Annotated in this window: 48 protein-coding genes and 2 pseudogenes; 8 read left to right on the top strand and 42 right to left on the bottom strand. The window is 35.4% G+C overall.

Going from position 1 to position 57,671, the window contains the following annotated elements; all coding sequences use genetic code 11:
- Window positions 1-191: 191 nt before the first annotated feature.
- Complete coding sequence (locus SAY88_RS14740; protein WP_332632568.1) at window positions 192-377, top strand: hypothetical protein; 186 nt, start codon at window positions 192-194, stop codon at window positions 375-377.
- A 472-nt stretch (window positions 378-849) separates the two neighbouring features.
- Here SAY88_RS14740 and SAY88_RS14735 read toward each other — a convergent pair whose 3' ends face one another.
- The 6 genes from SAY88_RS14735 to SAY88_RS14715 form a co-directional block, all read right to left on the bottom strand.
- A complete protein-coding gene (locus SAY88_RS14735) occupies window positions 850-1,014 on the bottom strand; it encodes a hypothetical protein (protein WP_332632567.1) in 165 nt (54 codons plus the stop codon).
- Window positions 1,015-1,639: 625 nt separating this feature from the next.
- Window positions 1,640-1,798: a site-specific integrase gene (locus tag SAY88_RS26035; RefSeq protein WP_431308879.1), complete on the bottom strand. Its 159-nt coding sequence runs from the start codon at window positions 1,796-1,798 to the stop codon at window positions 1,640-1,642.
- A 2-nt stretch (window positions 1,799-1,800) separates the two neighbouring features.
- Complete coding sequence (locus tag SAY88_RS14730) at window positions 1,801-2,040, bottom strand: hypothetical protein (RefSeq protein WP_332632566.1); 240 nt, start codon at window positions 2,038-2,040, stop codon at window positions 1,801-1,803.
- A 515-nt stretch (window positions 2,041-2,555) separates the two neighbouring features.
- Complete coding sequence (locus tag SAY88_RS14725; protein WP_332632564.1) at window positions 2,556-3,287, bottom strand: DNA alkylation repair protein; 732 nt, start codon at window positions 3,285-3,287, stop codon at window positions 2,556-2,558.
- 215 nt (window positions 3,288-3,502) lie between these two features.
- Complete coding sequence (locus SAY88_RS14720; RefSeq protein WP_332632563.1) at window positions 3,503-3,778, bottom strand: type II toxin-antitoxin system RelE/ParE family toxin; 276 nt, start codon at window positions 3,776-3,778, stop codon at window positions 3,503-3,505.
- Window positions 3,779-4,042 (bottom strand): hypothetical protein, encoded by a 264-nt coding sequence (locus SAY88_RS14715; RefSeq protein ID WP_332632562.1) that lies wholly within the window; start codon window positions 4,040-4,042, stop codon window positions 3,779-3,781.
- Window positions 4,043-4,927: 885 nt separating this feature from the next.
- Here SAY88_RS14715 and SAY88_RS14710 point away from each other — a divergent pair.
- Window positions 4,928-5,050, top strand: a complete 123-nt coding sequence (locus SAY88_RS14710) for a DUF4023 domain-containing protein (protein WP_431308878.1) — start codon at window positions 4,928-4,930, stop codon at window positions 5,048-5,050.
- A gap of 421 nt (window positions 5,051-5,471) precedes the next feature.
- The gene (locus SAY88_RS14705) at window positions 5,472-6,047 is read left to right on the top strand and encodes a CBO0543 family protein (protein WP_332632561.1); all 576 of its coding nucleotides are present in this window, start codon (window positions 5,472-5,474) and stop codon (window positions 6,045-6,047) included.
- Window positions 6,048-6,119: 72 nt separating this feature from the next.
- Here SAY88_RS14705 and SAY88_RS14700 read toward each other — a convergent pair whose 3' ends face one another.
- The 8 genes from SAY88_RS14700 to SAY88_RS14665 all read right to left on the bottom strand — a co-directional run bounded on the left by SAY88_RS14700 (window position 6,120) and on the right by SAY88_RS14665 (window position 23,919).
- Window positions 6,120-8,585 (bottom strand): restriction endonuclease-like protein, encoded by a 2,466-nt coding sequence (locus SAY88_RS14700; RefSeq protein ID WP_332632560.1) that lies wholly within the window; start codon window positions 8,583-8,585, stop codon window positions 6,120-6,122.
- Window positions 8,554-11,460, bottom strand: a complete 2,907-nt coding sequence (locus SAY88_RS14695; RefSeq protein ID WP_332632559.1) for an MrcB family domain-containing protein — start codon at window positions 11,458-11,460, stop codon at window positions 8,554-8,556. The genes SAY88_RS14700 and SAY88_RS14695 overlap by 32 nt, the downstream gene beginning before the upstream one ends.
- 940 nt (window positions 11,461-12,400) lie before the next feature.
- Window positions 12,401-15,211, bottom strand: a complete 2,811-nt coding sequence (locus tag SAY88_RS14690; RefSeq protein ID WP_332632558.1) for an AbiH family protein — start codon at window positions 15,209-15,211, stop codon at window positions 12,401-12,403.
- Between the two features lie 391 nt (window positions 15,212-15,602).
- Window positions 15,603-18,773: a type I restriction endonuclease subunit R gene (locus SAY88_RS14685; RefSeq protein WP_332632557.1), complete on the bottom strand. Its 3,171-nt coding sequence runs from the start codon at window positions 18,771-18,773 to the stop codon at window positions 15,603-15,605.
- A 21-nt stretch (window positions 18,774-18,794) separates the two neighbouring features.
- Complete coding sequence (locus SAY88_RS14680) at window positions 18,795-19,994, bottom strand: restriction endonuclease subunit S (protein ID WP_332632556.1); 1,200 nt, start codon at window positions 19,992-19,994, stop codon at window positions 18,795-18,797.
- A complete protein-coding gene (locus SAY88_RS14675) occupies window positions 19,984-21,576 on the bottom strand; it encodes a type I restriction-modification system subunit M (RefSeq protein WP_332632555.1) in 1,593 nt (530 codons plus the stop codon). Before SAY88_RS14675 ends, SAY88_RS14680 begins: the two co-directional genes overlap by 11 nt.
- 511 nt (window positions 21,577-22,087) lie before the next feature.
- On the bottom strand, window positions 22,088-22,996 hold the full coding sequence (locus tag SAY88_RS14670; protein WP_332632554.1) for an HNH endonuclease: 909 nt from the start codon (window positions 22,994-22,996) through the stop codon (window positions 22,088-22,090).
- Between the two features lie 53 nt (window positions 22,997-23,049).
- Window positions 23,050-23,919 (bottom strand): GIY-YIG nuclease family protein, encoded by an 870-nt coding sequence (locus SAY88_RS14665; protein WP_332632553.1) that lies wholly within the window; start codon window positions 23,917-23,919, stop codon window positions 23,050-23,052.
- A gap of 230 nt (window positions 23,920-24,149) precedes the next feature.
- Between SAY88_RS14665 and SAY88_RS14660 the strand changes: the two genes are divergently transcribed.
- Window positions 24,150-24,719 (top strand): recombinase family protein, encoded by a 570-nt coding sequence (locus SAY88_RS14660; RefSeq protein ID WP_332632598.1) that lies wholly within the window; start codon window positions 24,150-24,152, stop codon window positions 24,717-24,719.
- 182 nt (window positions 24,720-24,901) lie between these two features.
- Here the strand turns inward: SAY88_RS14660 and SAY88_RS14655 are convergent, their stop codons facing one another.
- The 5 genes from SAY88_RS14655 to SAY88_RS14635 all read right to left on the bottom strand — a co-directional run bounded on the left by SAY88_RS14655 (window position 24,902) and on the right by SAY88_RS14635 (window position 27,335).
- Complete coding sequence (locus tag SAY88_RS14655; RefSeq protein ID WP_332632552.1) at window positions 24,902-25,138, bottom strand: hypothetical protein; 237 nt, start codon at window positions 25,136-25,138, stop codon at window positions 24,902-24,904.
- A gap of 210 nt (window positions 25,139-25,348) precedes the next feature.
- On the bottom strand, window positions 25,349-25,954 hold the full coding sequence (locus SAY88_RS14650; RefSeq protein WP_332632551.1) for a hypothetical protein: 606 nt from the start codon (window positions 25,952-25,954) through the stop codon (window positions 25,349-25,351).
- A 116-nt stretch (window positions 25,955-26,070) separates the two neighbouring features.
- On the bottom strand, window positions 26,071-26,214 hold the full coding sequence (locus tag SAY88_RS14645; protein ID WP_332632550.1) for a hypothetical protein: 144 nt from the start codon (window positions 26,212-26,214) through the stop codon (window positions 26,071-26,073).
- Window positions 26,215-26,241: 27 nt separating this feature from the next.
- Complete coding sequence (locus SAY88_RS14640; RefSeq protein WP_332632549.1) at window positions 26,242-26,481, bottom strand: hypothetical protein; 240 nt, start codon at window positions 26,479-26,481, stop codon at window positions 26,242-26,244.
- Window positions 26,482-26,522: 41 nt separating this feature from the next.
- The gene (locus SAY88_RS14635; protein ID WP_332632548.1) at window positions 26,523-27,335 is read right to left on the bottom strand and encodes an HNH endonuclease; all 813 of its coding nucleotides are present in this window, start codon (window positions 27,333-27,335) and stop codon (window positions 26,523-26,525) included.
- A gap of 108 nt (window positions 27,336-27,443) precedes the next feature.
- Here SAY88_RS14635 and SAY88_RS14630 point away from each other — a divergent pair, with 108 nt between their 5' ends.
- From SAY88_RS14630 to SAY88_RS14620, 3 genes are all read left to right on the top strand, one after another.
- Window positions 27,444-27,782: a YolD-like family protein gene (locus SAY88_RS14630; RefSeq protein ID WP_332632547.1), complete on the top strand. Its 339-nt coding sequence runs from the start codon at window positions 27,444-27,446 to the stop codon at window positions 27,780-27,782.
- A 908-nt stretch (window positions 27,783-28,690) separates the two neighbouring features.
- The gene (locus SAY88_RS14625; RefSeq protein WP_332632546.1) at window positions 28,691-30,067 is read left to right on the top strand and encodes an AAA family ATPase; all 1,377 of its coding nucleotides are present in this window, start codon (window positions 28,691-28,693) and stop codon (window positions 30,065-30,067) included.
- Window positions 30,067-30,744, top strand: a complete 678-nt coding sequence (locus SAY88_RS14620) for an HNH endonuclease (RefSeq protein ID WP_332632545.1) — start codon at window positions 30,067-30,069, stop codon at window positions 30,742-30,744. Before SAY88_RS14625 ends, SAY88_RS14620 begins: the two co-directional genes overlap by 1 nt.
- Before the next feature lie 201 nt (window positions 30,745-30,945).
- Here SAY88_RS14620 and SAY88_RS14615 read toward each other — a convergent pair whose 3' ends face one another.
- The 7 genes from SAY88_RS14615 to SAY88_RS14585 all read right to left on the bottom strand — a co-directional run bounded on the left by SAY88_RS14615 (window position 30,946) and on the right by SAY88_RS14585 (window position 36,937).
- Window positions 30,946-31,473 (bottom strand): hypothetical protein, encoded by a 528-nt coding sequence (locus SAY88_RS14615; protein ID WP_332632544.1) that lies wholly within the window; start codon window positions 31,471-31,473, stop codon window positions 30,946-30,948.
- A gap of 382 nt (window positions 31,474-31,855) precedes the next feature.
- A complete protein-coding gene (locus tag SAY88_RS14610) occupies window positions 31,856-32,161 on the bottom strand; it encodes a hypothetical protein (RefSeq protein WP_332632543.1) in 306 nt (101 codons plus the stop codon).
- 230 nt (window positions 32,162-32,391) lie between these two features.
- A complete protein-coding gene (locus SAY88_RS14605; RefSeq protein ID WP_332632542.1) occupies window positions 32,392-32,925 on the bottom strand; it encodes a hypothetical protein in 534 nt (177 codons plus the stop codon).
- Window positions 32,926-32,956: 31 nt separating this feature from the next.
- A complete protein-coding gene (locus SAY88_RS14600) occupies window positions 32,957-33,193 on the bottom strand; it encodes a hypothetical protein (RefSeq protein ID WP_332632541.1) in 237 nt (78 codons plus the stop codon).
- An 88-nt stretch (window positions 33,194-33,281) separates the two neighbouring features.
- Complete coding sequence (locus tag SAY88_RS14595; RefSeq protein WP_332632540.1) at window positions 33,282-33,722, bottom strand: hypothetical protein; 441 nt, start codon at window positions 33,720-33,722, stop codon at window positions 33,282-33,284.
- 179 nt (window positions 33,723-33,901) lie between these two features.
- Window positions 33,902-35,029 carry a hypothetical protein gene (locus SAY88_RS14590; RefSeq protein WP_488803298.1) on the bottom strand — a complete coding sequence of 376 codons (1,128 nt, stop codon included), beginning with the start codon at window positions 35,027-35,029 and terminating at the stop codon, window positions 33,902-33,904.
- Window positions 35,030-35,941: 912 nt separating this feature from the next.
- On the bottom strand, window positions 35,942-36,937 hold the full coding sequence (locus SAY88_RS14585) for a 2-hydroxyacid dehydrogenase (RefSeq protein WP_332632538.1): 996 nt from the start codon (window positions 36,935-36,937) through the stop codon (window positions 35,942-35,944).
- 763 nt (window positions 36,938-37,700) lie between these two features.
- Between SAY88_RS14585 and SAY88_RS14580 the strand changes: the two genes are divergently transcribed.
- On the top strand, window positions 37,701-39,386 hold the full coding sequence (locus SAY88_RS14580; protein ID WP_332632537.1) for a sensor domain-containing protein: 1,686 nt from the start codon (window positions 37,701-37,703) through the stop codon (window positions 39,384-39,386).
- A gap of 425 nt (window positions 39,387-39,811) precedes the next feature.
- On the opposite strand, the gene SAY88_RS14575 is transcribed toward SAY88_RS14580, so the two are convergent.
- The 16 genes and pseudogenes from SAY88_RS14575 to SAY88_RS14505 all read right to left on the bottom strand — a co-directional run.
- Complete coding sequence (locus tag SAY88_RS14575; protein WP_332632536.1) at window positions 39,812-40,345, bottom strand: hypothetical protein; 534 nt, start codon at window positions 40,343-40,345, stop codon at window positions 39,812-39,814.
- A 557-nt stretch (window positions 40,346-40,902) separates the two neighbouring features.
- Complete coding sequence (locus SAY88_RS14570) at window positions 40,903-41,046, bottom strand: hypothetical protein (RefSeq protein ID WP_332632535.1); 144 nt, start codon at window positions 41,044-41,046, stop codon at window positions 40,903-40,905.
- Window positions 41,047-41,535: 489 nt separating this feature from the next.
- A complete protein-coding gene (locus SAY88_RS14565) occupies window positions 41,536-43,065 on the bottom strand; it encodes a helix-turn-helix domain-containing protein (RefSeq protein WP_332632597.1) in 1,530 nt (509 codons plus the stop codon).
- A gap of 1 nt (window position 43,066) precedes the next feature.
- Window positions 43,067-44,824 carry a sensor histidine kinase gene (locus SAY88_RS14560; protein ID WP_332632534.1) on the bottom strand — a complete coding sequence of 586 codons (1,758 nt, stop codon included), beginning with the start codon at window positions 44,822-44,824 and terminating at the stop codon, window positions 43,067-43,069.
- A gap of 57 nt (window positions 44,825-44,881) precedes the next feature.
- The gene (locus SAY88_RS14555; RefSeq protein ID WP_332632533.1) at window positions 44,882-46,204 is read right to left on the bottom strand and encodes an ABC transporter substrate-binding protein; all 1,323 of its coding nucleotides are present in this window, start codon (window positions 46,202-46,204) and stop codon (window positions 44,882-44,884) included.
- A 361-nt stretch (window positions 46,205-46,565) separates the two neighbouring features.
- Entirely contained in the window at window positions 46,566-47,537 is a 972-nt protein-coding gene (locus tag SAY88_RS14550; RefSeq protein WP_332632532.1) for a carbohydrate kinase family protein, read from the bottom strand.
- Window positions 47,530-48,207, bottom strand: coding sequence for a YesL family protein (locus SAY88_RS14545; RefSeq protein WP_332632531.1), 678 nt, complete (start codon window positions 48,205-48,207; stop codon window positions 47,530-47,532). Before SAY88_RS14545 ends, SAY88_RS14550 begins: the two co-directional genes overlap by 8 nt.
- Window positions 48,208-48,325: 118 nt before the next feature.
- A complete protein-coding gene (locus SAY88_RS14540) occupies window positions 48,326-49,798 on the bottom strand; it encodes a glycoside hydrolase family 32 protein (RefSeq protein WP_332632530.1) in 1,473 nt (490 codons plus the stop codon).
- 31 nt (window positions 49,799-49,829) lie between these two features.
- Window positions 49,830-51,182 (bottom strand): glycoside hydrolase family 172 protein, encoded by a 1,353-nt coding sequence (locus tag SAY88_RS14535; RefSeq protein ID WP_332632529.1) that lies wholly within the window; start codon window positions 51,180-51,182, stop codon window positions 49,830-49,832.
- Between the two features lie 101 nt (window positions 51,183-51,283).
- Entirely contained in the window at window positions 51,284-52,171 is an 888-nt protein-coding gene (locus SAY88_RS14530) for a carbohydrate ABC transporter permease (RefSeq protein WP_332632528.1), read from the bottom strand.
- Between the two features lie 2 nt (window positions 52,172-52,173).
- Window positions 52,174-53,058 (bottom strand): carbohydrate ABC transporter permease, encoded by an 885-nt coding sequence (locus SAY88_RS14525; protein WP_332632527.1) that lies wholly within the window; start codon window positions 53,056-53,058, stop codon window positions 52,174-52,176.
- 97 nt (window positions 53,059-53,155) lie between these two features.
- The gene (locus SAY88_RS14520) at window positions 53,156-54,472 is read right to left on the bottom strand and encodes an ABC transporter substrate-binding protein (RefSeq protein ID WP_332632526.1); all 1,317 of its coding nucleotides are present in this window, start codon (window positions 54,470-54,472) and stop codon (window positions 53,156-53,158) included.
- A gap of 1,429 nt (window positions 54,473-55,901) precedes the next feature.
- Window positions 55,902-56,042: pseudogene (locus SAY88_RS14515) on the bottom strand (helicase-related protein); the annotation flags it as partial.
- Between the two features lie 27 nt (window positions 56,043-56,069).
- Entirely contained in the window at window positions 56,070-56,252 is a 183-nt protein-coding gene (locus SAY88_RS26030) for an SNF2-related protein (protein WP_431308877.1), read from the bottom strand.
- Between the two features lie 324 nt (window positions 56,253-56,576).
- Window positions 56,577-56,891 (bottom strand): annotated as a pseudogene (locus SAY88_RS14510) (zinc-binding dehydrogenase); the annotation flags it as partial.
- A gap of 586 nt (window positions 56,892-57,477) precedes the next feature.
- A partial coding sequence (locus tag SAY88_RS14505) for a hypothetical protein (protein ID WP_332632525.1) occupies window positions 57,478-57,671 on the bottom strand: 194 nt, incomplete at its 5' end.

The raw sequence follows: 57,671 nt of genomic DNA, 5'->3' as shown, positions 1-57,671 counted from the left end.
GTTTCTCCTTATTGCATTTGTAATTCTCAAGCATTTACTTTTCCTCTGACAATCTGAATACTTATAATTAGTATCCAGAGCATGAAAAGTAGCCCAACTACTTCATTAAAGTTTACATATTTTAGTTCGATAGATTGAATTGCTACCTTCTGTGTATTATGATGGAATAAATTTCTAATAGGAGGCGTTTCGTGAATATTATTCGTAAATATTGGTATTATCCTTCTTTTTTCATATCCGCTCTTTTGGTAATCGTAATTGTAGACTTTATTCGGGGAATTGAATTGAGACTGGGTGATAATCTTTTATACGCGTTTATTTTAACATTGTTCCTATTCATTGCTGATAAATGGTTTTATAAAAAGAAGTCAAATTAGTTAGCGTAAACATTTGGGAAAATTGATAGCTTTCCTCCAAGATATTTCGGAGAAACATATCTACGTTCACTCTCGTTATATTCCGCATACTACCTCCGAGTAATGTGTAACGATTTCTCTTGTACGTTCAGAGATTTCCCAATCTACTTGTTTTCGTTCTTGTTCTTGGGGTACCGCCAACATTTTGACAGGAATATACGTTAAGACAATTTATGGAATCTAAAAGCCCGTTGTTATTACGCTAAGCCAACTTTTCGTGCCAATGATACTCAATGTATTTAAGTATCATTGGCTAAAAATTGCTATCCCTTGGTTTATTAAGGTTTTTTGGCAGTTTAGTATATTCATTTGAACTTCATAGCTTTTAAATGATACTTATTGTATAGATCAGTTTTATTATGCATCATACAATGGAAAAAAATGTCTTAACGTATAAAAGGGTTAAAATGTTGTCTGGACCCCTAATTGAAATCTAAGAATGTTTAATCCAAATTTTCCAATCAATACTTTCATCTACCTTATTAACGCTTGCACTTTCTATTTCTGTAACACTACTTCCATATCCTACTTCGTAACCATATTCACCATTTCTAATAATGGTTTGAATGTTCCCTTGCCCTCCAAAGGGTCCGCTCATTAAAACTATTTCTTGTGCAGACCATTGACCCTAAATATCCAATTTAACCACAAAATGTTATTCAAGGAAATGTTCCTTTTCATGAAGAAGAACGCTTTCCTTATTTCAAAAAAGCGCCCGATTGCGGAAGATCGTTATTTAAGAAAAGCTCTCCGTTAGAATAAATAACCTATGTATTTGTCTTGAGTTTATATAGCCTAATTATACTTCCACTACCAATAATAATCCCTAAAATTGCATATAGGGTATTTCTATTTGTATCAACCAAATTAAAGATAGACGATATAACGACAATTAAAGCAAATATTAACAGAAAAATATTAAAACCTATCTCGAATTTTTCACCACTAACAGATTGGTCCATCTAGACAACCTCCTTCCTTTGAATTTTCAAATTAGATATGATTTAATTACTATTTTAGTAGTTATCCTAAAAGATTATTTCACCACAAAAACCCAATTACTTCTTAAACTCTTCTGTCCGTTAGCTTAAGTAAATTCTTTCACAAAGTCACCTAAAAATGAAGACCTTTAATGCGCAGCATCCATCAAATGAACAACAACTTATTGAATCAAATACTTTTTATGCTACTCTCGCTTTCGCTCATGAGTAATCTTTGCATACCTAAGTGTCGTATGAGGCTAACCAACTAAAAAAACTCGTTAAAACAGATAATTTCTTTCTAATTGTGCTCATTTTTAAGGTCCGATCTTGACTTAAATACATTCGAACATCTGCTGTAGCTATGTCCTCAGCCTTCTTTTTTACGATATCAGCTAACATACTTAATTCATAAGGTAGTTGTCTAGAGTAATAGAACTTAAACCTTCTAGTTTTTTTGCTGAGATGAACAATTGTATTTTATTCTCAAGGTCAGGATGTACTTCACCTAACTTAACTCTTTGAATATAATACTCCGATAGAACAGTAGACAATTTATTCTTTGTACTTTCCACTTCAATATTAGGATACAAATCTTTTAAAGCAGCTACTAAATCTGATAATATTTGCTCACCTAAATTCATAATAATCAACTCTCCTTAGTTCTTATTAGTAACTAAGGATTACCTATACAAACAGCAAAAATACCAACTGAGTTAGTATCGACCGTTTTTTTGTCTTTGATTTTATCCTTTAAATCAGAAAGAGAACGATTACTTTCGGGGTAATCGTCTCATAATGCTTGTGTAAGCTAGTATCGTTGTACTACGCAGCAAAATGATATTTTAATTTATGATCTTAAACATAGGTCAAAAAAGAGATTGTTGGCGTTATTCCTTTACATCGTCCTTACATATTTCACTAACTAGCTGCCCTAACGCGTTGTTTTCTTTATTTTTTTGGAGCAAGCCTATCACAAAGCTCTTCTACTTTCTTCTTAAACTCTTCCGATACACCACCATCATCATGTTCTGCCATCAGGACAACTCCTTTTTGCTGATAAAGCGACTGTTCTTCTTAAACAATCGCTCACCGTTAGTGGGGATTGGTTAAATTTATTTCAACTTACAATCTAGTCTTATCTTTTTCTTCTATAATTTTATTTTTTACCCAAAGACATATAAGAATCCCTCGTAGTTTTATCTAATTTTTCAATTGCATATCGTAGTGTAACCCTTGGCATTGTTCTAGCATATTTAAATAAAAATTCTTTTAACCTATTTTCATCCTTCATACCGGCTGTACGAATCCAACTTCCAACTGCTTTATTGATCAATTCTTCTTTATCTTCAATCAATATCTCGGCAATACGGAAGGTATCATCTATTTGACCTTTTTTTATGAAGCTATAGGTGCTTACAATTGACGTTCTTCGTTCCCATATGTTTTTCGATTGTGCCAACTTGTATAAAATGTCCCTTGGTTTATCAAGTAGATAAATTCCAATTACTGAGGGGGCTGCCCGATCCACAAGATCCCAGTTGTTAATTCGGTCATGCCTTCTGATATAAAGTTCGTACAATTCCTTTCTGTGCTCTTCAGTAACTTTCTTTTTCTTTGCCTGAAAATCCATTATACTAACTGCACCCATTCTCACTTCGCAGTAAGCGCTTTCTAATAACTTTTCTGTCTCATTCAAGGACATATCAGTGAATGCTTTAGCTGTTTGAAATACTGTACGCATATGAAGTCCCAAATATAAGGTATCCTTATCAGCATCTTTAAAAAAACGTTTCATTTTTTCTATATCATTTTCATTTTTATGTTGTTCAAGTGCATTGATGAATCTCTCGGCATTTATATCTTTTAAACCTAAATTTCCGATAATCATTCCCTCCTAAATCATTTATCTATATTAATCTGAAATTTCAGTCTCCTCTTGCTTAAGTAGATTATTTCACAATCTGTGTTCGAATTGGAAGGAAATAAATCATTATTTTTTAATGATAATCTTTATTGAGCTATCCTGCTCTCGTTAGCACAATTAGCAATACAAAAATAAGCTAGGAATGACATTATTAAAAATTAGTTTAATATCATTCCTAGCTAACGCATTTGTCTAGAGTGCTTAAAATATTCTATATAACATGTTGTTCGGTCATCTGACAACGAATAGTAAATAATATATTTATCAATAATTATCTTATAACTGCCTTCCCATTCTGGTTTATTTACTGGGATACTAGTACCTAAAAGCGAAACCTTTTCTTCAATATTTTTTACTAAGTTTTTCTTATATTCTTTTGTCTCTTGTAAAGTGAAATGCTGACTTTGAATGTTACGAAATCCTTTTAATGCTTGATTGGTCCATTTAATATTCATCTATAATTGACCTTGTTCAATCATCTCTAATACGTCTTCTGTTGAATAAACTTTATCATCTAAAATATCCTTCTTTGCTTGAAGTAATTTTTGTTTTAGCTCCGGATCAGCATCAACATCTTCTTTTACTGTAGTATCTGGTTTTTCGATTAAAGTTAAATGATATTTTCTTCCGTCTAACTCTATAACTGATTCTCCATCACGAATAATACTTTTAATCAACTCTGCTTCGTATCCATCAAGTTTTCTCATACTCTTGTTCAACCTCCATCATTTCAAAATACTTACCTTTAATTATACAACAGTTTTTAATATAGATCGAAATTACAAATTCAATTTATTAAAATTAACTGCTTCGTTAACATAAGATGCATCTGATCCTATTTAACAATCGCTTTTGTTAGCATAATAAATTATTTTTCGTATTGATATAACAATCTTCCATCAGAAGAGCATGGGCAGGCGTCGTAGAATTTGTTGTTACTCATTATTTGAGATATTTTATAAATGTTTTGTACATAATCAGTAGATAAGAAATGATAAAAATTGCCCAGATAATCGATATTAGAGAAGTGAAAAAGTGAAAGAAATAAACACCTATAAGAATTCCCATAGAAAAAAGACACACTTTTAACAGAGCAAAATCCCATATTGAATAGTATTTTGTAGCCTGAAACACTTTTTGAATCCAACTTATCATAAGATTCCCCCCATTTAACTAAACTGCTTCGTTCGTATTATAAGGTTGCCAGATAAGAAAATATTTCTGGTTGAGCTTATTTTATATGATCTTATTATAACAGTAGCCAGGGGTAAAACGTAACTGCTCGTGGGGCTTTGACCCCGTCAGCTAAACAGTTTGCCCCCTATTAGCTAGTTTAGCTTAAGTACATTCTTTCACAAAGTCGACTAAAAATGAAGACCATTGCTGCGCAGTATTCGTCTACTATGCAACAAAAAGCAACAATGCCTACCATCACCCGCATTTTTTCGAGATGACTTAGGGGGTAATAGGCACTTGTTGTTTTTAATAAACATTTAATTTCTTTGGGCTCAACTTCTTTGCTGCAAGTTCAACTCAGATCAATACATGTTTCTCCCTCAATCGGGAAACCTAATAAAGCAAATAACGATAAGGAAGGACGATGCATGATGGATGATACAAAACAATTTATCGACAAACTACACGACAAGCAACAAAAGGATGAACAAAATAGACAGCGTCAAGGAAAAGGGCATCCAGAAAAGAAATTACCGAATAAACAACATTAAGCAATCAAGAGCAATAAAGGATTTGTCCAGGACAAATCCTTTTTGTATGCTTCCTATAACATCTCTTTTCCACTACTGAGTTCACTTAAACCTAAAACCATCCGTTACCTTAGAACAATAGGATATCGTAATAGTACCAGTTTAAGTGAGTCCACTGGAGTCAACAAGGTGGGACGAAGGTACCTGACCCCCTGACCCATTATTGCGCAGTATTGGTCAGATACGAAAAAGACGATCACAATATTAATGCAATCGTCTCTTAAATGGGTTTAATCTATTAACAGTATCGTTGTACTCCGCAGCAAATAACTTTATTTTCATCTTTCTTCTTAAATATAAGCTCCCGTTCGTTTAAGAATATATAACGAAAAATTGTTTATTATAAATTACATATGTAAATGGACTTAGAGGGAGTGTTCCAATGGGAGATTTATCACTATTATATACTTTATCAATAAATCCAAGTTGGGATGAACTAATTAAATTGCGTCAAAAGACAAGAGATATTCTAATTGAATACTGGTTAACTGAAACTATATTTTCATTTAATTGGTGGTTTCTTTTAACCTCTACAATTGTTTTTATCATAATCTGGTTAATTATTTTAGATAAGAAAAGAATTATTGAAATTGCTTTCTTCGGTCTTTTAGTTGGCTCAACTACATTTATCTTAGACACAATTGGTATCACGTTAGTTTTATGGTCTTATCCAGATAGAGTAATCCCCATAATACCGCCAATAATCGAAATTCACAAAGTTCATCTACCTATTATTTATATGATTATTTATCAATATGCCAAAACTTGGAAGTTTTTTCTGTTTTCAGTAACAATTTCTTCTTTTATTTTTTCTTTCGTGTTTGAACCACTGACTGTATGGTTAGGGATATACGAAATTTATCACTGGAAGTACATATACTCCTTCCCTATTTATATTTTAGGGGGGCTTATAATAAGGTGGATGGTACTCAAAACTAAACATATTGAAAGAAACTAGGTTTAAGCATTCTTGCGTGAGTCCACTTGAACCAACAAAGTGGGACGAGGTACCCGTCCCCCCGACCCACTGCTACTCCCCCATCACCTTCAACACCTCACGAAACACCCCACTCGGCCTCCTCCGCAACTCCTCATAATCAACCACTTTCACAAACTCGCCTTTCACAATCTCGATCTTACTCTCCAATCCATCCATCCGCACTTCAACATCCTTAAACCGAAAACGCTGCACACTACTAGCTTCATCTAATTGTTCCGAGTCAAGATCGACCAATATCCGGTCCGATACCCGCCGCAGCATTCGCCAAACCGACAGTTCATCCTTCGATTTCATGAATAACTCTGGTAATTCCTTCGCTTCCTTCAAAAGGGTGAGTGTCGTCATCGCATACCCTGCTATTCCATAATGAACAGGCTTAATCACAGAGCCCAAATTCATCCAAGAATCAACCACAAACCGCACAGATCCATCATCTCCGACCGACACATCTCTAACTTTCCCGTAATTCCACACACCATTTCGAGTCATCTTCGCCTCTTTGCTTACATACAGCGCTACATAAGATGCTTCCTGCCAGCCTCGTTTTAACGCACCTGCATCCAATACGTACGCCGCCTCCTGCATGCACCTTCTATAATGATCCTCACTCGAAACAAGTCCAAGTAGGACATACTCATCCAACGAGGAAATCCAGTCCGCTTTCGTCCCTCTCGGCAAAATCCCTTCCTCTTGAATCTCTTCAGGACTTTTTTCAATTAAATGCTCGACAAATTGTTCGACCATATCCGTAGCTGAAGGTAAAAATGGCAAACCACCAATATTTACTTCATCAATACTTTTATAAAAATGATGGTCCGAATACCCTGCCTCATCTTCCCACGGAAACAACACATACGCCCCGAAAGCGGTGCGCTCATATGGCCCTTTCTGTTTGGCGACAATCGAATCACGGTAGCGGTGCATTGTATTGATGTCTTCTTCTAACGGACCCGGAGTTTTATAACGATTTCCGTAATAGCTATCTTCTACAGCAAAATCAATTCGGTATTTAGCATCAAATACATAGTCATAAGAATAATCCTTGCCTTTCTTTGCGATGCTTAGGACACTATCCGGCTTTTGAGTCGTTGTTGGATTACGTTCCGTGTGCTGATACGTTAAAACAATCTTCTCGTCTGTCACTGGATGCTTGAAAACACGCTTAGCGGATTGATTCGTATCTAGACTTACAAATAATCCGTCTCGATTTACTTTTACCACATCCTGACTTACCTGATGATATTTCTTACGTAACAGTTGACCAAGCTTTAAGAATGTCCACACTTCATATAACTCTGCAACATCTTTTACAGACATTTGATAAAGCTTCCCTTGTAACGCTAACCCTTTTGAAACGGTTAAATAAATTTGAAAAGCGTCGCGATAGCCTGGTGCCATTTGCAGAACAAGACTCATAACGGAACGGTCCAACAAACCAATTTCTTTCCAAAACGGATTTTTCTTCTTCAACGTTAACTTGTGAATCATGTCTTTCACTTTCTCTAAAAGATCCTCATCCGCTTCCGTCTTTCGCCATTTCTGAACCGTTAGCTTCTCATATAAAAACTCCAGCTTCTCAATTAAACGCCCAATCATCCATTTGACATAACGATTTTCAAGCGTATCATACGTTAACTCTTTCCTAATTCGCAGTCCTTCTTTTGGCATCATGTTTCGATTCGCTAGCTCGACTCCCTTTTTCACTTCAACAAAAACATGTGCGTTCTTTCTCAGAAAACTCCGAGCCTTCGAATCCAAACGCTGCAGGTGATCACCTCTTGCTTTCTCATGCTGTTTCACGAGTTTATGATGAGGCTGCCGCTCGATCCGTTCTATCGCCCGTAAAAAAGCTTGAAAATGGACCGTGATCAATCGATAAAACTCCGCCAAAGAAGGCTGTCCGTCAAGCTTCACCTTTGCGCCTAAATAAGTCTTTTTCAAAAAATGATACGTAAGGTTGTAGATCTCATCATTTACTTCTTCTAATAACGTTTGATAATCTCGCTTATAATCGAGTTTTGATGGGAAAATCTCCAACGTTACCTGCAGCAACGTCTCTCGCTCAGTCCGAACCTCAAACGTCGAGAGCCCAACCTCATTTTGAAACTGCAAATTGCCCATCAACAAATACGACGAGCCAAGCTCCACTCGACCAATCGCCTTTCGGAGACTAGGATGCTCATGATAAAACGAAAGCTCCGTGTCTCCTTTAGGATGGACAATGACTTGATAGACACTATTCTCAAAGAAAATCGGCCGTAAATTGGAAGGTGGAACGATCTTTTGTTGCTCCATATCATAGACGAGAATCTTCTCAACTGAGTTCCCACTCCACTCAAATTGCATCACATCATGAAAATCCAATGTTCGATACTGTTGCAACCCCTCATACCGCTCATGATAAGGTCTTCCTTTTATCACAAGCGAAAACTCCGTTGTCTCAATTACAACCAGCTCGACTTCCTTAGGAGCTGATCCAGAAGGAAGTAAAGCCATCGTCTTCTAACCTCCTTATCATCTCTAACACTTTCTCCGCACTCTTTGGATACACCGCATACGTCACATCCTCCATCGCAGCATCCTGTGCATACTCAATTTCTTTATTGGTAAACAACTTAAACAAAGCCTTTAACACCCGTTCAATTCTTGTATCACTGCCAGCTAACCGTGGCAAGATCTTTTGCAAAATGCAATGATCAAGCGCCATATTTCGTTCCATTACCTTGCTTTCTTCATTATATGCAAGGTAAAAACAAATCTCATCCCGCACCCGATACCCTACATGTGATCCATTGATTTGTAAGACGTTATTAATCTCCACTAGAACACTCGTCACCTCTTCGACAAGCTCTGGATAAGCTGAATACACATCCTTTAAATGAAGATACTTTGTTGCAAACACACCATTATGTAAAACAACAGGGTCCATTTCCTCTCTATCTTGTAAAAATTGAAGGTAATCAAGCTTCACTCGATTAAACTCAAGCGTATTCGCCCGGTCCAACACCTTCTTACTAAACGGATGAGTCGTTTCATCCATATTCACGGTTCCGATGATGTACACATTCGCAGGCAAATAAATATCTCTCCCCGCCATTTCTTCAGATAGAACCGTTGATGTAACCAATCTACCCTCTTCCCATTTCCGACTCTCCATCACACTTAACAAATCACTAAAATAATGCTCGACACGCGCTAAGTTCATCTCATCTAGTAAAACAAAATACGGCCGCTCCGGATCATCAATCGCTTTTTTTAACACATTTGTCAGCGGCCCTTCTTTGAACTCACCTGTAATATCCGTATACCCAAGCAAATCCGAACCATCGCTCCAATCAGGACGTACCGGAATAAGAGCAAACTGGCCATTCTCCTCTGTTGCCCCTACACTCTCAGCAAACCACTGGACGATTTTTGTTTTCCCAGTACCGGAGATGCCTGAGAGGATGACGAATGGTTTTGTTTTTAAGGAATAAAAGAAGTTTGTGACTTCTTCTTTTTCGTAGTAGAAGCCTTTGCTAGTTATGTAGGAATGGACATGCTCGATGACTTCCGGAGAGGACAAAAACTTGATCCTATCTTCTGCAACAGTTTCAGCACCAGTATCCACAACAGGATACTGATTGCTCTTTAGTTCAATATACCTTTCATAATAGGACGTCATCTTTTCTAAGTCAGAAACGAGCTCCTCTTCAGCAGGCATGTCATCAACCGAGTACATAATGTAAGCAGCTGTTGAATACGCATAATCTCGTGCTCTCTTAGATTGCCCAAGGTTAATCTGATCATCCTTTTTAACTTTTGGGTCCATCTTTATTTCAGAGCGTATTTCCTGATTAATGACAGCCATTTCCTCACGAGTCGATTCTGTCACTCCTTGAGCAAGCGTTAAATACAGACGCTTCATATCTTCACTAAACAGATAGACAATATAATAGCCACGCTGCGTTGATGTAGTGATATTAGAATTCATGATCGCAACCCAAGGTACAACCGCCCAATTTCCTTGCCCAACAGATCCTGTGATCGTGTAATTTGAGTTGATAAAAGGGAGGCTTCTGATTTCTCCAGGAACATCATTGCGAAGGACGGAACCCATCGGATTGCCTGCGAATGATTGCTGTCTAGCTTCTATGTAGTTGTTCATTATATATAAAAATTGGTTGTGGAGGTTGCTGTTCACGGTTACCTTCTCCCTATAGTCATTAAGTTCGATCAATGGATCCCAATTATCATCAATGAGATTCACATACTGAAGCCACATTAAAAGGTTTTGCGTTCGTTCCATCGCAACAGATTCGACCATTAAATTATCACCACGAGAATTTCGAACAATCAATCTGCCTAATTCAACGAGCACCTCTTTTTTCGTACTCGGTGATTCGCCCTGTAATAAACCTAAAACAGTCAAAGCAATACGAAAATATTCCTTTTCTAAGATTAACTCTCTTAAAACTTCAATTTTATCTTGCGCCTTGACATACCGTTCAAATAACAGTTCATTTTTCTGATGAGACTCATTTAAAAATCCTAACAAACGGAGATCCTGACGAGCTCTTGATTTGACCCGATATAGATTTCCTTCCGCTTCACTAGTTAACTCTTCTGGATGATAAGTCCCATTAATCACTTCTTCTAAAAAGATTACAACCTTATGTATTTGCTCATTCGGTAATTCATCTGTTTTAAACTCAATTAATGAAATGGTGCTAGTATTTTCTTTGCTAACAACTTGTACGAAAGGTAATTGTGCAAATAATGCCATTAAAAAGGACGTTCTCCCTCTCGTTTTGACAAAATCATTAGCGCTTGCCGATCTTTTTATGTTAAACTCTTCCCAGCCTCGATAAATGAACTCAAATGTTAGAAGCTCCCATGGTTCTGCTTTTTCACCATTTTTATATTTTTCCCTTGAGGATTCGATTTCAACATAAATCCCCTCTTCATCTATTTTCGTTATCCAGTTTGACTTATCCGTTGATAAGGTTTTAACAACTTTTAGCTTTTGAGCTAACTTTCTAATAAGAGTATTCAGCCTCAATCCTTCTGTTTCCACCTCTTCAAAAAGATCAATCGGCTGATTAGATTGATATAAAAAGGCTTCTCCTGCTGGTGTAACCCTCCAGCCAGGATTCTTTTCATCATGCGGGTAAATATAACCATGTTGTACTGCATTTTTATTTACAACTCTTCGTAAAGAAGCTTCACCTTGACTTGATAGTTGATAATTTCTTTTGGCTAGCTCATTATTAACCTCCTCGTAGATGTCTGGCATTAATAATTTACCGTCATTTTCTAGTATTACTTTAATCGCAAGCTGGATTTGTTCATTCTGAGTTAAGCCTGCCTCTGTTAGAGTTCCAAATTGCATTGTTTCCTCCTAACGTACAAATGAATATAATGTCATTATATAGAATTTATTGCCAAAAATCATATGTAAGTAGGATTTGTATAAATGATTAAAAGAAAGAACTCATAAAAAAATATAACTATAATTTCAGCTTGCCCTCTCCAGAATATCGAGGATAAGTATTAAGTCAATGGGATATGAGAATACTAGAACGGTTTTAGTGCAATGGTTAGGGAGATCTGTTTATAGGGGAATTAATCTAGTGAAACAGAAAAGTTAAGTATGTGGTCTAATTTAGAGAATAAAAATTCAAATTAAGGTGTTTACCTATAAGAAATAGCAGAGCGCCACAATATAACTTCGGGGTAACTCTGCTAATTTGATATTATATTGACACCGGTGGTCGGGGTCGAAATAGGTCTAAAAGTATTGATATTATAAGGTTTGGTCTTGACGATGTGTAAAATTTGTGTAAAATGACTTAGGATGTTTAAATTGGTTAAGTAGGTGAATTTTTTTAACCTGCTTAATCAAACTACTAAATATCCATGTAAAAATTTAATTAATTAGGTTGCTCAAATTGGTTAGGGTTATTTTTCATAAGACTCTTCTTCCAGAGATTCATTAACAACCTCTTTCTTAAAAGAGTTTTTATTAAAACTTGGTACCTAAATTGATGATGATTATTTTTTCCCCTTATACATTGCCCCTTTTATTTCACCATTGGAAGTAATAGAAATCCTTAATCCATTATGATGAGTATATATTGACGTTAACACACCCCTCAATTTCTTTAGAATACTTCTGACTTTTATCTTCTAAAATCTTATTTAGAGTTTCTATTTTCCATAAGTTGCTTTATCATATTTAACTTCTTTCGGTTCCATTTGAATCTAGGATTTGCTTCTAAAGTCAATGAAAAGGATTATCTACAATTTCTTGAGAATATTTTTCACACTCTTTATTGTTTCACTAAACCCTCTTGATCAATGTCTATTGGATTTGCATTATCAATCAGATTTTTATTTTGTGTATCATCTAGTAATTCAGATAGATGATTTAAAGAAGTTTCAGGAACACATTTCATTTCATCATTTAACCACACTACTTTTTCATCCAACTCTTTCTGCCAGAAATGTTTTATTGCTTGGGAGTACTTAAACGGATTGATTTCCGGATGTCTGGCTTTATATTTCTCATAATCCTTGCTATCAATAATCCTACCAATATTCGGTATTTCATTAACACTTTCAACATACTGAATAGCCGATAGGTTGAGTTCATCTATCGAAACAAACCATTCTTCGGAAAAATCCTTAATGATTTTGTCACGAGCTTTTGCAAAATACTGATGTTTTAGATCTCGCACATCTGCTATAGAATTTATTATCTCTCTGTCAATTTCATTAAAGATATCACAATAAATTCCGCTTACATTTTCAGGTTTATTCTGTTGCTGTAAGGCATTCAAAAATTCATCACGTGTAATTTTACTGCCCATTTTGTAAGCATACAATAGACTATCAATTTTTGAGTAAGTAGAATCATTACTATTGGTGACTGATTTTCTCCCCGAATCATATTCATTATTTTGATTTAAATCATTTACATCTTTTTGTTCTATATCGATCTGTTTGCTAGTTTGAGTTATTTTCTGTAATTTAGCACTCGTGTCTTCTAAAATTTCTTCAATAGTTGATTGGTCTGTTAAATTTGATATTTCTTGGAACAAGTCTTTTAATCTTAATAAGATATTATTATCTATTAATCCCTCATTATAGGGCTCTCTATTCTCCAAGTAATATTCATTAATAGATTTTATATCCTTATCGACAATAAATTTAGTATCTTTTGAAAAGACATCTAAAATAACATCAACAATAACATTATTACATGAAGTCATTGCATCTGGGTTTTTTAAATGAAAAAGTCTAAGTTTAGGAAAACCTACTGACCCTTCATTATTTTTCATAATTGATGAAAGCCTTATAGATTCTTCAGAATATCCTATTACAACTATTTCCTCGATTTTATTACCTACTGTTATGTTAGGAACAAATCCAGAGGTATGGTCAATTTGTAACATTTCTAAATCCTTTAGGTGGATCTCTTCTTGATAAACATTTCTAGTTGTTAATGCGATATTAAGCTCTATTAAATTTTTCGATTTTTCTAAAACACCTTTGTCAATTACAAGGTCTGTATTCCCTATTATTGTTAAGTTTTCTATATTATTCGGTGCATCTGATCTAATGTAGAATATATTTTTAGATTTTGACAGAGCAGAACTAAAAAAGCAGTCAATTATTTCTAATCTTCTCAATGACTCACATACAGATATGTCTGTATAGGAATCATCTATATCGTTCAGTAATGTACAATTTTCCATTCTAATATAAACCAGGTTACTACCATTATCTAATACTTGATTAAAGAAATTGGTATTAACTTCCGTGTTAGAAAAAATAACCTTACTAACCCATTTTAGTAATTTTAAAAACTCTTCCGAATTACTAAGTTTATTGAAGTCAGCTGACTCTATAGTTTCTTCTATATAAATCCGAGAGATTCTAAAAGTATTTTGATTGAATTGCAAATTTCTTACTATATGAAGCACTTTTTCTACATTACTTGGGCTTATTCTCAATTCATTAATATTTTGAAAAGAAAAATGATCGATAGTTAATGATAAATCAGATAAGATGTCTTCTCTTGGAAATTTATTTGGCAAAAAGGAACCTATAGTCTGATATTCTTTATAGCTAGAAACAATTAATTTATCATGCAGCAATATTTCTAAGAAAGGAACTAGAACAATTCTCTCAGCAACCGAAGAACCGAACTCCCTTAAAATCTCTTCCATTTTAAGTATATAATCATCTCCGTAATAAAATATGTAGACCTTGTTTGCTTTTTTTATTATTCTTGATAGGAATGGGAAGTCACTACCTTTAAGAGAGTGTCCTATAATATATAAGCTATAATTCGTTTCTGTATTGTCCAAATCAATAATAGACATTATTTTTTTTCTTGTTGAATTTAGTAATTCATTTTCTTTAATTCTGAACAATTTATCATTTATTAAAGACTGAGAATAATGAATCTTATTAATATCCTCACTGTCAGTAAATCCACCTCCGAATAAAATATTTTCTTCTTCTAAACTTCCATGTATATGAAAAACTCTGTCTTTCGCTTTTTTCACTTTTAAACTGGATCCTGGCATACTGTTATCATAAAGTACACTTTCACATAAATCTTCAACTGTGTTAGTATAATTAAAATTAATAAAGAATGTATTTTCATCTTCAATCATTTTAATAAAGAAAGGATTTATTGGTTCTGTAAATCTTTTAAACCCAGAACTTCCAATTTCAATTGTCTTGTGTTGAACCCACTTTGGGTATTCATATGAAAGATATTCCTGAAAATCTTCTTCTAATTTCTTAATAGAATCATTTATAGACGATATATCAAAAATATCTTGTGGTTCTTCATTTTTATGAGATCGATTATTGATTTTTCTTACAGTTTCTTCGTATAAACTTTCAAAATCAGACCAGTTTAAATGAAACCCCTCATATTTCCTTAAAAAAAGTCGATTATAGTTGTATAATTCGTTATCTTCTGAGAATCGATTCCTATACTTAATATATTCAATAAAATTCTGATATGAACTCTTGAGACCAAGACTCATATCAAAACCGTTCCCTACAATAACTATGTTCTTTGAATTATTATTATCTAACTTTTCTTGACCTTCTTTGTTCATATAACATTCTCCCGTTCATCGTCCAATGGTCTATTAACTTCATCCAAAACTACACATGTTAGCTTGACCTTACGGTTATAGATTTTAAAAAGTAACTTGCTATAATAAATTAAATTGTGCATGTACACAGATAGTGGTAACGAGACTTAACTATTTTGATTAAAGTCAACAATATGTATTATTAGATTAAAAATTATCTATTTAATTGGTACTTATTTCTATTGTACTACAGGTGTTTATGATAGTCATACTATTACAAATCATTTGATAAAATCATGAAATACAAAGGTTTAATTTTTACTTGTTCTCTCTTATTTTAAATAAACAAAAGAAGCGAGAGAACTGAACTGCCCCTTGCTTCTTTTGTTTAATTTTATACTACAAAACGACTTTATCTTAATTCTTCACTCAAAGGTACAATAACGTCATCCAATGTCTTTCTCCACTGACGTTTCATTTCTGGTCCATATTTTAACGGCTTTGCATCTGGATGTACGGCTTTATACATATCAAATTTCTTGCTGTTAAGAATACCTCCAATATTCGGAATCGGATCTGTTCCTATGACATACTGAATCGCGGATAAATGCAGCTCTCCACCATCGACGAGCCACGTATTCGCAAATTCTTCAATCGCTTGATCACGCGACTTTGTGAAGAAGTGACGTTTCACAACAAAGATATCTTCCTCAGAATCGATATCTCCATTGTCAATTCCATTTAGAATCGCACGGTATACGTCTTTCACACTTTCTGATTTCTTTAGCTTTTTAAGTGCTTTCTCGATCTCATCACGGATCCCTTGGTTGTTGGCAGAGTAGGTTTCTAAAAGTCTATTAATATAGGTTGAGTCGATATCATAGACCTGAATCGCATTCCCACCGTAGAATTCAATGTCTGAGAAGTCTGGCTCCGGTTCATCATCGTTTCCATCACCGCCTCCTATATCAACGAGCGACCCCTTCACCGTATTGTACACGCCAACATAAGCCTCTAAGGTCTTCACCTGCTCTTGAAGTGCTTTGGATGTCTCCATATCATCGTTGTAGTCATCATAGGTCACCAAGGCCTCGTAGGCATTATTCAACTCTTGGAATGCTTTAACAAATTCAACCCGAGATTCAAGCGGAGAATGCTCATCGATATCTGTTGGGTTGGGTACGACGGTATGGAGTACTTTGTGAGCCTTTTTGAAACGCTTCTTCGATTCCGTATATGTTGGATAGATGAGCTCGGTTTCTTCTTGTGCTTGTGAATATAACTTCGTCGCATCCTTTACGTTTTGTTCCATTGACCAAGGCTTGCGGAATGTGACAATTAATCCCTTATTCTTATCTGGATACGTTCGATTCGTCCTAGAAAAAGCTTGGATCAAATTAGCATAACTTAAGTTTCGATCGACAAATAACGTCTGAATCGTCGGTGCATCAAATCCAGTAAGTAGGCGATCGACAACAATGACGAGATCAATCTGCTTCCCAAATTCTTTGAACTCTGCTTTCTTACGAGCTAGACGATTGTTAATATCGCCATTATATCGCTCAAGATCTTCTATCGACCATGCTGTGTCGTAATACTCATTATAGCTCTTGATGATGTCTTTCATTTCATCTTGATTTCGTTTCGAGTCTTCTTCATTTTCTTCTAATGAATACGTGATGGCGATCCGTGGGAAGTCTGGATCTTCAATCGTACGCCCCGTCCGAATGGGATGTTCGGCAAATTCTGTTGTTAACCAATCTGGATCTTTCGTCATTTCCTTGATAGCGTGATAGTAGCGTTTCGCCATTGCAATGGAACTCGTTGTTAAAATGGCAGACTTTTGTGGACGACCATTTTTGAAATCAAATTTGATATACGAATTATCTGGCTTGAATATCTTGCGAAGGACTTTTTGGATATGATCATCACTCTCAAAAATAGCTGGATCGAGATAGGCCTCCTTCTCCATCCCTTCCATTTGATCGATCATACTGTTCTTTTCATCATCACTTAAATGAGCGTATTTTTCTTTTTGACGTAGCTCGGCAAAAATATAGTTATTCAATGATGTAGGTTCAATCGTATCTTCATGCTCTACTTGAAATCCTAAAACAGCTCTGTCTTCTAACGCATTCTTAATGGTGTACGTGTGCAAGACTTCGCCATATTGATCACGAGTAGTACGAGCTAATCGTCCTTTTGCTTGCTTCTTATTTTCATCAAAGATTGGCGTACCGGTAAAGCCAAACCAAGTCGAATTCGGGAAGAATCCCTTAATCGCTTGCATCCCTTCTGCACTTAACGCCCGGTGGCACTCGTCCACGATAAAGACAATATGTTGTCCTACTAGTTTCTTAAAGCGCTGCGTACCTTTTTGTTCTTCTTGTCTCTCTGCATAGCGTAAGGCAGCATCTAACTTCTGACGAGTGGTGATAATCACTGTATTCGAATTGGCATCGGAGAGGAGCGTTTGACTTAACTCCTTCGCACTTCCTGTTCCGACAATCAAACTATTTGACTTGGCGCCACCAGACGACATTCCAGTGTTAAATTCAGATGCAAATTTGGTGAATTCAGTGGTTGTTTGGTTGTCCAAGTCTTTTCGGTCAATGAGCATGATTGTCCGGTCTACCCCTGGCTTGCGGGCTAATAACTTCGTTGAAACAAAACTTGTTAACGTCTTCCCTGAACCAGTGGCATGCCAGACATAACCGGATTCGTGTTTCATCGCAGCTGTGAACAAGGCTTGAATCGCATGGATTTGGTACGGGTGTAATACCATTAAGGCTTTGTTGTCGTGATCTTCACTCACGATCGTATAATCAGCTATCAGACGGTGTGCATCTGGTATATTTAACACTTGTTTCACAAACTCATAGAGATTTTCTACTTTTTGATTGTCTTTCGTACGCCAGCTAAAGACGAATTTCTTGTGCATGTCTTTCGGCATCGCATTGGCAAAGTAGCGAGTGGTCTGTTCGTTGGAAATGACGAATAACTGCAGCGTAGAGAAGATATTCGTTCGAAACATTCCTTCTTCTGCGTATTTCTTGATTTGATTAAAGGCTTGCCATACACCATCCTTGCTTGTCACCTGTTTCAATTCAATCTGAACAATTGGTAAGCCATTGATTAAGAGCGTCACGTCAAACCGACGATCACGCTCATCCACATTTGTCTTTTTCTTCGCAATCTGGTGAACCACTTCGTACGTCGAGATCCCACCACCAATGTCTTGATTCGAATACAACACAAGCGACATCGACCCTAGAGACACATCTTCACGTTCGATCGTAATCCGAGAGATTCCATTCTCCCCCTTGAGCCATTTCGCGGCAGCAAAGGGGGTCTGTGTTTTGAGGAGTAATTCTGTTTTGATCGTGTCAAATTCTTTATCCGTCAGTGGATGATCGCCAATTTCTGATAAGTTATTTTGCGTAATCTTTTGACGCAAGTTCTCCCATAGATCTTCTTCTGACTTTAAATCGGGGCGATAATTCCACTGATTCTGTCCTTCCCCAAGCACTTCAATCAAGCGACGTTCCACTTCAGCTTCATCGTTATGCAGTATCTTTGTCATGATTCTCCCTCCTCTCCTTACTTAGACGAACATCTTTTGTAGGAATGCTTTTCTTGTTTCTTGCAGGGCTTCTAGTTCACGTTGATAAAGTGCGATCGTGCCGTCTAGTTGCTTAAAAAAGTTGCCGATTTGGATTTGTTCTTCGATGGATGGTAACAAAACTTTTTTGTCTTCCATCCCTTTTTTGGTAATATGAACCATTGTTGAACCATTTTTATCACTTAATATTTTTGCTTTATCATACTCTAATAGCTGAATCGTAAATTGTTTATCAAGATTATCTGATAAGTCTATTTTCCAAATATGGTAATGATAAATAACCTTATCTCCATACCAGATATGTGGGCCAAACGTGGCAGACCATGTGTAAAGTAAGTCTCCTTTTTCTGCATAATACTTTTCACCGAGCTCTAAATCAGTATAATACCAAGAATCATTTGTATAAAAATTACCAACTCGTAACACTTTATATTTCCCAGAATTTAATAACTCATGTTGTTTATATGCTCTACCGTTTATAAATGTAGCAACTTCCCCCAACTTACGCTGCTCCCACTCCCTACTAAACCCCGGAAACCGTAATTCTGGCACAGACTCCCCTTCTTTTGGAAACATTTTTTGCAAGAATCCCTGTTTTGTTTGTTTGAGGGTGGTTAGTTCTTGCTGATGAAGAGCGATCGTGTCGTCTAGTTGTTTGAAGAAGTTGCCGATTTGGATTTGTTCCTCAATCGAAGGAGTAGGAATAGGCATTTCACGAAATAACGAATCTTTGATAGCAAACCTGTCTGACCTTGCACCAGAATCTCCAATCAATTTCATGAATCTGTGCCAACTATTTCCAGAGAAGTATTTATCTAAATATGACTTATCAACGTTATGTGTGCGGAAAACATAATAAAGAGGCGACATTACGCCAGTTCTCCCTAACTTATTACGCTTAATTGGACCTACTGGGGCGAAATTAGAAATCCTCGGATTGTAAACAAAATCATCTGGACGAACGACATAATAACCATCTAAATTTTTTTCGTTTGATATATCCTTATCAAAAAATTCACGTTGAGTTATGATTCCAAACTCTGCCGAATTCGTAAAAGTTTCAGAATAGATATTATTTTTATTTTTCTCAGTTACCTTTTCTGATATTTCCCCCAACTTCCGCTCTTCCCACTCCCCACTAAATCCGCCAAATCGAACCTCAGGTATATTCTTATTTCCCACGATTAAACACCTCTAATGCACCCTTCATCCATTCGGCATTCTCTTCGTCATATTGTAGCGACGAAACCATCTCATAAAGACGAGATTCTAGTTCTGCTTTTTCTTTCCGAATGTCACTGATCATTGAGCCAACCTGTGCCATATCAACAGGCTCCTCTTCCTCAAACGTATCCACGTATCTCGGGATATTTAAATTGAAATCATTCTCCTTAATCTCCTCAAACGAAGCAACGTGGGCATACTTCTCAACATCTTCTCGCTTCTTATACGTTTCAACAATCTTATCAATATTTTCTGATGAAAGTTTATTTTGGTTCTTTCCTTTGATAAATTCCTTACTCGCATCAATAAATAACACATCACGAGTGCCACGGTTCTTCTTCAAGATGATGACGGTTGTTGGAATCGATGTGCCGAAGAATAAGTTTCCTGGCATGCCAATGACCGCGTCAACACTACCATCTTCTAATAACTTTTTACGGATCACACCTTCTGCAGCTCCACGGAACAGCACCCCATGTGGCAAAACAATGGCCATTGTTCCAGAATCTTTTAAATGGTAGAACCCGTGTAAAAGAAAGGCGAAGTCTGCTTTTGATTTCGGTGCTAACTTCCCGTATCGATTGAAGCGAGAATCATCTAAGAACGTCGCATCTGCCGACCATTTGGCAGAGTAAGGTGGATTCATAAGGACCGAATCAAAGGTATAAGGCTCGTCTGTCGGCCAATCTTTGTTCAATGTATCTCCATTACGTAATCGCATATCTTCTTTTTCTACACCATGCAAGATCAAGTTCATCTTCGCTAGATTAAAGGTCGTTGTATTCAGTTCTTGACCATGGTACTTTACACTATCTGGGTAGTTAAGGTAGTTTCGTATATTCAACATTAAAGAACCTGATCCCATTGTTGGGTCATATACACTAAATAATTTTTTATCTTCATTGCCAACCGCAGCAATCCGAGCCATCATCACTGATACTTGATGAGGTGTATAGAATTCTCCAGCCTTCTTTCCAGCTTCAGAGGCAAATTGAGAAATTAAGAACTCATACGCATCCCCAATCACATCGCCATCATATCCGATCACATTGACATCGTTTAGTTTCTTCAGTACATCTGTGATCGTAATGTTACGCTGTTGATCATCTGATCCCAGTTTTTTTGATTTCAAATCCACATCGTCAAACAACCCATTGAATTGTTCATACTTGGTAGACAAATCAATAAAAGCCTTATTCAAGTCATTCAACTGAAAAGTGTTTTCTTTCGCTTTCCCTGCTAATACATTGAACAAATACTCTGGTTCAATATCATAGCCTAATGTATCTACTAATGTTTCGATCAAGTCACCTTTGATCTCATCATCTGCTAAAAGATCCCGATACAATTGCGTTTGCTTTCCTTGTGTGTTGTATTCTTCTAACGATTCATCAGCGATTTCAACGACCTTTTCAACTAGCTTGTCGGATAAGTACTTGTAGAAGATCAAGCCTAATAAGTAGTTTTTGTATTCTGATGCATCCATCTTGCTTCGCAAGTTGTCTGCTGAACTAAATAATTTTGAATTTAAATTAGCCATGGTGCATTCCTCACTTTTTTCTATAATTGGTCTAATTTTTGCTTATCTGCTTAATAAGCTATACATAATCTCGTCCAGGAAATCTGGTTCAAATAAGCTTGTGTTTGAGCTTGTGTATTCTTCCATCTTACACGTTCTGAAATGAAGAATCGATGTTCATCACTATAATACCAACTTTATTCATCATCCTCTTCCTCTTAAATTCGTTTAGCAGTTTCGACAAACACGTCTTTAAACACTTTAAAAATAGTAACCAAATATGTAATTTTACTATCAGAAGCAATTGATATCCTCTTAGTATGTTCGTGATTCCCTAAGGTAGGATTCACAGTTGTTGTAGTGTGAGCTTAACCTTATGTAATCTCCTTTTCCTCTTTCCGAAATATGTAAAGTTAGTTCATCTTAACTATATCAAATTGCCTTCATGCAGTACTATGATTTTTCTTTTAATTATATGAAATTAGGAACCCCTTTCAGGTTCCCTTAAGTATGTTAAAGCTGCCTTAATGCTCTATTTGTTAAACACTTCTTTCAAGTGCCATTCTAAAAATGATTGCTTAGGTGGAGAAAGTTTCGGATACTTTAATTTCTTTTGGCTATAAGGCTTTAATAATCCATATAAAACTTTATCTTTACTTAGTTTTGGCGCTAATTTTATTCTATAATCACTAGAAATACCAATATAGCCTTTATCAAACGCTTTATCTAAAAGAACCGAGAGACAAATACCATTCTGAGGATCAAGCCTATGCTCCTTGCTTTCAGACCATGGAACGATATGCGAAGCTACTAAAAATTCTTTCGTAGTGAGCCCGGTAATCGCGCACTTATAGCCATAATTAAGTTTAACCTTATCAGCGAATACTTTGTGACCAATACGAGTTTTCTGTTCTGAAATATGATCATCAACGAAGTAGTTTTTCTTTTGTTGTTGGTGTATCAATTGTATTTCATCGCCAAAATGGCGTGAATCAACAATTTCTGTTTCGAAAGCCAAGTTTAACATCCCTTTGAAATCATCTTTTACTATCTGATTCATCCCGTATTCATTAAAAAAGTGTTCCCAAGTTGAACCTCTTTGTTTAAAATGCCAAATGTAATCTTCAAGCTCCCCCGGTAACAGCTTTTTTTCAAATGGTAATGGTTTCCCAATAAATGCTCTTAATCTGTCCTCACCTATTTGTTCTATCGTATCTATTTTGCCTGCACCAAAAAAATAAAATTTACCTCTTTCCGACGCCCTTTGTGGACGTCTGTAAAGAAATAAGTCTCCTACTTTTATCTTATTGAATCTACTCGGTGACCAATCATACGAAATAAACTCTATATCTCCATGTTCACCTGGATCCCCTTTTGTATCAAGTATCAAATAACCTGTGTCAGAATCTTTCAGCTCTTTGTCATAATATTTAATATGCAAACCTACTCACCTTTCTTAGGTATATAATTGTTTGTTCTACTATTATTTTATAGTCATTCAGTACCTTTTCTTTTAATTTGATCAAGGGTATTGCCATCCGTATTTTTCCATTCAACCCACCCATTTGCATTTCTACCCAGAACTATTCCTGCAGCTTGACTAGGTGAATTAAACGGATGATCTTTTATAAACACGTACGCTTCACTTTCCTCTTTTACAACTTCGTCATTTATAAGAGTTTCTCTATTTGTTATTAAGTAGTTATGAATGCTATTTGATGTACTTTTAGACATTTGCGACCCTTTATATACGACAAATCCCTCTTCACTATATTCGCCCATTGCTTCAAGCCCTTTCCCTTTACAATAGAAAATCCTTTCTTTTTGTAACTTCGGATCATCTGAGGCTTTCGAACTCCTTATTTCGTCAAAAAGTCGGTACCCGAGGGTTGATAATAATATATTCAACGTTTCAAAAATATCATGTAAATCAGCCTGTCTCCATTCGGGTACGAAAGAGCTTGCCGGAACGGACTGATTCAATTTATATCGATTTACGCTTTGTACTTTTTCAAATGATAAACGTTCTAAAAACTTTACATCTGTTTTTGTAAACTGATTCTGGTTATTATTAGTTACAAACACAACTGCTGAATCCCAAAACTCTTTTTCACGGTTATGTTGTTTAAGCCGTTCATAACAATTTTCAGCCTCGCCTATATAAACGCTTGGCATTGCATCATTCTCACCTTGACCAAAAAGAAAATAAATCCCGACATTTGTAACCTCTATTCGTTTTCCAGCATCATCTAATTGGTTCCTAGGAATGTATACAGCTTGAACCGTCCTGTTCGTGATTTCAGCAATTTTGATTCCTCTTGGAGAACCAAATGGTAAAAAAATCTGTATCGTTCTTCCATGCATTCACAATTCATTCCCTTCTTTTCTCATAAGCCTCATACAAGTAATATTAACATGTAAGGATTTGGAAGTGCACTAAATCGCTGATTATCTAAAAGTTATAAGTTTTGGACATAAGGAAAAGCAACTTGATTTCAGCAAAAAAAACCTCTTTGCACCATCTAGAAGTTAGTCTAATATTAACTGTGCAGAAGTCATGTAACTTTTAGACAACAAGAGAAAGGACTAACAAAATTGCTATTGTCGGGTATGCAAGGGTGTCAACTAAAGACCAGGAATTGGAGTTACAACTGGACAAGCTCAAAGAATACGGCTGCGAGAAAATCTTCATGGAAAAACAAAGTGGTGCAAAAAGTGATCGTGAGGAACTAGCTAGAGCTTTGGACTACTTGAGAGATGGAGACAAGCTCGTAGTGTACAAGCTGGATCGGTTAGCTAGAAGTACTTTTGATTTACATAAGATTGCAAAAGGACTAGAAGAACGAGGGATAGGTTTAGTCTTCTTGAAAGAGCAGATAGATTTTACCACACCACCCGGCAAGCTCATGTTTACCATGCTTGGAGCAATAGCTGAATTTGAACGTGATCTAATTGCCGAGAGAACAGCTGAAGGGCGCGAAAGAGCCAAGGCACAAGGTAAACATATGGGACGGGTTGGAAAGGCTGAAAAGGACGTTACAAAGGCTTTGAAGTTATATGCCGAAAGAGTGTCGAACGGGTTGAGTGTTAATGACATTGTTAAAATGATCGGTGTTCCAAGTTCGACCATATATGCCAAAGTGAAAGAACAAAGACAAATCTAATAAGCATAAAAAACACTAAAAACAGGACCAGACTCGGTCCTGTCTTGTTTCGCTTAATAAGCTCTGGCACCCGTTAGGACGGCGCCAACAGCTTCTATTTTTTCTGGTTTACTTAACTAAAATAACCCCCCCTTAGATCTAAAAATACGTGTAATTATTAGGAATGCTATCCCTTCTGTTTGTTAATCTTCCATAGATAGATTTTTCTCCCGAAACTCAATGTATCGTTTTAGAGTTAGGATATAATGACCTCTTGATTTTTCAAATTCTTTTTCAATGGCAGCTTCCATACTAGGGGTTACTTTAGATTCTCCTTTATAAATTCCTCTATCTACTATCCCGTTAAAACGGGTTACATAATCACGAGCAGATTTTTCGCCGAGTTTATATTCCTGCATTAGGAAGTCTTTAAATTCCATCCTTCTCTGCCCAATCCTCTATTATAGGAGCTTTGTTATTAGAAATAAATTGCAATGTTTCCTCTACAGCCGCTATCTTTTCATCAAATACTAGTTCTGATAAGATGTTAAAAATATATAGAGAGTACAACATCAAAGTGGGTAAACATCGGTAAATCTGCTCCCACTGTGAGTTTTTTTCCTCTTCACCAGAAAAAACAAAATTTAAACTTAATGGTTCAGTCTTATAGTGCTTTTGCGTTGTAACCAAATGAACCGATTTATTCCATAAGCTTTCAAAACCATATAACGAGTCTTTAACAAAACGCAAATTAAATCTAACTCTAACATATCCGATTCAAAGCCCACATCTCCCAATTGTTTCTTTATTTTTTGCCGTAGTTCCCATTGAGTCAAATCAAATTTCTTTGAATCATTTTCATAAGCTTCAAAAAAAGAATCTGAGTCTACAATGATCCATTCCCATAAAAGCAAGATCTCTTTAAACGGTTTTCTTAGTAATGTATAAGTTACAGATAATTTACCTTTTTCGGATGTTTTTAAAGCCTCATATATAAAATGAAGGAATTCTGCAAGAGTTGCAATTGTTAACTGCCTTAAAGCAAGTGTCTTGTATTCTTCTACATAACCAAAATCTTTCATAGCCTCAATTGTATCTTCACTTTGATTAAACTCTTCCCATTCCTTCTCATCCTTAAAATTAATTTTAACATTATGTAGATCGTTTTTTTCTATCTCATCAACTGTTAGAACCAGATGATCATGAAGTATCAAACAATAATTATGAATTTCATGATATTTTTTAGGTAATTTCATTTTACTTATTCCTTCCTTACATTTGCACTTTTAAATTATTAAGTTTTCAAGTGCAAGTAATGGGACAAGCGGTTAACGTCCCCTATAAGACGCTTTTTAGATTATTGTTTTTTTAGCTACCTTTTTACTTTAGTAGCAATCTCTTTTACTAAATCTATGAAAATTTCATTGTTAAAGCTATATGTATTGGACCTATCCTCATAAATTGCTATCCTGACTGAATCAAAAGGATGATCTCTTCTTAAACGAATACCGGACACAGGTTCCCCCTCTGTTCTTTCCTTTAATCAAATTCGTTCACTTAATTCTTTCAGCTCAAAACTTCCTACTGGAAAGTCGATAGCTACATAAAACCTTTGATCTTCTTCAAAGGCTTGCCCCCATTTTTTACCCCTTTTAGTGTTAGCCCATATTACCCCATCTATCGCCTTAAACGTAAATCCAGTTTCGTTATTAGTCGTTACGCACCCATTGATTTTATTAACTATACTCTGTAATTCTGATCTTTTTTCTTTAATCCATTTCAATACATTCCCCTCCTTTCTTTCAGATTTAAATTGTTACCATATTAACGTTTGATAATTGCCTTCAAATCACCGACACTTAGCCAAGGTCTATAACGATGAATCATTTTGTGACAATTACTACATACTAAAGCAATGTCATCTATACTAGTTTCTCCTCCATCCTCTTCCAACTCAGAGACAGGTATATTGTGGTGACCTTCGATATAACCCTGGCCTCTTTCACCGTAAGTTTTATAAAAGTCAAAATCACAAGCTTCACACTTAAGAGTTCCGTTTTTATTCATATATCGATCTTTTGCAGCTTGAATGATCCTGGAATCACGTTCACGTGCAAAATGTTGTCTTAACACCCTTCGACCTTCTTTTGTAGTTTCAAAATAATATTCCTCTTTTTCAATTTCTGATGTGGTTACACTTACGTCTCTTCTCAACTCAAAATATTTATCGATTCCATTTTCATCCGTTGAAATTCCATTATAGAGAAACTCACCTTCAAATTTAAACGGAATACCTTTCTTATTTCTCGTAAAAACATAAATAGGATAGGCTCCTATACCGGATTCAATTATTGCTTTAATAGTAACGATATTTTCGTTATATTTCTTTAGACCTGTTACTTTGTCTGTTCTTCCTTCTAAGTAGTATTTTAGAAGGTTCATTTTATCATCTAACCACTCATTAGGGTAGTTTTCTCCACCTATTGTACATAAAATTACGACAGCCTTTATTCGGTCATTTACCTTAAGGGGATGAATCGCCTTTACCCTGTTTTGCCCAGATAAATGTGCTACTGTATCAGCAGTTATCATCGTTCCAATAGGCAACGTTTCAAAGCCTGTTAAACACTTGATCATTAACACTTTTCTTAATCAATTATACCCAGACGCACATTCTTATTACAAGTTGATAACAGAACAAACATTCGCACATAATGAGTTATAATCAAAAGATGGGGTGTTTTTATGAATAAGGCGACAAAAGGGTCTAATATGATGTGCGAAAGCTCACGTATGATGTTACCAGAGCATGTAGAAGCATTACGGCACCGGAAAGAAGAACAGAAAAAGCTACCAAAACACGAGTTAGATGAACAAGAATTGGAAGAGATCAGCATAGTGATTATGGATTCGTTGAAATATAAATTAGAAGTAAAGATTACCTACTGGAAAGAAGGATATTATCGAGAAATGATAGGTGTTGTAGATCTAGTCGATGTTCAAACCAAGAAGATAAAACCGAGGGTTGACGATGATATAGAGTACTTATTTATTGATTGTCTCAAACAAGTAGAGAGACTATAGGGTTATATATAAGTAGCACTTTTTAACAAGCATTAGAAATTGAAGGGTATTGGAAGCTTCTAAAGTGGATCACACGGGTAAAGTTTTGTGCGGATGAGGATAAGATAACGATTTTTTGTGGATTATCGTTACATTCTTACGTTCAGCTGCATTGCAGATCAGTTCGAGTTCAGAATACATTCGATCAGTTAGGATTCCCTTTTCGATATTCTTGAGTATTTCTTCATAGAATGCGACTAGCATATCAACAGGCAGTTTATCATAAAGCGACATTTCGCCACCCCTTTCGACATTGTTATAATTATAGAATAATTTAAATATTCGAAAGGTCAACTACTTTTGGAGAATATATAACATGGTATTGCAATTAAATAACTTTAACCCAATAAAGTCGATCTCGTCTGCGATAGGATCCACTTTTCTTTTACTTTTTCTTCAAGAATAGCACTATACAGGTAAATAAAAATCCCAGTTAATTAATGCGTATTTTCGTTGTACTACGCAGTAGGTTCATATTGCCTCGTTAGTTTAAGTACAATCCTTCACAATCCTGTTTTGTAACAAAAATAAAGGTGATTTTTTTTAGAACCACACCTTTTTGTATTTAAATAGCATTAAGATACTGCTATATAGTATATATTATCTAACTTTAGTTCACTCATCTTTATATAACAATCTTCTTCGTGGTCCCCAAAAAAATACGTATCTATATTGCTTATAAGAATTGAGATTGATAAAGATACCTCCACCTAATTAGGTAGTTAAATTTAACCAATTTTATGATAATATCTATCTACCAGTACGTTTTTATTAAGGACATCAGATTAGCATTTAATAAAAATAACATCAATTCTGTCCTTAATTTATTTACTTAAAACTTTTAAGAAAGGGAGGTAATATTACTCATTATGAAAATAAAAAGCATGTACCTCGAAAATTTCCGATGTTTTAATAATCTAAATGTTAATTTCTCTGAGCAACTTACTGTCATAACTGGTGAATGTAGTACAGGAAAAACATCTCTACTTGACGGAATAGCAGTTGGACTAGGTTCGCTTTTCTTGGGGTTTGATGGTGTAAATTCGCGAAATATTCGATCTGATGATGTGCGGATACAAAAAGTGTTAGGTAATCCGAACAGAATGTTAGATCAGCAGTACCCAGTAACTGTTTCTTGTACAGGGTCGTTTAATTCTGAAGAAGATGTCACTTGGAGTAGAACATTACTTGATAAAGATAGTCGAACTACACGCAAAGAAGCTTCCAATATTATTGAATATGCTAATCAATTACAAAGAAAAGTAGAAGAAAATGAGGCGACACTGCTTCCTTTAATTGCTTACTATGGATCCCGAAGAACTACCTCTTTTTCAACAAATGATGTACCTAATGTCAGATCTATTGGTTATGTTAATTGCTTATCCCCTATTTTAAATTCAAAGTTCTTTACTAACTGGTTATGGGATTTGAAAGTCATTACACAAAAAACTGGTGAAAAACCTAGTGAACTATTTAAACTTGAAGAAATATTAAAAACCTGCTTTCAAGGTGTATTTATGGAGGAAGTAGAAGAAGTTACTCAAGGTTTTGAAATTGATTATTGTGATGAAAATGACGAGGTTTTGGTAACGTTAGGAGATGGTAGGATATTACCCTTTAGAATGCTTAGTGAAGGTTATAAAAGAATTATTGGAATATTAGCGGATATAGCTTTCCGAATCTCTGTTTTAAATCCTCAACTCCAAGAAAAGTCTTTTAGTGAAGTAACAGGAGTAGTTTTAATTGATGAAATAGATTTGCATTTACACCCTAAATATCAACGTAAAATAATTGAATTCTTAAGGAGTACGTTTCCGAATATACAGTTTATTGTAACAACTAATTCACCATTTATAATACAGTCAATACAATCCGGTGAACTTCGTATTCTTAATGAGAAGTTAAACAAAAACAACAATAATATAATACAATACGGTGAAATAACCAATAATCGCTTTTTTGTTGCTGTACCGGACTATGTAGATAAAAGCATTGAAGATATTACTGAAAATATACTAGGGATAAATTTACCTCAATGGAGCGAGAGAAAGAATAAAATGTATTTAGCAGCAGAAAGTTACTTTAAATTACTAAAAGAAATGGAACATTCCTCACAAGAACAACTTAACGAGTATAAGCAGAAACTTGATGAATTAAGCAAGCCATACATAGATAATGTAGCTTATTATGCATTCCTTAATCAAAATAGATTACGTGTAGAAGGAAATAGGCGGGAGAAAGAATAATGAGACCAATTGAAAAAGGAAAGTCAAAAAAGACCTATAAAATATATCAAGATGCTAGAAATGACCTTTGTGAGGTAATAGGCTGGTATTGTTCCTATTGTGAAATGCATCTTAGAAATATGCCTGAAGTTGAACACGTAATACCAGTTGCTCATAACGGACCCCCACTGGATTGGGATAATTTTTTGATTTCCTGTAAGTATTGCAACGTAGTAAAAAAGGATAACAACACTGGAAGAATTAACTACTACTGGCCTGATACTGATAATACATTTAGAGGATTTTCGTATCAAAAGGGGATACCGATACAGGCTTCCACGTCTCTAAAAGTTAGTGAAAGCATAATTGCCGATAATACTATTAAACTATGTGGATTAAATAGAGAGCCAGGTTCAGAAACACCACCAACTGACAAAGATACTAGATGGGGATCTCGTTTGCAAGCGTGGGATGTTGCTTTGGCATCATTGAACAATTGGACTGCGGAACCAACACCTAATATGGCAAGCCAAATTGCTCTTTGTGCAATGGGGCATGGGCACTTCTCAATTTGGATGGAAATCTTTAAGGATTATAAAGTAGTAATAGAAGAATTAATTAAAGTGTTCCCAGGTACTGCTAAAAATTGCTTTGATCAAAATATGAATCCGGTTAAAAGGATAGGTGGAAATTTGTAATGTATCTCCTGTAAGATCTAGCCCCTAGATAACTAAAAGAACATAAGTGAATTTGGACCTTTATGGGGTCCTTATTTTATTTGTGAGATTTATTAACAGTAATTGCATAACAGTCAATAAAAATCTAAGCTTCCCGAAATGGCTTTCTTCATTACTTCTTTTAAGTTCTAAGTGGAAATACTTCTTTATTATCTCATAGTGCTAATTATTAAATTCAAATAATACTATCTCATTATATATGTCTTGATCTTGGTAGTTCTCATAGTAAACATTCTCTGCAACGGCACATATATTATTGCAAAAATCCACTACACTTATTCTTATTGAAATATCGGGGTCCTTGCTTTTGTCTCCGTCAAACCACGCCTTACTATATCTAGTAATACTATCTGTTAATACAAATTTAAGATTTTGAGAATTTTTTATACCTAGTTGTTTCCGTACAGCTTCTGTCGCATCAAGGGATCCCTCATGAAGTAATAAATTACGTAATGCATATACTATCTCCCCACTAATAGATAGTGATCCTAAATTGTCCAGTCCAACTTTAGGCTTGTCATATTTGTAGATGAATTCGTTATACCAACATCTGTACCTTCTACCAGAACCCTTCAAATTAGGGTATGTGATTTTTGCACATATATCTGGTAATGTTAGCGTTAATGCTAAAGCTGATATATAATTTTTGTTTTCTAAATTACTTTTTATTTCAGTAATAAGATGTTTCAAGACCAATCTCCTCCATGCTTAATTATTTACAATTAGAGGTGTTATCCTCTATGTCTATCCTACTCTCTCTAGATAATAGAGTTAATAATATCTATCTTAGATTGCCATTAAGGAAATACAAAAAGGACTTTTCACTTATGGTAAGATTCAATCTACTTATTACACTAAAATATTTTCCTCTTTTCCAACAAACAGTACCAATTAAATTATCATAATTAGTTGTAATTATATGAGCTCCTTCACTTTAATATCCTTATTATCGAAACAAAAAGCCGTTCCACTTGGGATACGTCTATTATACGTCAATTAACTTCATAATTTCCATCATATCAAAGCATGTTTGTCGCAACCACAGCTTTTCGATGTCCCCATTCGTAATGCTCTAGAAGTGATTTCTCGTTCGTTGCCACATCGACAAAGGCACATCCAATAGGTTACTTTGTTTACACGTTTTCTTGTGTTGAATAACTGTCCAATAATAAAAGGATCGACCCGTAAGGTCATTATAAATCACAGCACAACCGCAGCTGGTGGAAACGGCATCCCGTAAGGCCGAACCTTTGACTTCCCTTATCGTCCCACATTCACAAAGACACATCCAATAAGGATGATTTTTTCGGTTATCTACCCGTTTTAATACAGTCCACTTTCCAAACGTCTGTCCGGTTAAATCAATTAGTTTTCCCACCAACAAAGTCACCTCATGTTCTTTTTTTTTATTTTAATAGTCCAATTTGTCATTTGGTGAAGAATCGATATATAACTTGACAAGAAAAATTTAATCTTTGCCTATTACTAGAGTTTAGAGGCTTTTATAAGCAACACCGGAAAAATTTAACCGATGTTGCTTTTTTGTGTTTTGATATTTAATCGCTAATGCAAATCCAGAGGCATTAAAGGTTACTAGTTTGAATAATTTTAAAGATTAATAGGCTTAACTCGATGGTTCCATTCATTTAAAAAGACATTTTTTAACCAAATATCCTTTAATTCAATATCGGGAGCAATTTGATATAAATCTAAGAATTGCTTGATATTCTCAATTTTTTTAATAAACCTTTCATCATAACCGTACCAAGCCTGAATCATGTCCTTTGAATCAATCCCCGCGTATTCCCTACAAAACTTCTCAAATGCTAATAGAAAAGCATTGACCTCAGTAAATAGTTTCATTTCAGTTTTATACTCTTGTTCTTTAATATTGAATCCATTAAGGATTTTTATAATGGATATTAATTTGTCGTATTCTAAAAGTTGAATTATAAAGACTGTAACTATATCCCTAGAAGCCTCAATTCTTTCTGTGTAAGCGTGTTCTGAATTGGAGTACGTAGCCTTCGGGCATGACTTAACAAGTTTCTCACGCTGCCCCTCATCACCATTAACAAATGTCTTAATAACCATTTTAAATCGTTCATCAGCACTTAATCTCGGATACACCTTGTCGTTCATTTTTTCATAGCGTTTAAACTAGCTTTAACACTCACTTATTTACCCCTCCCTCTAGTTTTTGTACCACTTCCTTGAGTTGTTCCAATTCTTCCTGTAGTTCTCCCATCTCCATACTTTTCAGTGTTGTATTGGATAAAGCATTTATTGCCTTTGCTTTTTCATTTGTCATTTCTCCTGTTGTTAATAAGTGATTAATGACCCTAGATAACATTCTTCTAACGTCTTGAGGCTTATTTAACCTCACTTCATTTTTATAAAGTGGAGCCAACTTCGATCCCTCCCTAAAAAGGTTATAAAGTCAACTGTTCCAGCAGCTATTTTAGTACATTTTCTGGTGAACTTCGATACATCTAATTCTAATCAAAACGTACTGACTCATTACCACTGCTGTTACGTAATCTTCCTCTACTAATATACTCAAGGTACTGTTTAACTTTTGGAAGAACATCTTCAAATGCACATCCAGTGGCTATTGTTTTGTTACTAGGCGCGTTTTGTTTCAAGTAATGAGTTTCTCGCCACGCTTCCCATCTATTTTCCATGTGGTCAATGTAGATGCTACTATTCTTGTTTATTGAAACGGCGTATAGCTCACCTGGAATACAAATCACCAATCCGGTTTGCTTAGCTTTTTTGTCTCTTCTGAGAGTTGCCAATATTTGCGGTTTATAATCTATGATGTTGGCTCTGAGTGAATCTGGTAGTCGCTTCCCCTTTTTTACTCGAATATCATCGCCTTCAGCAATTAATACAAATCCTAACTGTTCAGTAGATTGAATAACATTTAATGCATTCATAAGAATGTTAGTCCTCACCGCCTTATACTGGTCTTTACTACACTCGTTTTACAATCCAATAGAATAGGTTGTTGTTTTTTCCCCGGAAGGTGTTTTATCTTGACTATACAAAGCTTGTACCTTCCGGGCCTAGTTCAACTCCATTTGTTCGATATATTATGTCTTTTAGAAGGGTTATATCATATAACTAAATCTTCACTATCAGTATTAGATTTAAAACTTTTTCTACCGTCATAATTGTCACAACTGTCATATCCATTGGGATTATTAGTTTCTCTCCATGTCAGTTGACTTTTTATAGTGTCACTTACGTCAGCTCTACCGTCATAATCAAAACTATTGACATTATCGACCTGCGTCAACTGTGTCAGTTGCGTCGGCTCCTTTTGTACTTTTTCTAAACGTATTAATCTACCTTTACTTGTCCTCGGTAGCTCTATAAATTCAATGCACTTAGTTCTCAAAGCTGGTGCAATCCTTCTTAGCCTTTGCTTTAACTTATTTGCTGTTGGCCAAGCTTTACTTTTTTTGATTTTCTCATCCTTTAAATATCGTTCTAGTTGTTCTAGTGTCTTTTGTGGTGTACTTTCCCATTCTGTTCTTTCTTCCATAAACAATTGAACAGTAACTGCTAATGGGTCTGATTCTAGACCTTGATCTACTGCTTTGGCTCGGTTACCCGTATATATTTTAGTTAATTCACCCTCTGGCCAACCAAGGGCCTTTTCAGCTGCGGTAACCCATAGCGCAAAGTCAGCCATCCTCGGTTTATTGATTAATTCTATATTGGGGAGTTCTGCCAACGCATGGCTTATTACACCGCACAAAAAACCTAAAACAGCTGCTTTACAATCCATGAATTCTTTCCAAAATGTACTTTCATCTTTTCTCTTGGCTTGATTAATAGAAGGAAGATTAATGACTATCGATCGATCAAGCAAATCTTGTCTATGTCCGATATCATCAATACCATTTAGAATAACTGGTCTCATAATTTGAAAAACGGCTTCTTCATCATCACTGTATAGCTTTCTAGTAGCCAATCCGCCACCTGTTGAAACTTTACATAGAGCATCACTTAACTGATTTGATAATCCACTTAAATTATCAAATGCTAAAACCCATGAATTGTTTGCAGCAATGGCAAGATCCCGTTCTTCATTAGGCAATCCCCTTAAAGGAAGACTAGACGGGTCTATTAAAGATCTCAACACCTTTGTTGTGGTACTCTTAGTAAAAGTGCCTGTCACTACCCGTATTTTGTCGATATTAGTTTCAACATACTTCAGCAGTGACAGGCACAACATTTAAATAGAAAATGCAAACAGAGGTCAGAACATTTACTTACACAATGATAACTCTAACTATCCCTTCCTTATCAACCGAACTTTTAATTCATTATAAGTATCATCTTCCAACGGGAAAAAACTTAATCCTTCATGCGGTCGGAAGTTTCGTTCAATCGCTTGAATCTCGCTTAAAGATAATCCATATTCACTTCTAAATGTCTCTTCAATTGGTAAGCATGAAAATGCTGGGACGGTTCTTGCGCTTCCTTCGTTTAGCGAAACTAAAAAAGCAAGAGTTCCGTCCCCTTGCTCCTTAGGAATTACAGATAAACAATTCAACTTAAAAGAGATAATATTTATGCAGTAAGTGAAGCCTAATTGAATGGAGTTTATCCAAATAAAAAATGGAACGGAGAAATCTACCTCCGTTCCATTTTTTATTATTAAACTAACGGTTCCGCTGAATAATTTTATAATTTAATCCCTTTGTTTAAAAAAAATTTTCTGTTTATAAAACATTATTGTTGATGTCTCTCTCTAAAATATCAAGGTATATCTTATTTTTATTAAGGCTTGTCCTTAATGTTTCCGTTAAAACTCTTATATCTTCAACATATTGGTTAATAGACGGAGTTTCTTTCGAAATAGTCCTAGTGTAACTTTTTCCAGAACCTCTTTGGTCCCAATCTACTACGATAAAATAATTTTCCAATGTCTTAAAGTATTTGTCGGTACAATAAATTTGAGATGCCCCTGGACCAGCGTGTAAAAATAAAATAATCGGCTTATCTTCGCTTATGCTTCGTATATAGCATTATTTTGAGCCGTTTATTTCAACATTTTCTAAATATTTTATTTTTTTCACCTCCAATTCAATAAGTGTATAAAGAGTTTGTAATTTGAAATAGAATGACAAGGTTCACATTCTAGTTAATCCCCCTTGTAATTAGTTAAGCAAAAATTAACCTCTTCGTTTACACATGCAGGTAATGGTTTTCCTTCTAATCCAGCTAGTATATTATCAACGGCTAAATGGGCCATTCTTGTCCTTGTTTCTATTGCTGCGCTTCCTATATGAGGTGTAATTAATACATTCTTTAGACTCATTATTGGATGAGCCATATTGATGGGTTCTGGATCTGTTACATCCAATGCAGCATAAGCAATTTGCTCAGATACAAGCGCATCAAATAGTTCATTCGTATTGACAACTGAGCCTCTCGATGCATTAATAAAATAAGCTGATGATTTCATTTGTCTAAATTCTTCTTTTCCAAAAAGCCCTCTAGTATGGTTATTTAATGGTACGAGAACAACAATAAAGTCTGAATTTGCTAGTAATTCTTCAAACGTTGCATAGACTGCCCCCATACTTTCATTCACTTCATTTACTTTTCGATTATGGTAAACAATATTCATTCCGCTTGCTTGCGCGCGCCTTGCAACAGCTCTTCCGATGTTGCCCATCCCCACTATACCAAGTGTTTTTCCATACAAATCAACCCCCATTGGTACGTCAAATGGACTTTTCCACTTACCACGTTTAACAAATTCACTTCCTTCAGTTATTTTTCTTGCCGCTGATAGCAATAGACCATACGTTAAATCAGCCGTTGCATCGTTTAACACCTCTGGAGTATTGCCAAAGGGGATCGAACGCCTTGTACAAGCGTCAATATCAATATTGTCATACCCTGCAGAAGACTGTGCGATTACCCGTAGATTGGGAGCTTGTGCTAATATATTGTCATTGACTTGAATATCTCCTCGGCTCAACAAACCTTCTGCATCTTTTAACCATGCCATTAACGTGTCATATGGAATAGCTTCAGGTTTATTCCATACTCTTAGCTCAGCTTCCTCTTCCAATCTCTCAAGAACGGTTTGCGGTAAGTCGCCAATAATCACTACATTGGATTTCTCCATTTTTCAGTCTCCTTTGCTTTCAAAATTTACTATATATTATAATAGCCACTCTAGTGGTGCTAGAATGATAGATGGGAACAAAACTATTAGAATTAAGATGATTGGATAGACCAATAGAAATGGCCAAACACCTTTTGTAAATTTCTCAATACTGATTTTTTCCTACACCTGCAACGACATTCATGATGATTCATATTACCTACACAAGTTAGCGCTTTCATTTTTTCTGATAGTTACATAGATACCTCTTACTCTTTTAAATCATAAATGATTTTTTGGAAATCTTCAAGGGACAGGTTTCCTCGTCCCTTTTTAGTTTAGACGTTGGATCACACTTTTGGAGACACCGGTGATTTTCGATTGCCCAAGTAGGGTGCTTTTTATTTCTGGCACCCTTATGGAATTAATATTTCTCGAAAGAATTACTCCATACTGGAAATCTTCACTTTTAAGAAATCGCTTCAAGAATTTCTTGATAAAAATTGAGGTGAGTTTTATTTCGACATTCAGTTACTAAACTTATGTCAAAGGTTTAATCTGGGGAATCTTATTAAGTGTGCCATTATGGTTAGCACTATGGGGATGGACCAACATGATTAATAGCCTCTTATTATTTCCTTAAAAGCTGTCCCTCTGATGATTTTTTGGTATATAATCTTCCATTTCATGGGACAAATGTCGCATACCATGCAAAAATAACAACATCTTTATTAGTTTTAAATATTATATTTTTAAGCTCTGAATGTACAGGGGGGGGAAGAAAATGGTAAGTATCTATACTCATGTAAAAGAGAAAAACGATCAATTATCGATTCTTAAAAAGATGAATCGAGATGCCATGATTATACATAATAAGGGAGTTATTTTAGAGTGCAATGATCGGTTTAAAGAGATTTTTGATTACAGCATGTCCGAGGTCATTGGAAAATCAATATATGATTTATTTAGTGACAAAGACCATCATATGATAGATGGAGAAAAAGAAAGATTTTCGATAATCGGAATACGAAAAGACGGGTCAAACATAAACTTAGACGGCATCGGCCATCATTATCCATACCAGGGAAGGAATGTTCGGATGATTCTGTTGCGTGATATGACAGAACAAATCAAAAGAAAAAAGGAAAATGAGCTTAGGTTAGTTCAGGATGATTTAACAGGTCTTCCGAATCGTTCATATTTTAATAATAAGCTAAACCGTTCGATGGGCTATATGAAAGATCAAGAAAAAAAGATAGCTGTTCTTTTGCTTGATCTAGATGGATTCAAAAATATAAATGATACTTTTAACCATACTGTTGGTGATAATTTATTAATAAAAGTTAGTAAAAGACTATTAGATTGTATTAAGGGAGACGGAACGGTTTGTCGTATGGGTGGAGATGAATTCCTGATCCTTTTACCTTATGTAGATGAAACAACTGCGGCTAAAGTTGCCGCACGAATTTTGGATGTATTTCAAATACCATTTGATGTCGAAGGAGGCTATTTATTACATGTCACAACCAGTATAGGTATTAGTATGTTTCCAGAAAACGGAAACACTTCAGGGCATCTCATTAAACATGCAGATATGGCTATGTATGCTTCAAAAAAGCTTGGTAAGAATCAGTTTAGTTTTTATAACCCCTCTCATAGCAAAGAAACCGTTATTAATCTAACTCTTGAAAATGAATTAAGATCCGTCTTCGATCGAGGGGACCTTCTCCTATATTACCAGCCGCAAATTGATCTAAAATCAGGCGAAGTTATTGGGGTAGAAGCTTTATGTCGTTGGAAACATAAGGAGTTAGGCTTTATAAGTCCTAGTGAGTTTATTCCAATAGCTGAAAGAACTGGAATGATCTTAAGTATTGGCGAATTTGTTTTATACTCTGCTTGTATTCAGAACAAAATATGGCAGGAAAAAGGCTTTTCTCCAATAAAAATGTCGGTTAATATTTCTACTATTCAATTTCACCAGTTCAATATTGTTAGCACTATAAAAAAGTGTCTAAACGAAACACAATTAGATCCCCAATATTTAGAAATTGAAATTACAGAAAATACTATCATAAACAATTCGGAGACTGTAATTAAAGCATTATCTGAACTGCGAGAATATGGTGTAGGTGTGCATTTAGATGATTTTGGAACTGGATATAGTTCACTCAATTACCTAAAAAAATTGCCTATACATAAATTAAAGATTGATAAATCATTTATAGAAGATATACCATTTTGCAAAGAAAGTAATTCGATTATCCAAGCTATCATTATGATGTCTCATAGTTTAGGAATTAAGACGGTTGCTGAAGGAGTAGAAACAAAAGAACAACTAACATACCTTCATGATATGAACTGTGACATCGTACAAGGTTATTATTATAGTAAACCTATACCAATTGATGAGTTTGAAGAGTATTTACTAAGGAATGCTAACGTTTTTTCAGGCACTGTATCTAGATAGATGGGTGAAGATTATGGATAAAGGAATCGTTTTTGTTTTGTACTTCCCCCCACTTGTTCCTCCTTTAGGTACTAAGTCTTTCCCCAAAAACAATTAGATTCTATTCAAGGTGTGCTTTATTCCAAACACCTACTCGTTATACCAAGGCGTGTTAAAGTGAAGTAGCTAGATTTTCTCCTTCTTGGCCTAACTATCACTCCTCTGATTACTGGTTGATTGTAACGTGCTCTCCTTGATTGTCAATCTGTAGTCAGAGATACTCGTCTAGGCACAGAATAGAAATAGAACCAAAGCTTACTGATCCTAGTTCTATAAGTGAAATTCGATTTTTTTGTCTACTTGGGGTCGCAACGAACCGGCCAGCAATTTTCTCTTTTCCTCAACAGGATAGAAGCACGAGAACCGCCCCCCGTGCTTCACGTGCTTTAAACTTCCTTACTGTACTTTACTAGTAAGGAAATTTCTAGTCTTTGAATTTGTCGAAGTGTCTTTGCTTCTGCAGATGATTCCAACCCATTTATGATGACGTGCTCTACTGCGTCAATAAAACGATTTGGATCCCATTCACCCCATGACTTCACTTCTGATGAAATCTCACTCGCTCTTTCATATAATGCTGGATAAATAGAATGACTGCCTGCTTTCTGGAACCAATACTTCGCATTCCCAAAATCCCCTTCGCGGCGATGCATGATCCCATGCCAATAACTTCCTAATTCATTGTCAATAGTTTGTGAAATTGAATGGGATAAATCTAACTCATCATTCCATAACAGCAATCCTGCCTTAACAGCTTGGACAGCTAGCTGTGATAGGTTTTCTTTTTCAGTTAACTCCTGATCGGACAATTCTGTGATTTCTCTAGTGATATCTGGACTCCAAGCTCCCTCTGGGCAAAGTGATGGTAAAGGGGTTCTTTCATCAAGACGTTGGACAAGTTGTGATAAAGCTGTCATCATTACACTCCTTTTATGTACTAGTAATTTGTCATACAACCATTCGTTTAAACGAATGGCTGTAAAGTAAGCCTATACATTTCAATATATCATATATTAGTAAGTTCAAAAATGAAAACCCTTTCTATAATTGCTATATATTTTGATTCAGTCACCACATTTTGAATTTAACGAAAACAAGAAAACACTCACAGATTCCTGGCAATCATGTTAGCGTCACTTAACATAACAGGAGGTCTGAAAGTATTTTCGATGTCACTAGAATTGCCAGAATTTAAAGTTGTTAAACAAGCAACAGAGGAGCGTTACCCTTTCTGCGGGTACACGATTAATCATGTCTACGACTGACGCACACGAAAAATGCGCGACCTTAAAGTATTAGATAAGCCGCTCTATTTGTTTGTTCGTATTAATCAGTTTCGTTGTTTTAACTGTCATGAAGTGTTCCCCCAGACATATGTTTCGATTCAAGCTAACAAGAATCAAAGTAATAGTACGCTGTCACTACCCGTATTTTGTCGTATTATTCCAAGATGCTTCGAGCATGACAGGCACCAAAATTAATAGAGACTTATAGCTTTTCTGTCCTTTGGCTTATTGAGATAACAGTTTGCCAGTTCCACTAGCTGTTCACCTTTTAACACATAAAGCCCCACCCTCAAAAGCGCATCTTCAAGCAACCCCTCTAATGTCGGAATCCACATGACCCGCTCCTCCTGTTGGCTGGAGTTTCTTTCACTAGCCGAGAAATCTCAGCCTCCTTATCTAACTATTTTCATTACAGTTTTTGTACAAACATAAAGAAGCTCTATTTATAATTCTAAATAGACCTTCTCCTAATTCCTCTATGTCTTGTAATGCAAAAATAATTATTCAACAAGCTTCGCCCCATCCAATAGAACGTCTAAATTTACGTATTTTTATCACTCTGACCCCTACCTTACCATGGTAGTTCTGCTCAGTTATTTAAGTTAACTTTAGTTTTCTCTAAAAAATTGTATTGTGTGGTCAAAATGTGGTCAATTTGATATAAAAGTATATTATCCTTATTAATAAATAAGTCGGGTTTCTTCATTATAATAGAGGTCAAGTTTTAAAAGCAGACCTTCATGTAAAAACCTGCTAGTTAATTGGATTTTTTGGAAGAGGAAAGGAGAAGGACCTGTCCCTTAAAGCTACTTAAGCTATAAATATTACTGTCTAATTAAATGCTCAGAGCGATACTTTCCTGGTGTGGTGCCAACATGTTTTTTAAATACTTGGTTAAAATATCTTTGATTATCATATCCCACTTGATCACAGATCTCAGAGATTTTATAATTAGTTGTTCTGAGGCGTTCCTTAGCTGTATTCATTCGCATTTCTATGATAAATTCGAACAGTGTCATACCCACCCTTTTTGAAAACAAGCTACTAAGATAGGCTGGACTAATATGAAATTCCTTAGCAATATCGTCCAAAGTAATGACTTCACAAAAATGGTTCTCTATATACTTTTTGACATCAACAATTAATTTCTCTTTCTGTGACATTTGATTATCATTTAAATACTCTGAGAGTAATTTCCCCTTATCCAGTAACCATTCTTTCATATCATCGATTGATCTCAATTGATGTATTTGGTTATATATCACATGTTTTTCTTCCAAAATGCGTTCAACATTGACTTCATATTCTTGCTGCACATGATCAAACACATTAATTATTAGTCTAAAACACATATACTTAGTTTTTAATGGCGGAAGCATCTTTTGCTGTGAATATTGTAATAAATTATCAATCAGTTTGCTCAGATTATTTAAATTCCAATTCTGGTTATTGAAGTAATTATCGATAGTTTTGATCATATCAGAACCTACATTATGATCCACTTTTTCTAAAGCATCATAATACATGAACGATCGATTTAAATAAATACCTATGTGAAAGGCTTCTATTGCTTCTTTATATGATTGCTGAACATTTGCTAGATCAACATACGTATTCCCCACTCCGATTAATGGTGATTTCCCAACCTGAGTCTCAATTAATTCTGCAAAATCAACTATGGCTTTATTCTCCTCTTGGTTCGAGTTAGAAAATACAGCAACTAAATATTCATCAACGAAAAACACAATTCCATTGTTGTCATTTTTCTGAAAAGGAGTTTTTAAATGCTTAATAAAATCCCGCTCTTTATAATTGATTAGCTCTTTTGAAGAAGTAAATCCACATACTAGTACCGTAAAATTTACAAATTTAGTGGTTAGCTCATGGGCGCTTAATTGATGACCAAAAATGACATCTAGCATATACTTTTCCTCTAATTGCAATTCGTAATGTTGAATTTTATCCTTATTCTGTTTTTCCATTTGAATACTTTCAAACTTATTAATCGCTTTTTTTACTGAAGCAATAATTTCATCTAGCTCAATTGGCTTCGTTAAATAGTCTATTACTTCTAATTTGAGTGCCCTTTTCGCATAATCAAATTCTGTATAGCCACTAATAATAATAAATACAGTATTCGGGAGAAGATTCTTTACTTTATCAATTAAGTCTAAGCCGTTCAATCCAGGCATTCTTATATCTGCCATGACAATGTGGGGCTTTGTTTCCTCAATTAATTTGTACGCCGTATTCCCATCTAGAGAAGTTCCTACAATTTGAACTTGATGGTCGGACCAATTAATCGCTGATGTCAGGCCATCTATTACCACTTTTTCATCATCTACAATTACCATTTTATACACTTTGGGTCACCCCTTCCTTTTTCAAACCGGCAAATTCTAATCCTACTTTTACAATTACTTTTGTCCCTCTATCTTTTTTGCTTTCTATTGTCATACCATAGTTTTGACCATACTGTAATTTTATTCTTTCATTTATGTTCTTTAAAGCATACCCTTGTTTACTTGCAGCTACTTCTTCCGTGTCAAATCCAACTCCATTATCAATGACTTCAAAAATCATCGCATCATTTACTTTTCGACCAGTAATCTTGATTTCCCCATTTCCTTCTATTAATTCTAAACCATGATAAACAGCATTTTCAGCAAGGGGCTGTAAAATCAATTTAATAATATTTTCCTTTAAAAGTAAGGAGTCAATATCTATACTATATTTAATTTTGTTATCGAAACGAATATTTTGAATATCAATATAACTTTTCACTTGATTAATTTCATTTTCTACAGTTGTAATATACTTTCCATCATTTAATGTTAGTTTAAATATCTTCGATAAACTAACTGCCATTTTCGCAATCAATTTTGCATTGCTTTTTTGCGCCATCCAAAAAATTGAATTAAGCGTATTGTACAAAAAGTGTGGATTAATATGATTTTGAAGGGCCAAGAGCTCAGCTTCTTTTTCTTTTAATTGTGACTCATATAGCTGGACGGTCAGCTCACTGTTTCGGTTATACAATTGAACAAAGCGATTACCCACTTTTCCAATTTCATCATTAGAGTCAAACGCGATATTTGATATCATTTCTCTTTTTTCCATACCCTCTGTTACATTTCTCAATAATGAAAGCTGTTTCGTAATTTTTTTTGAAATCAAAAAGGCACTTATTGTTGATAACAGAAAAGATAGAACTAATAATAAAACGGTTAGCGCTCTAATATAATTAAATTCTTTAACGACATATTTATAAGGCACCACGCTTACAATTTTCCAGTTCGTTATCGTATTAGTAGTATGATTTAAAATATATTTTTCGTTTTCTATCTCAACGATTTGTGCTTCTTGTGGATTCTGTAACATTTCTATAATGCTCTTATATTTATCTTGGTTTTCATTATCGTTCGAGTATATGACTGTGTCTTGATCGAATATTAAAATCTCCTCTTCGTTATTAATGTTTTTAAACATATTATCAAATACCGATTTATTCACGCTAATAATTAAAACGCCTATTTTTTCAATAGTCTCTAAATCTCGAATAAATTTTCCGTACATTAATAGATTGGAGCTTTCAATAAAATCAGTCTCTATTCCTTTAAACCAAACTCCGTTCCCGTCTTGTTGTTCAAGCATGTTATACCAATTCGTACGATTTATCTGATCATAAACAGTTCCAAAATAATTACTTTGTCCCTGACTAAGTTGTAAATATTCATTTTGTTCATTTCCAACATAAGCTGCATTGATAAATGGTTTATTATTGGTGACATTAATAAGGAGATCCCTTGTAGCCGTTTGCATTTTATAAGATTCAATTGTCAACTCTGTATGATTCAAGAACCCTTGGATGTCATTTGAAGTAACAATTATATTTGCGCTACTTTCAATGTCAGCAACAAACGTATCAATGTTCCAATCAATCACACTTAAAAAGTTAGACGTTGTATCTGATATTTTATTTTCCATTACTTTATTTAAATAGATAAAACCAAACGTTCCTATAATGAGTAAAGGAATCAACGTAGAGAGAATCGCTAACATGATTATTTTCTGCTTTATTGTCAGATTTCGTTGTTGCTTCAACATTCTCATATATTATCCCTCTTAACCCTACTATTTAAGTCATTCGCACTTATGCCAATCAGGCTGCTATTTTCGCTTTTGCTCATTAATTTTTTTATTTACGACACTAAGCGCTTCTTCTGGTGAATAAATTCCATTAATGACTCCATAAATACTTTCATTAATCGCATCTCCTATTTGAGATGGGACAACGAGATCTGGCTGGTTCGGTTGACTTTCCCATCCGGGTTGGTTCATTTGCTCCATAACTTTAGCAAATACTGAATGGCTCTTCTCATCTACTTCCCCTTCAAATTGGATCACAGGAGGAACTTGATTATCTACCATAACTTGCGCTCCTTCTTCACTATAATAAAACTTCAGAAATGCCATAACAGCAGCATATTTTTCTTCGTCATCTTTGACTTTTGAGCTTACGACTAACGGAGCTGCTGGAACAATGGAAGATACGTTTTGCTTTTCGATCCCGTTTTCAAAAGTAGGTCCCCACCAAAAACTAACATCTTCCGCTATCTCACTTTCTTCAATTTTATTTGTTTCCCATACTCCAGCATCCAACATTGCTGCATCACCGTTCAAGAACATTTGAACGGCTTGAAAATAATTTAAATTGGCTACATTTTTCGGGAAAGCTCCCATTTCTCTCAATTCATCAACATTTTTATAAAATTGGAGAAAGTCCTGATTTTTATAGCTTTCCTCGCCCTCTAGGATTTGATCAATTTTATCAAAAAAACCATACCTTGATAGCATCGTTAAAAATGCCCAAACAGAGTAAGGATCTTGTGACCCTTTCGCAATCGTAACAATATTTTGTTCTTCAAATAATTTCACAGCCTCTTTTAAGTCTTGATACGTTTGTGGCAAAGGCACATTGTATTGATCAAACAGTGCTTTGTTATACCAAAAACCTGTCACCAAAGGCTGATATGGAAGTCCAAATTGTTGACCGTTTTCGTTATACGGTTCAAGCATATTTTCATGAAATTTTTCAGCTAATTGACGGTTGCCATCAAAAAGAGAGGTCAAATCAAGTAGCAATCCCGCTTCATTTAACTCAGCCGAAGTATGCGGTAGCACCCAAAAGATATCAGGTAAATCATTTGATTGAGCCAACATTTTCATTTTTTTAACATGGGCTTTTTGTTCCGTTCCTTGAAGATTAATTTTAATATCAGGGTTTCTCTCCATAAACTTTTCAATGATTTCATAGAGAGCCGGTTCTTGACGTTTTGGATTGGCAGCATGAATAGCAAGGTCAATCGTTATTTGGTTATTTTCACTTTGTTGATGGATTGCACTTGAACCACGTTCGTCAGCTTTGTTACAACCTATTAACGTTAGTATAACTAGTAGCAAAACCACAAAGCTCTGATATCGTTTTTTCATAATTTTGATCTCCCACATGTTTTATTTTCAACTAGTAAAACTTAGTTTAGTTGGATAACGAGTAAACGAAAACAGTATGTTAAATCAAATGAAAACAATGACAGCAATCAATGAATCTTCCGAAAATGGTGACGCTTTCATAATTGTGAAATTAAATCTGCTCTACTTGCTAGGGCTTGATACTATAGAACTACCTTTAAAGTTAATTCTTACATACTATTTTATATTTCTATTATAACAAAGACCATTCTAATTTTTTTCGAAAATGTCAGTTATTTTTAGAACCAATATCTAGCAGCAAAAAAGAACGACTTACCTTCGAAAGTGTTCGAGGATAAGTCGTTACTTCTATATCAACCTATTAAATTAACGCATTTTCTTCATTCAATAACTCTTCTATTTCTGACAGTACTGGCATACTTGGTATCCCACCTTTATTTGTCGTAGAAACTGCTGCTACTCCATTAGCAAAGGCTGCAATACTCTTAACTTCTTCCCTTTCTAACTCAGAAGGCCGTCCACCCTTTTCAAGAATCTTGTAAAGAACTCCACCAAGAAACGCATCTCCAGCTCCTGTTGTATCGATCGTTGCTACCTTTATTCCTTCTTTACTACCTGTAAATTCTTTCATACGGTAAAAACAACCTTTTTTACCACGTGTTACAAAGATAAGTGAAATCCCATACTCCTTACATAAATAGCCTGTTCCTTTCACTAAATCTGTAGATCCGGTAATAAACTGAAATTCTTCTTCGGAGATTTTCAGTATATCCGCAAATGGTAATCCTTTTATGATCATGTTCTTGGCATCTTCAGTTGAACTCCATAAAGGCATCCGTAAATTAGGATCATATGACACAATGATTCCATTCTCCTTAGCATATTTAGCAGAATCTAGTGTAGCAGATGCTGCTGGTTCATGTGTCATTGAAAGTGAACCGAAATGAAAAATCCGGGAGTTCTTGATTACACTTTTATCTATCTCTTTGCTATCTAATGTCATATCAGCTCCTGGTTTTCGATAGAAGCTAAAAGATCGGTCACCATCTTCATCTAAATGAACAAATGCTAAGGTCGTATTCACATCTTGAGAAAAAACTAAGCCACTCATATCAACCTTATGATCTTCCATTACCTTTTTTAAATAATGACCAAATTGATCATTGCCTACTTTCCCGATGAAGCCAGTTTGTTTATTCAGTTTCGCTAAAGCAACTAATACATTCGCAGGCGCACCACCAGGGTTTTGTTCAAACAAACTTCCTCCATTTTCCGATGTTCCATAGGGGGTAAAATCAATCAAAAGCTCACCTATTGCTGTTACATCATACATCACTTCCACCTACCTTAACTAATTTTTCATTACCTTGATCTAAGATGACATCGTCCAAATGATTTTCAACCTTCGTAAAACTTCGATAAGCTGACCACATGACTACGAATGTTAAAGCACTACCACTAAAAAAGAAAAGAACACTAAGAAATGAGAGAGTAATCCAAAAGACTATCATACTCCCTACTAATATGACTCCTGTAGAAATCGGGTTTGCAATCGCAACTAGTAGTGCATTTTTCACGACTTGAAATGGTTTCAACTCATAATGAACGTAAACGGGAAAAACATATAAAAGTATTACGAACAAAACTAGCAGCAACGCTAAAAACACATAAGAAAAAAGCTGAAGGTAATTGGCTTCCATTGATTTGAAAAACTGATAGTCAATAAATAAAATATAGCCAAGCAATCCTAAGCTACATCCTAGTAGATTTATTTTCAGAAACTCTTTTTTATAAGCTTGATAAAACGTTGAAAATACCGGGATATCATCTTCCCCCATCACCCATTTCCTCACAACAGAAAACATCGCTACAGTTGATGGAAAAAAGCCAAACACAACAAGCCCGATCAATGCAAATCCAATCCAGAGCAAATTGACATAAGCGAGTCGCATAACCCACTCACATACACGATAGAAACCACCTATCATACCAGTGTATTGCATATACATCCTCACTCTCTGTTACATATTTTTCTAAACAGAGTCTATGTTTTAACAAGAAAATGAAAATGGGACCTCACCTATCAAAGGCCCCATATCTCATTTCAACAAGATAAAAATCTTACTTCCAAACAAAATCCAGTTTCCAAGATTCGATGCGATTGATACTCACCTTTCCCCCGTTAGTAAAGAGTTTAAATTGAGTACTATCGGCATCTGGGAAAATTCGATTGGTAATCACTTTCTCCCCATCATTAACAAAGAGCTCTACAGATGTCGTATCCATAAAAATACGAAGATTGACCGTGCCATCGTCCGTTACGGTTAACGGCGCTTTGCTGATTCCCTTTTCTCCGCAACCAGAATGCTCACGATCCATGACAATCTCTTTTTTTTCAAGATCAAGCAAGATTTCTGTTCTTTCTGTTCCATCTTCAGAACATCTAAGGTGAATACCAAATACAGTCGCATCTGTTTCCTTAATATTAAAATCAATGCTCGTTTCAGAAACTGTCTCTTGGAGTTCATTTACATTCGTCGTTTCGACAACTTCAAATGGCTCTATTTTTTTAAAGTCTGATCGTAAGTCAGCTAGCTCTGCTACAGGCTTTTGCTTGAGGACGTCCCCTTCTAATACAAGCTCTCTTGGAATGCCCATTGCCCCAGCCCAACCATGTTCCTGGGAAGGCATTTTTGTTAACCACTTCTCCATCCAACCAATCATAATTCTTCGACCTTGTTCATCTATCAATGTTTGTGGAGCGTAGAAATCAAAACCATAATCTAATGTTCTGCAAGTTTCTTGTGTGAAAATATCTTCTTCATAGTTCATGTCTCCAATAACATAAAACGGCTTTTCGTTTTGAGTGCCATACATTGGAGAGACAATCAGGGCATGACGATCGTCGATTGGAAACAGGTCAGGACATTCCCACATATCCCCTTGTGTACCATCACTTTCTGCCGCAACACCTTTGTAATCCCACTGCTTTAAATCAGTAGATACATATAATAAGGCTTTCCCTTTTCCATCCTTTTTTGAACCAACGACCATATACCATGTATCTTCATATTTCCAGACTTTCGGATCTCTAAAATCCTTAGAACCATCTACCGGAAATTGACCAATGACCGGATTTTGGTCATACTTTTCAAAAGAAATTCCATCTTTGCTCGTTGCAATCGCTTGAACTTGTTGAGGTTCGTTTCCATCGACATGACCTGTGTAAATTAATACAAGTTCGTCTCCGTCCACAACTGCGCTTCCTGAGAAACACCCATACCCCTCTACATCTCCAGAATCATAAGATTCTGATGGAGCTAATGCGACCGGCAAGTGCTCCCAATTTACCAAGTTCTTGCTTTTAGCATGGCCCCAATGCATGGGCCCCCAGCTAGAAGCATATGGATAATATTGATAGAATAAATGGTACTCGCCTTTATACTGTACAAGACCATTCGGATCATTAATCCAACCAACAGGCGCCATAAAGTGATATTTCAAACGATAAGGACTATTTTCCACCTTGCCTTTGTTCCTTGCAATTTCATCATTTGCTTTCTTAAGTACTTCTACATGTTTGGTATTTGTCATCACCATAATCCTCACCTCACACTCGTTTAGTTTATTTACTGTTTAACGAATCTTTCACTCGTTTCGCGTGCTCAATGTTCCCTTGTTGTGATTCTCTTGTTTTGTTGTATTTTAATTCCATTTGATGCTTCTTTTCTTCTATATACTTCTTTTCTAACTCTTTTGCAGATTCATACGCTTTTTGCTGCTCTTCATTTAATTCTGGTTTTTCCTTTTGCTCAACTTCTGGCATTTCGGCTACATGGGGAAGTCTGTCTTCTACTGGCAAAATATCTAGTTTTGGAGATGGCAATGTTTGATACCAGTATGCCGTTGATGACCAGTCATCAGATAAGTGATTCGCATGACCATGCTCGAGTGTAACCTTAATACTTTCAGAAAAATGAACTGGATCTGCGATATGGAATCGGTACGAAACTTGGTAGCCAGGCTTTTCACTTTCATGAATAATCGAACCGTTATACAAAAACGCATTCTTCTGCATTCCCCACGCATGACCGAAATAATCTTCACTACCTGTTCCATTAATACTTGGTTGCTTCTCACCATCGATGAAGATCATATCATCCCCTTCACCCCACCAGCTTCCTTGGAAATGGTTGACTGATAAGTTACAACCAACATAGTGGCCTTTTCCTTCTGTTTCTAAAACGACATAGTTTTCTTCACCTGATAAGTTAGCCACACTTTGAATAGCAGGGCTATTTACTTGGAGATCATTCCCCCAGCCTTCGCAAGGATTTTCACGATGCCAATTTGCATGGAAGTAAACGGTATCCTCAGGTAACTCCTCTTTATATAGTTCATAATCAATATAGAAGTACAAACCGAATGGCAACGTATTTTCGTTGACAATTTCAATTTTTGCTTTTTGGTTAAATGGCATTGGGAAGAAGCAGTTTAAGGCAGCTGGTGCACCAAATTTATTCGCTTCCTCTGGCTTAACAGATACGTTAAATGGAGCTGATTCAAAGTTCCCTGGTAATGAATGACCTACGCAGAAGAAATCTCCAAATGGCGCCAATACACTTGGTGTATCTTGATCATCCCACGTAATTTTAATTAAAGCCTTTCTGTAATAGAACGGATCTTGTTCTTCCCACGTAACTCCTAATGCGTTGTGAATCTCATTAACGGGTGCTACATTGCTTCCTAATGCTGGATCGACAATACTTGGTCCCATTATTTTTCTGCAGAAAGACGTCATCCAAAAATGAGTCAAACACCCAGGTCCTTCGATTTCACCTAATACGACTGATTCATTTGGTGGAATTAACCAATAGTCTTGATTTCTACCTGTTTGATCCGAACTTGAAAGTCTTGCAGATCTAACATCCGCGTGTCTTGTTAAATTTTGCATAAATCCGTTTGATTGTGTTTTCATTGTTTCTTCTCCTCCAAAATGTAATGTATTTATTTTTTTAATTTTGTAGTATGAACTTCATTTGCTTGCTATGAGACTGACACTCATAGCAAGCAGTAACCCTAGCCTTTTACTGCACCTGCTGTCATACCGGCAATAATATATTTTTGGAAAAAGCCATAGAAAATAAGTTGTGGAATCATAACTAATACGGTAGCGGCAATAATCCCACCATAGTCAATATTCCACCTTCCTTTAAATTCCGAAATTCCTAGTGGAACAGTAGTTAAAGAATCACTACTAATTAATGTGACTGCAAACGGAAACTCATTCCATACATACAATATATTAAAGATAAAAATTGTTGCAATCACAGGGATAATAATAGGTAGAACAACTGATTTACATAGAGTAAATAGATTACAACCATCGATAATCGCTGCTTCTTCTAGTTCCTTCGGGAATCCCTTTAAAAAGCCCATAAACAACAAGGTGTTAAAAGAGATCGATGTTGCAATATAGGGCAAAATGAGGGAAGCATGTGTGTTCATCAAATCAAACATGATCGTAATTCGATAGATTGGGAACAATAGAATAAAAGGTGGAATAGCTAATCCAAGTAATAGAAAGTAATATAATCCTCCTTTTAATTTCCCTGATTTAAATACCATTCTGCTTAATGCAAATGAACTCATAAATGTAATAATAATAACTACCACAACCGTAATAACAGCGATAATAATGGTATTTTTATACATTAAGAGAAGATCTAGAGTTGCAATAGCACTTCTGTAATTTTCAAGATTTAAACTTGCAGGCAAACTAAACGGACTCGTTAATATTTCACTATTTGATTTAAATGATAGAAGGATCATCCATAGAAACGGCAGCATAACAATAAAGGTTATGGCGTAAATAGGAACATACGACCAGATCTTGCTTTTTGTTTTGCTCTTTTCTAATTTACCTAGATTCTGATTTTCCTGCCTTTGAGTCATTGTTTGATTCATGATTACACCCCCTTCTTTTCTACTCGTTTTTTGCTTAACCCAATAAATAGAGCCGTAAATACAATTGTGATTAATAAGGTAACAACCGCAACGGCCATTCCATATCCATATTCACCAGAAATGAATGTCACATTGTACATATAGGTGACTAAAACTTCAGAAAGGTGGTTAGGACCGCCATTAGTCAGTTGGAGTACGGTTTCAAATATTTTGAAGCAGAACGTGATAATAAGAATAACGTTAATCTTAAATGTTTCATTTAACATCGGTATCGTAATGAAGATCAATTTTTGTACTCGATTGGCACCATCAATGTCACTAGCTTCATAAATTTCACGAGGTATAGTAGCTAAACCAGCAAGAAAGATTGTTGCGATAAATCCTAAAATCCTCCAGCTCTCTACCACCCCTACCGAGTATGGTGTAAGAGTTGTTCCACCTATCCACTGAAACGCTAACTGTTCTAATCCTATTTTTTGTAAAAATACATTTACAAATCCCATATCCGGATCAAGGATAAATACCCAAATCAACCCTACTAAAATCGGTGCGATCACAGCCGGTGCAAAGTTTAACGCTTTTAACACATTTGAACCTTTTACATCGCGATTAAGGAGTAATGCTAGAAAAAACGCACTCGGTATTAACACAATCAATGTGACACCTAATACAATGACTGTGTTCTTTAACGAAACCCAGAAAAACGGATCTTGCAAGAGCGCCTGATAATTTTCAAGGCCAATAAACTCTGGTACCCCAATCCCTGAGAACCTAGTAAGACTATAATAAGAGGCTATTATAATTGGGAGAATAATATAAGCCGAATACACTAACAGGGTAGGTAGAAGCATGAAACATATATAACGCTTTTTACTAAGCCAATGCATATTCACCCCTCCATGTTGGAAACCATTTTTTTAACATCATACTTTTTTGGCGGTTCTACCACAGCCTAATCACTGTGGTAGAACCCGTTTACCATTTTTACTGTCCTGAAATTCTGTTCGCTACTATATCAAGAGCCTCTTCCGGTGTATAGATTCCATTCATAACTCCATAAATACTGTCATACAAAGCATTCGCAATAGATTCTGATACAACTAGGTCTGGTTGATTAGGCTGACTCTTCCAATCCGTTCTATTCATTTGTTCTACCACTTTCGCAAATACCGGATGTTTCTCTTCATCTATTTCACCATCGAATACAATCATTGGAGGAACTTGATTATCCAACATGATTTGGGCTCCATCTTCGCTATAGTAGAATTGCAGGAATTTCATGACTGCCTCATATTTTGCTTGATCATCCTCTACATGTTTGCCGACAACTAAAGGAGCTGCTGGGACAATTGAAGAAAGATTCTGATTCCCGACACCATCATCAAATGTTGGTCCCCACCAGAAACCGACATCGTTTGCCAATTTACTTTCTTCTATTTTCTTAGCTTCCCATATTCCAGCATCAAGCAAAGCAGCCTCTCCAGTCATAAATGTCTCAACCGCCTGAAAATAACTTTGCGTTGTGATGTTAGCCGGAAATGCTCCGAGTTCTCTCAATTCATCAATTTTTTCATAAAACTTTAAAAAGTCATCATTATTAAAGCTTTCTTCCCCTTCAACAATGACATCAATTTTGTCAAAGTATCCGTACCTAGATAACATCGTTAGAAACGCCCAAACAGAATAAGGATCTCTGGCACCTTTTGCTATTGAGACAACATCATTTTCTTCAAACACTTTTACAGCTTCTGTTAAATCTTCATATGTTTCTGGTAAATCTACATTGTATTGATCAAATAGAGCTTCGTTATACCAAAACCCTGTAACTAAGGGCTGGTAAGGCATTCCATATTGCTTACCATCGATCTGATACGTCTCAAACATATTCATATGAAACTTTTCAACCAATTCAGGATTGTTGTCGAAAAATGGTGTTAGATCAAGAAGTTGCCCTGCCTCTTCGAGCTCTTGCGCTGAAGCTGGTAACATCCAAAAGATATCTGGAAGTGCATTAGATTGCGATTTCATTTTAATATTTCGAATATGTTCTTGTTGGTCAGTCCCTTGTAGATTAATTGTAATATCAGGGTTCTCTTCCATGAACTTCTCAACAGTTTGGTAAAAAGCTGGTTCCTGATCTTTCGGATTCGCCACATGTATAGCAAAATCAATTGTGACCTCCTCGCTTGCTTCACTACCTTCAACCGGATCTGTAGCGCTTTTATTACTACACCCTATCACACTTATAACCATTAATAGCAGCAAGCTAAAAAAGGGAAATAGCTTTACTCTCTTCATCATATTTTCCATCTCCTTTTGACCAGATTATTTTAGTAACCGGTTTCATTTTTGTTAGACGAAATTGTTTCTTACTTTCTGTTAAAAATATTTCTATTAACTCTTCAATAACTATGATGATTGATTATTCTATTTCCCATCCCCCTTCAATTGTCTGAATGAAAGTATTAACTTACTTGATTACACTTTTAATTGTAGAACCTTATCTATGTATTGAAAATTCTAATATATTTTAAAGCTGTCATATATTTTTAGAAAAATGAAAGCGGTCTATTTTCCTGAGTAGTCCAAAAATAATCCAAAATTGTTTAGTAATAAAAGGAATTAGTGGGGTTAAGTGAGGAAAGTGGTATGTACGGAAGTATTCAACTATTTATAATTAATCAGTACTTGCTTTTATCGTTATACAAAGAGTCCATACAAAAACTTTGATCAAAAGGGATCACGAAGCCCAACTTCACAATTTTGTAAGCTATGAAAATTTCTCTAACAACAAAAAACGCACTATCTGAAAAACAGATAACCCGTTGAAACCCTTATGGTTGGTGGAGCCAAGTGGGATCCCCTGGCCTTCGCGCTACCAGTTGAGCTATGACCCCATATAAAGTTTTGACCTCTTCGCTGCCAGATAAAAGCAGCTTAATAAATACGGTTCACACGGCTCAATCACGTACAATAGAGTTAATATAGTTCAATACAATAAATACAGTTTGTAAACATTTTTAACAAAAAATCGTTAGTATGTGGTCATTTAATCATTATTAGATTACGTTAGCAAAATGTTAGCATTTTCGTCAGTCTTTTTCGTTGTTCACACACTCCACATGGTTTGAGTAGTAGTTGCAGGCATAAGTAAGGATGTAGTAGTGCTTACTTTTAAATTTAATTATTTATTCTACAATCCGTGTACGGTTGTGGGAATAGTTTTGTTGTACTGTTCAACGATCAGCGTTTAATTTATCAATTTTTTATTCAGAATAATGCCGATTGCGTAAGATTGAATTCATCAATTATCTTACTTGCGATATTGTTCAGCGTGGTTATTTAAGAGGCAAAAAATGAGGTATTGGAATACACTTTTATCCAATACCTTTTACGTTATCTACTAATCCATTTATTTAAAAACATTACATCATGCCGCCCATATTTGTACGAAAAACCTTTAAGTTTATTCTATACTTCTCAAGTTAATTTTAGTTAATGTATGAGGGGATTCGGGGATTATTTAATTTATTCTGGATAATTCTCGTTAACTCTTTTTCATTATTGAGTGGTCATATTGTGGGCACTGTATCTATTTTTAAAATTACCATATAAACTTAGCAAGCTTACAAATCAATATTTTAAAATACAAAAATATGAATATTCATTCAAACAATTCTTCATAATACTCGAGAAAGATTAGTCCTTCCTTTCATAAAAAAAACTTTGCCGTGCTTTTGGCAATCGGATAGTAAACATGAACTTCTTTTTCTTTTCCAATTCGGTATACTCTGTCGGTCGCTTGATTTTCTACCGCTGGATGCCACCATCTTCTGTAATGGATAACATGGTTTGCTGATGTAATGGTTAGGTCGTTGTTGAATCAGGCCGACTTTTTTCACACGTTCTGATCCTCAATGAAAATAAATCGAGCCAGCCATTGAAGGAGCAAACTTAACATTTCTTTTTGCCAGTTATCCATCAACGTTCTCAGGACGACAATTAAAGATGGGGCGAGCTTATCTAGATGTTTTAAATAACTTAAGAAAGCAATAACTTGTATCGTCTTCCCAAGCCCCACACTGTAAAGGATTATAAAAATAATAATGAAAAAAAGACAGTTTCCATGAAGAGTCAGAGTTTGTTCGCGGTATTTAATTATATATTTCAGAAGGGATTTGTAAAAATTAGACAGAAATAACACTAACGAAGCTCGCTCTGAATTCCAACTAAAAGGATTTGGCGAAACAAAACCACTTGCTTCAAATGACGACGATGAAAAAAGAGAGAAACAGGCGTGTAGAACTAGTGATTAATCCTAATGAATAATGTATTAAAAAACTCGACAAAGAAGTCTTTGTCGAGTTTTTTGTGAGATAAGCTCGCCTTACCTTTCCCCTTTACCCTATGGTCTTATCATAACTTTAATTGCATTTGTTCTATCTGATATTGCCTTTTCAAAGGCTTCTTTTGTTTCATCCAAAGAATAATAGTGTGTCATCATATTTTTCAAATCAATTCCTGCTACTTTACATTGAGAAATCATATCAATTGCAGTTTGATAGGTATTGGAATAGCGAAACACTCCAAATATATCGATTTCTCCTCCAACAATTTCGTTAATATTTAGAGTAGCAATATCTTCTGGAGGTAACCCAACAACGACCACTCTTCCTCCTCTTTTTACTGAGGTCAGAGCAGATTGTAATGCCTTCGCATTGCCTGCTGTCTCCTCCTGGCTCTATTAAAATGGCAGCCTTCATTTGTTTAGACATACTTCCTCCTCGTTGTTGTTTCAATTATAATAACTTACACATACTTGCCCTGCTATGAACAATAACTTTTTTACATACTTCTATAGTCCCAACTAATTTCCCTTTTTAATTTTCTCCGTTTTCTTTATTAATTTAGTTAAATTAATTTCATGATTTAAATCCTATGTCTTGTAAGGCTTTTAAGACATTAAAAAAAGAGTACCTCCCCAAAAGTCGAATGAGTAAGTTACAACACATAACTAACGACTGGATGAAGACTCCCTATGACTATTAGACGACAAGGAAGCCTATTTTGCGCATGATTCAAGTCAAACCGTTCTTCCTCTACTTCATGTACCTTACATAAACCTTTGCTAACACGTATTCTTGATTGTCACCTGGTTCATCATTAAATTGATTACCTTTTTACACAAGCTCCCAAGCTTCATCTCCACTAATAACCTCTAGCATCTCCATTTCTCACTGCACATTTCCAAAAAAAAGGTCTCGGTAGTCTAGGAAAGCAACAAACGGATCTAGTGTTTCCTTCGTTTAGCGAAAAAGAAGCAAAAGATCCGCTCCCTTACTTCCCTGTGATGCAGTCAATCCTTTTCCCAATGTCATATGTTCAAAGAGAAACTTGTACACCTCTCCCTCTGTTTTTTTATACAATCGAGTAGAGGGGAAAGTTAAGTAACTTTCCGCCCCTCTCACACCACCGTACATACGGTTCCGTATACGGCGGT

This window comes from Halalkalibacter flavus (assembly GCF_036663575.1).
Lineage (GTDB): Bacteria > Bacillota > Bacilli > Bacillales > Bacillaceae_D > Halalkalibacter > Halalkalibacter flavus.
Note: the sequence above shows the minus strand (reverse complement) of the source record. Positions and strands in the feature narration are given on the sequence as shown.

Coding starts and splice junctions, on each gene's coding strand:
- SAY88_RS14735 (WP_332632567.1), bottom strand. CDS start 1,014: ATGAGCGGACCCTTTGGAGGGCAAGGGAACATTCAAACCATTATTAGA.
- SAY88_RS26035 (WP_431308879.1), bottom strand. CDS start 1,798: ATGTTAGCTGATATCGTAAAAAAGAAGGCTGAGGACATAGCTACAGCA.
- SAY88_RS14730 (WP_332632566.1), bottom strand. CDS start 2,040: ATGAATTTAGGTGAGCAAATATTATCAGATTTAGTAGCTGCTTTAAAA.
- SAY88_RS14725 (WP_332632564.1), bottom strand. CDS start 3,287: ATGATTATCGGAAATTTAGGTTTAAAAGATATAAATGCCGAGAGATTC.
- SAY88_RS14720 (WP_332632563.1), bottom strand. CDS start 3,778: ATGAATATTAAATGGACCAATCAAGCATTAAAAGGATTTCGTAACATT.
- SAY88_RS14710 (WP_431308878.1), top strand. CDS start 4,928: ATGATGGATGATACAAAACAATTTATCGACAAACTACACGACAAGCAA.
- SAY88_RS14705 (WP_332632561.1), top strand. CDS start 5,472: ATGGGAGATTTATCACTATTATATACTTTATCAATAAATCCAAGTTGG.
- SAY88_RS14700 (WP_332632560.1), bottom strand. CDS start 8,585: ATGGCTTTACTTCCTTCTGGATCAGCTCCTAAGGAAGTCGAGCTGGTT.
- SAY88_RS14695 (WP_332632559.1), bottom strand. CDS start 11,460: ATGCAATTTGGAACTCTAACAGAGGCAGGCTTAACTCAGAATGAACAA.
- SAY88_RS14690 (WP_332632558.1), bottom strand. CDS start 15,211: ATGAACAAAGAAGGTCAAGAAAAGTTAGATAATAATAATTCAAAGAAC.
- SAY88_RS14685 (WP_332632557.1), bottom strand. CDS start 18,773: ATGACAAAGATACTGCATAACGATGAAGCTGAAGTGGAACGTCGCTTG.
- SAY88_RS14675 (WP_332632555.1), bottom strand. CDS start 21,576: ATGGCTAATTTAAATTCAAAATTATTTAGTTCAGCAGACAACTTGCGA.
- SAY88_RS14665 (WP_332632553.1), bottom strand. CDS start 23,919: ATGCATGGAAGAACGATACAGATTTTTTTACCATTTGGTTCTCCAAGA.
- SAY88_RS14655 (WP_332632552.1), bottom strand. CDS start 25,138: ATGGAATTTAAAGACTTCCTAATGCAGGAATATAAACTCGGCGAAAAA.
- SAY88_RS14650 (WP_332632551.1), bottom strand. CDS start 25,954: ATGAAATTACCTAAAAAATATCATGAAATTCATAATTATTGTTTGATA.
- SAY88_RS14635 (WP_332632548.1), bottom strand. CDS start 27,335: ATGATCAAGTGTTTAACAGGCTTTGAAACGTTGCCTATTGGAACGATG.
- SAY88_RS14630 (WP_332632547.1), top strand. CDS start 27,444: ATGAATAAGGCGACAAAAGGGTCTAATATGATGTGCGAAAGCTCACGT.
- SAY88_RS14625 (WP_332632546.1), top strand. CDS start 28,691: ATGAAAATAAAAAGCATGTACCTCGAAAATTTCCGATGTTTTAATAAT.
- SAY88_RS14620 (WP_332632545.1), top strand. CDS start 30,067: ATGAGACCAATTGAAAAAGGAAAGTCAAAAAAGACCTATAAAATATAT.
- SAY88_RS14605 (WP_332632542.1), bottom strand. CDS start 32,925: ATGAACGACAAGGTGTATCCGAGATTAAGTGCTGATGAACGATTTAAA.
- SAY88_RS14595 (WP_332632540.1), bottom strand. CDS start 33,722: ATGAATGCATTAAATGTTATTCAATCTACTGAACAGTTAGGATTTGTA.
- SAY88_RS14590 (WP_488803298.1), bottom strand. CDS start 35,029: ATGTTGTGCCTGTCACTGCTGAAGTATGTTGAAACTAATATCGACAAA.
- SAY88_RS14585 (WP_332632538.1), bottom strand. CDS start 36,937: ATGGAGAAATCCAATGTAGTGATTATTGGCGACTTACCGCAAACCGTT.
- SAY88_RS14580 (WP_332632537.1), top strand. CDS start 37,701: ATGGTAAGTATCTATACTCATGTAAAAGAGAAAAACGATCAATTATCG.
- SAY88_RS14575 (WP_332632536.1), bottom strand. CDS start 40,345: ATGATGACAGCTTTATCACAACTTGTCCAACGTCTTGATGAAAGAACC.
- SAY88_RS14570 (WP_332632535.1), bottom strand. CDS start 41,046: ATGTGGATTCCGACATTAGAGGGGTTGCTTGAAGATGCGCTTTTGAGG.
- SAY88_RS14565 (WP_332632597.1), bottom strand. CDS start 43,065: ATGGTAATTGTAGATGATGAAAAAGTGGTAATAGATGGCCTGACATCA.
- SAY88_RS14560 (WP_332632534.1), bottom strand. CDS start 44,824: ATGAGAATGTTGAAGCAACAACGAAATCTGACAATAAAGCAGAAAATA.
- SAY88_RS14555 (WP_332632533.1), bottom strand. CDS start 46,204: ATGAAAAAACGATATCAGAGCTTTGTGGTTTTGCTACTAGTTATACTA.
- SAY88_RS14550 (WP_332632532.1), bottom strand. CDS start 47,537: ATGTATGATGTAACAGCAATAGGTGAGCTTTTGATTGATTTTACCCCC.
- SAY88_RS14545 (WP_332632531.1), bottom strand. CDS start 48,207: ATGCAATACACTGGTATGATAGGTGGTTTCTATCGTGTATGTGAGTGG.
- SAY88_RS14540 (WP_332632530.1), bottom strand. CDS start 49,798: ATGACAAATACCAAACATGTAGAAGTACTTAAGAAAGCAAATGATGAA.
- SAY88_RS14535 (WP_332632529.1), bottom strand. CDS start 51,182: ATGAAAACACAATCAAACGGATTTATGCAAAATTTAACAAGACACGCG.
- SAY88_RS14530 (WP_332632528.1), bottom strand. CDS start 52,171: ATGAATCAAACAATGACTCAAAGGCAGGAAAATCAGAATCTAGGTAAA.
- SAY88_RS14525 (WP_332632527.1), bottom strand. CDS start 53,058: ATGCATTGGCTTAGTAAAAAGCGTTATATATGTTTCATGCTTCTACCT.
- SAY88_RS14520 (WP_332632526.1), bottom strand. CDS start 54,472: ATGATGAAGAGAGTAAAGCTATTTCCCTTTTTTAGCTTGCTGCTATTA.